The organism is Salinarimonas sp. NSM (assembly GCF_052380005.1).
GTDB lineage: Bacteria > Pseudomonadota > Alphaproteobacteria > Rhizobiales > Beijerinckiaceae > Salinarimonas.
On sequence record NZ_JBQTCJ010000041.1, the window covers coordinates 1 to 44865 of the forward strand.

The following is a 44865-nucleotide window of genomic DNA, read 5'->3' on the forward strand; positions in this document are numbered from 1 at the left end:
TGGATGCGTTTGAGGGGGCTTATAACGATTGGGTCCGGGCTACGTGCGTGGGACGTAGGGGTGGGTCTGGCGGGGCCGGGGGTACGCCCCCCCGCCCCCCCGCCCGCTACCGTCAGCGCGAGAATTTCTTGTACTTGATCCGGTGCGGGATCGTGCTGTCGATCCCCAGCCGACGCTTCTTGTCTTCCTCGTAGTCCTGGAAGTTGCCCTCGAACCACTCGACGTGGCTCTCGCCCTCGAAGGAGAGGATGTGGGTGGCGATGCGGTCGAGGAACCAGCGATCGTGGCTGATGATGACCGCGCAGCCGGCGTAGTCCTCGAGCGCGTCTTCCAGCGCGCGCAGGGTGTCGACGTCGAGGTCGTTCGTCGGCTCGTCGAGGAGCAGCACGTTCGCGCCGGACTTCAGGATCTTGGCGAGGTGCACGCGGTTGCGCTCGCCGCCGGAGAGCACGCCGACCTTCTTCTGCTGGTCGCCGCCCTTGAAGTTGAAGGCGGCGCAGTAGGCGCGGGAGTTCATCTCGCGCTTGCCGAGGTAGATCACCTCGTTGCCGCCCGAGATCTCCTCCCAGACCGTCTTGTTCGCGTCGAGCGCGTCGCGCGACTGGTCGACGTAGCCGAGCTTCACCGTCTCGCCGACGGCGATCGTGCCGGCATCCGGCGTCTCCTGGCCGGTGATCATGCGAAACAGCGTGGTCTTGCCCGCGCCGTTGGGCCCGATCACGCCGACGATGCCGCCGGGCGGCAGCTTGAAGGAGAGGCCGTCGATGAGCAGGCGATCGCCGTAGCCCTTGGTGAGGCCCTCGGCGTCGATGACGTTCTGGCCCAGGCGCTCGGCGATCGGGATGATGATCTGCGCGGTCGTCGGCCCCTTGTCCTGGGACTTGGCGACGAGCTCCTCGTAGCGCGCGATACGCGCCTTCGACTTGGTCTGGCGGGCCTTCTGCGAGGCGGAGACCCATTCGCGCTCGCGCTCGATGGTGCGCTGGCGCGCCTCGTCCTCGCGGCTCTCCTGGAGGAGGCGCTTCTGCTTCTGCTCCAGCCAGGAGGTGTAGTTGCCCTCGTAGGGGATGCCGCGGCCGCGGTCGAGCTCGAGGATCCAGCCGGTCACGTTGTCGAGGAAGTAGCGATCGTGGGTGACGATCAGGATCGCGCCCGGATAGGAGCGCAGGTGCCCCTCGAGCCAGGCGACGGTCTCGGCGTCGAGATGGTTGGTCGGCTCGTCGAGGAGGAGCAATTCCGGCTGGTCGAGGAGGAGCTTGCACAGGGCGACGCGGCGACGCTCGCCGCCCGACAGCGCGCCGACGTCCGCGTCGTCCGGCGGGCAGCGCAGGGCGTCCATCGCCTGGTCGACCTTCGAGTCGAGGTCCCACAGGCCCTTCGCCTCGATCTCGTCCTGGAGCGCCGTCATCTCGTCGGCGGTCTCCTCCGAGTAGTTCATCGCGAGCTCGTTGTAGCGCTCGAGGATCGCCTTCTGCGCGGCGACGCCTTCCTCGACGTTCTGGCGCACGGTCTTCGAGGCGTCGAGCTGCGGCTCCTGGGGAAGGTAGCCGACCTTGGCCCCCTCGGCGACCCAGGCCTCGCCGTTCCATTCCTTGTCGAAGCCGGCCATGATCTTGAGCAGCGTCGACTTGCCGGCGCCGTTGGGGCCGAGGACGCCGATCTTCGCGTCCGGGTAGAAGGACAGATGGACGTTGTCGAGGACCTTCTTGCCGCCTGAATAGGTCTTCGAGAGACCGCGCATGTGATAGATGAATTGACGTGCCACGGCCGGGGAATCCTGTCGCGAAGGGTTCGGGGAGCGTGCGCGCACGCTTATCAGGGCAGGGTGGCGGCGGCAAGGCGTGCGGACGGACGAGGCCGGCGCGGTCTGCCGCGCCGGCCCGATGCGGGCCATGTCGACGTCAGCCGACGAGGCCGTCGTCCTCGCGCTTGATGGCGATCACCGCCGAGCGCTCCGGGGAGCGGTCGTCGGGCCAGCCGCTGCCGGGGTGCTGGATGCCGACGAACATGGTGCGTCGATCCGCCGACCAGGCGAGACCGGTCACCTCGCAGCCGTTCGGCCCGGTGAGGAAGCGCACGATCTCGCCGGTGACGGGGTCGCCCGCGAGCATCTGGTTGTTGCCCATGCCGGCGAACTCGCCCTCGTTCGAGTCGTCGCCGTCCGTCTGGATCCAGACGATGCCGGTCGTGTCGATCACCATGCCGTCGGGCGAGTTGAACAGGTTGCCCGCGTTGACGTTCGACGAGCCGGCATAGGCGTCCGAATGGACGGAGGGGTTGCCGGCCATCACGTAGAGGTCCCACGTGAAGCGCGCGGAGGCGTGGTCGTCGCCCTCGGGGCGCCAGCGGACGATCTGGCCGTAGCGGTTGGTCTCGCGGGGGTTGACCGCGTTGACCGCCATGACGTCGCCGCCCGCATTGGTGCGGATCGAGCCGTCGTCGTTCCTGGCACCGCGGCGGGAGTTGTTGGTGAGGCAGCAATAGGCCTCCGCCGAGACCGGGTTCGTGGCGACCCATTCCGGGCGGTCCATCGTCGTCGCGCCGACGGCCGAGGCGGCCGTGCGGGAGAAGATCAGGATCTCGGCCGTCTCCATGCCGGTCGTCTCGGGGGTGAGGGCCACCCATTCGCCGGTCTGGTCCTCGTCGAAGCGCGCAACGTAGAGCGTGCCGTCGTCGAGCAGGCCCTCGGTGGAGCCGCCCGGCGTGTAGACGCCGTTCGAGACGAACTTGTAGAGGAACTCGCCCCGCTCGTCGTCGCCCATGTAGACGACCACGCGGCCGTCGGGCGCGAGCACGACCGCCGCGTTCTCGTGCTTGAAGCGGCCGAGCCCGGTGTGCTTGACGGGCGTGCTCGTCGGGTCCGTCGGGTCGATCTCGACGATCCAGCCGTGGCGATGCGGCTCGTTGGGGTTCTTCGACGTGTCGAAGCGCGCGTCGAAGAGCTCGTACTGGTAGCGACCCTCGTCGCCGATGCCGTAGCGGCGATAGCCGGCGAGGACCTTCTCGTCCGCGGAGACCTCCTCGGTCGCGCCGAAGTAGCCGTTGAAGTTCTCCTCGCAGGTCAGGTAGGTGCCCCAGGGGGTCTTGCCCGAGCCGCAATTGTTGAGCGTGCCGAGCACCACGGTCCCGGTCGGGTCGGCCTCCGTCTTCAGCAGGTCGTGCCCGGCGGCGGGGCCGGCGAGGCGCATCTCGGTACGATGATGGATGCGGCGGTTGAAGGGGCTGTCCTTCACCACGGCCCAGCCGTCCGCGCCCTCGGCGATCTCCATGACGGTGACGCCCTGGAGGTTCTGCAGCTTGATCACCTCGTCGGCGGACGTCGCGACCCCCTCGTTCTCCGCGGGCAGGTTCAGGTCCGGGTTGACGTATTCGTGGTTGATGGCGATGAGCTGCCGGCCCTGGAAGGAGAAGGTCTCCATCCCGTCCGTGTTCTCGCCGAACACCGCGTCCGAATTCTCGACCGAACCGCCGCCCTGGCCGACGTCGTAGCCGTCCGCGGCGGAGACGAGCGGATCGCCCCAGGCCGCGAGGATGCGCCAGGAATAGCCGTCGGGCACGTGCACGGCGCCGTCGGTCTGGGCCGGGATCGGCGAGAAGGCGAAGCGCGAGGCCGCCTGCGCCAGAACGGACGGGGAGGAGAGGAGGCCGGTCGCCATCGCGGCCGCGCCCGAGCCGAACGCGAGCACCCCGCCCAGGAATCCGCGGCGGGAGATCGCGCGCTCCACCACGCGGTCGAACCCGCTCTCGGCGGGACGCGGGAAGTGCAGCTCGTCCCACTCGTCCCAGCTGAGCTTCGACTTGTCGATATCGGTCATGACGGCCTCCGGTCTCGGTTGGAACCTTCCTAGGAAGCCGGTGTGAAGGGGGAATGACACCCGCCGAGGTCGCGTGCAGTTCGCCACCGGACCGCGCGACCGCCCGTCATGCGTTCGTCACGTGCGGCGAGGAGGCTTTCGCGCCCGCGCGCCGAGGTGCCGATCGAGTCGCCGACGAAACGAACGCGCGGGCTCGAGGCTTGTCAGCGCGAAGGCGCGCTTCTATCACCGGCCGGGCGTTGCGCCGTCGGTGGCACCGGCACACGGCGCGCCGCTCAACGAGGATGCTCCCGCCATGCGCGTCGCGATGATCGGCTCCGGTTACGTCGGCCTCGTCTCCGGGGCCTGCTTCGCCGACTTCGGCCACGAGGTCGCCTGCATCGACAAGGACCCGGCGAAGATCGCCGCGCTCGAGGCGGGGCGGATGCCGATCTACGAGCCGGGTCTCGAGGATCTCGTGCGCCGCAACGTCGCCCAGGGCCGGCTCGCCTTCGCCACGGACCTGACCGAGGCGGTCGCGGCGGCGGACGCGGTCTTCATCGCGGTGGGCACGCCCTCGCGCCGCGGCGACGGCCATGCGGACCTCTCGTACGTCGTGGCCGCCGCGCGCGAGATCGCCCACGCCATGCGCGGCTATACGGTCGTCGTGACGAAGTCGACGGTGCCAGTCGGCACGGGAGACGAGGTCGAGCGGATCATCCGCGAGGAGCGGCCCGACGCGGAGTTCGCCGTCGTCTCCAACCCCGAGTTCCTGCGCGAGGGAGCGGCCATCGCGGACTTCAAGCGGCCCGACCGGATCGTGGTCGGCGCGGAGGACGCGCGCGCCGCCGACGTCATGCGCGAGCTCTACCGGCCGCTCTACCTCAACCAGGCGCCGATCCTCGTCACCTCGCGGCGCACGGCGGAGCTGACGAAATACGCCGCCAACGCCTTCCTCGCCACCAAGATCACCTTCATCAACGAGATGGCGGACCTGTGCGAGAAGGTCGGCGCGGACGTGCAGGACGTCGCCCGCGGCATCGGGCTCGACAACCGGATCGGGTCGAAGTTCCTGCACGCGGGGCCGGGCTACGGCGGCTCGTGCTTCCCGAAGGATACGCTCGCGCTGATCAAGACCGCGCAGGACGCCGAGTGCCCCGTGCGCATCGTCGAGACGGTCGCGGCGGTGAACGATCAGCGCAAGCGCGCCATGGGCCGCAAGGTGGTCGCCGCCTGCGGCGGTTCGGTGCGCGGCAAGCGCATCGCCGTGCTGGGCCTGACCTTCAAGCCCAATACCGACGACATGCGAGACGCCCCCTCGATCGCCATCGTCCAGGCGCTCCAGGACGGCGGCGCGTCGGTCGTCGCCTACGACCCGGAGGGCATGGAGCAGGCGCGCACCGTGCTCGACGACGTCGCCTACGCGCGCGACCCCTACGCCTGCGCCGAGGGCGCGGATGCGCTCGTGCTGGTGACCGAGTGGGACGCCTTCCGCGCGCTCGACCTGAGACGCCTGCGCCAGATCATGGCCGCGCCGGTGCTCGTCGACCTGCGCAACGTCTACCGCCCCGACGAGGTGCGCGAGGCGGGCTTCGCCTATGCGAGCGTGGGGCGGCCGTGAGGTGCGCAGCGAGTCGAGCGGCTCGCGCTCCGGTCCTATGCTCAACGATATTCCCTCTTGTTGAGCACGAGCGCATGACCCGCGTCCGACGCCGTTCGCCGCTCGCCCACGCGGCCTAGACCGGCCGGGTGATCTCGCCGAGGCGTACCGAGCCGCCCTGGCGCGTGGACCGCGCTGGCGCGAGCGGCCGGAGCGGACGCTCGAGCGCACGCCGGATCTGCGCGCTGCTCGAGGCGCTGCCCTGAACGGGGTCGCGGCACCTCTTGCGCCGCGTCGGTATCGCCTTAAGGTTGCTCACGAGGCCATGATCGCTAGGAGGGTTCGATGGCGGAGGCGTTGCTCGAGGTGATGATCGCAGCGGCGCTCGCGGGCGGGCGCGCGATCCGCGCGGTCGTCGAGGCCGGGGACACCGCCGTGCGGACGAAGGCCGACGCCTCCCCGGTCACGGCCGCGGACGAGGCGGCGGACGCGGCCATCGCGGCGGTGCTCGCGCGGGACGCGCCGGGTATCCCGATCGTCTCCGAGGAGAGCTCGGGCGAGACCGCGCCGGCGCAGGGCGGGCGCTTCTTCCTGGTCGATCCGCTCGACGGCACGAAGGAATTCGTGGCCGGGAGCGGCGAGTACACCGTCAACATCGCGCTCGTCGAGGGCGGTCACGCGGTGGCGGGGGTGATCCACACGCCGGCGCTCGGGCGCATCTGCGTCGGCGCGCGCGGCGAGGGCGCGCGGGAGGCGGACCTCGTCGACGGCGCGCCGTCCGAATGGCGGCCGATCCGTGCGCGCCCGGTCCCCGCGAGCGGCCCCGTCGCGGTGGCGAGCCGGAGCCACGCGGGACCGGAGACGGAGGCCTGCCTCGAGCGGCTCGGCGCGGCGACGCGGACCTCCCGGGGCTCCTCGCTGAAATTCTGCCTGCTGGCCGCAGGTGAGGCCGACGTCTACCCGCGGCTCTCCCCGACCATGGAGTGGGACACGGCGGCCGGCCAGGCCATCCTCGAGGCAGCGGGCGGGCGCGTCGAGCGGCTCGACGGCACGCCGCTCCGGTATGGCGGGCCGTGGGCGCAGGGCGCGCGGCCGTGGGGCAACCCGCACTTCATCGCCTGGGGTGCGCTCTCAGGGAAGGCGTGAGCCGCTGCCGCCGTTCCCTCTGCGAGCGCGCAGGAAGGCGCGGCGCACCACCGCCTCCTCGGCCTCCATCACGCCTTCCGCGAAGCGCATGTGCGCCTCCACGACGGAATGCGCGGCGTCGGGATCGCGGGCGCGCAAGGCGTCGATCAGCTCGAGCTGATAGAGCCGCCCGCGCTGGCGCAGCTCCGGCGAGGGTCGCTCGTAGATCGTGCGGCAGACGGCGAGCTCCTTGAGGAGCCGGATGGCGAAGCCGCAGGTGAAGGCGAGCAGCGGGTTCGGCGCCATCGAGACGAGCACGTCGTGGAACTCGAGCTCGGCGATCCACTGCCGGCGCTCCTCTTCCGCCCCGAAGGCGGGGCCCTCGTAGGGCGTCATCGCCGCCAGCAGCCGGCGCACATCGGCGTCGCTCGCCACGGCGGCCACGCTGGCGGCGAGGTCCGGCTCGAGCCGCTTGCGGATCGCGTAGATGTCGCGGATGGTCAGGTCCTTGAAGAAGAAGTAGTTTCCGAGCAGCTCCGCGGCATGCTCGACGGAGGGCTCCGCCACCTGCGCGCCGCCGGAGGGTCCGGTGCGGATGCGCAGCAGCCCCTGCGCCTCCAGCAGCTTCAGCGCCTCGCGCATCGTGCCGCGGCTGACCCGGAAGAGCGCGATCAGCTCGCGCTCCTGCGGCAGCCGATCGCCGGGTACGAGCCCGCGCTCGTGAATCCAGCCCTTGATCGTCTCGGCGACGACCGCGGTTCGCCCGCGCGGGCGGGACTTGGCCGGCACGAGGGTCGTCTCGTCAGGCGAGGGCATCGGCGCCGTCCGCGGGCAGGGGGTGGATGCAAGCCGCCGCGCGGCCGGGGCTCATCGGGGCGAGCGGCGGCGGGCTCGTGCGGCAATCGTCGCGGACGTTCGGGCAGCGCCCGGCGAAGGCGCATCCCGGCGGCGGGCGCGTCGGGTCGGGCAGCTCAGCCTGAGGCGCGTCCGCGGCCGCGGCCCGCGCGCCGATGGCGGGCGCCGACGACAGGAGAAGGCGCGTGTAGGGATGGCGCGGCGCCCGGAATACCTCATCCACCGGCCCCGTCTCGACGATGCGCCCGAAATACATCACCGCCACCCGCTCCGCGATGGCCTCCACGACGGCGAGGTCGTGGCTGATGAAGAGGTAGGTGAGGCCGAGCCGCGCGCGCAGGTCGGAGAGCAGGTTCAGCACCTGCGCCTGGATCGAGACGTCGAGCGCCGAGACCGGCTCGTCGAGCACGAGGATGCGCGGCTCGGCGGCGAGCGCCCGGGCGATGCCGATGCGCTGCGCCTGCCCGCCGGAGAACTCGTGCGGATAGCGCTCGAGGAACTCGGGCCTGAGCGATACGAGGTCCATCAGCTCGGCGATGCGCCGCTCGCGGGCCGGCGCGTCCGCCTCGATCAGGTGGATGAGCGGCGCCTCCAGGATCCGGCGGATGGTCTTGCGCGGGTTGAGCGCGCTCGCGGGGTCCTGGAAGACGTACTGGATGGTGCGGCCGAAGGCGCGGGGCCCGGCCTTCGCGGCCTCGGTCAGGGCCTTCCCCTCGAGCGTGATCGTCCCGCTCGTGGGCGGCACGAGGCCCACCAGCATGCGCGCGAGGGTGGACTTGCCGCAGCCCGATTCGCCGACGATGCCGAGCGTCTCGCCCGGCGCGACCGAGAGCGTGACGTCGCGCACGGCGTGGACGCTCGGCCGGCGTCCGCCGAGCAGCCTGCGCGCGCCGCCGAAGGTCTTGCCGAGCCCGTTCGTCTCCAGGATCGGTGGGGCGCCCGATGCGATCGTCATGTCGCGCTCCCGATGCGTGCCTCGCGCATCACCTCGCCGGCGTAGAGGCAGCGGGCGGCGCGCCCGTCGGCCACCGAGATCGGCGGGATCTCGCCCTGTGCGCATGCGCCGGTCGCGCGCGGGCAGCGCGGGGCGAAGGCGCAGCCGTCGGGCAGCGCGTCGACCGGCGGAGGGAGGCCGGGGATCGCGTCGAGCGTGCGCCTGCCCGAACCGAGGATCGGCACGCAGGCGATCAGCCGGCGCGTGTAGGGATGCGCCGGCGCGTCGAGCACGTCCCGGGTCGGTCCCTCCTCGACGATGCGCCCGGCATACATCACGGCGACGCGGTCGCAGAGCTGCGAGACCACGCCGAAATCGTGGGTGATGAACAGGAGCGCGAGCCCCCGCTCGCGCCGCAGCTCGTCGAGGAGCGCCAGGATCTGCGCCTGCACCGTGACGTCGAGGGCGGTCGTCGGCTCGTCGGCGACGATCAGGTCCGGCTCGTTGGCGAGCGCCATGGCGATGGCGACGCGCTGGCGCATGCCGCCCGAGAGCTCGTGCGGCAGCGCCTTGGCGCGATCTGCGGCGGCGGGAATGCGCACGCGCTCGAGCAGCGCCACGGCCTCCTCCCACGCCTGCGCGTGCGAGGCCGGGCGGTGGGCGCGGATCGCCTCGACGAGCTGGTCGCCGATCGAGAAGAGCGGGTGGAGCGTGCCGAGCGGGTCCTGGAAGATGTAGGAGACCCGCCCGCCGCGCAGCGCCCTGAGCTTCTCGCGCGACAGCGAAAGCACGTCCTCCCCCGCATGCCAGACCCTCCCCGAGCGGATCACTCCGGGCGGCGAGGGGACGAGGCCGAGCAGCGAGAGCGCTGTGACGGACTTGCCCGAGCCGGATTCGCCGACGAGGCCGAGGCATTCGCCCCGGCGGATGGTGAAGGATACGTCCTCGACGGCCCGCAGGACGCGCGCTCCGACCTCGAAGCGCGTCGAGAGCCCGCGCACGGCGAGCGCGTGGTCGACGGTCGGCGGCCGCGCGGCATCCTCGTTCTTCCCTTTCGGGCGCGCGATCCGCGTCACCGCCGAAGGCCGGGCGAGGGCGCCCGACGACAGGCGCGGGTCGAGCGCGTCGCGCACCCCGTCGCCGACGAGGTTGATGCTCATCACGACGAGGAAGATCGTGATGCCCGCGATCGTGGTCACGTGCGGCGCGGTGAGCATCACCTTGCGCCCCTCGCCCAGGATCGAGCCGAGATCCGCCTGCGGCGGCTGCGAGCCCAGCCCGAGGAACGAGAGGCCGGCGGTCTCCAGGATCATCCAGCCCACCGTCGTCGACATCGTGATCACGATCACCGGCATGACGTTGGGCAGGATCTCCGAGACGAGGATGCGCCCGTGCCCCATCCCTGCGAGCCGCGCCGCCTCGACGAAGTCCTTGTGCGCGAGCCCCACCGTCACACCGCGGATGTTGCGGGCGAAGAAGGGGATGTTGACGACCGCCACCGCGTAGAGCGCGTTGAGCAGCCCAGGCCCGAGCACGGCGACGATGGCGAGCGCGAGCAGGATGTAGGGAAACGCCATCAGCATGTCGATCGAGCGCATCAGCGCGTTGTCGAGCCTGCCGCCCGCATAGCCGGCGACGAGGCCGATGGTCGAGCCGACGAGGGCTGCGACGAGCGTCGCCGCGACGCCCATCGCCAGCGACAGCCGCGTGCCCCAGACGAGCCGCGAGAGCAGGTCGCGCCCGAGCTCGTCGGTGCCGAGGGGATGGCCCGGCGAGAAGGGCGGCAGCAGGCGGTTCGCGGGCGCGGTGGCGTTGGGATCGGCGAGCGGCAGGATCGGTGCGAGGATCGCGATCGCGACGATGAGCGTCAGCACGACGAGGCCGAGCCCTGCGAGGCGATTGCGCAGCAGGAGGCGCAGGAAGGAGCGGTCCTTCGGTGAGCCTGCGGGAGCGGTGGCGGGTGCGGCGGCGGTGGCGCTCATGACTTCACCCGCGGGTCGACGAGGCTCTGGAGGACGTCGACGAGGAGGTTGATCAGCACGTAGCTCGCGGCCACGACGAGCACGCCGCCCTGCACGAGCAGGATGTCGCGCGTCGAGATCGCCTGGACGAGCATGCGCCCGATGCCCGGCCACTGGAACACCGTCTCGATGTAGACCGCGCCGCCGAGCACGAAGCCCGCCTGGATGCCGACGACGGGGATGATGGAGACGAGCGCCGCCTTCAAGGCGTGGACGTAGATCACCCTGCGCTCCGGCATGCCCTTGGCGCGGGCGGTGCGGATGTAGTCCTGGCGCAGCACCTCGAGCATCGCCGAGCGGGTGAGGCGCGCGACGACGCCGGTCGCCACCGCCGCCAGCGTCACCGCCGGAAGGGCGAGGTGGCGCAGGAGGTCGGGCAGGTCGCCGCCGCCGTAGATCGCGTACATGCCCGAGGCCGGCAGCCAGCGCAGCTCGACCGCGAAGAGCAGGATGAGCAGGAGGCCGAGCCAGAAGGACGGCATCGAGATGCCCACGAGCACGAGGAGCGTCACCGCCTTGTCCGCGAGCCCGTATTGCCGAACGGCCGAGACGATGCCGGCGAGGAGGCCGAAGATCGTGCACAGGACGAGCGCCGCGCCGGCGAGGATGGCGGTGGCCGAGAAGCGCTCCAGCACCTCGTCGAGGACCGGGCGGTTGAGCGAGTACGAGCGCCCGAGATCGCCCTGGAGCAGGTTCGTCAGCCAGGTGACGTACTGCACGGGCAGCGGCTCGTCGAGGCCGAGCTGGGCGTTCAGCCGCGCCACGTTCTCGGGCGTGGCGTAGGCGCCGAGGATGGCGAGGGCCGGGTCGCCGGGAATCAGCGCCATGATGAAGAAGACGATGAGCGTCAGCCCGAACAGGATCGGCACCAGGGCGGCGAGCCGCTTGGCGATGTAGAGGTGCACGGGCGCGGTCCTCCTGGTTCGCCGCCAGGGGCGGCCGCCGACCGAGTGCCCCTCTCCCTGGTGGAGAGGGGCTAGGGGTGTGGGGCGTCGAGCGGGTCTCGAGGTCTCCAAGGCACGGGAGCGGGCGCGTGCAGCTCGTCATTTGCGGAGGTGATCGTTCTGCACGCCCCACACCCCCGGCCCCTCTCCACGAAGGAGAGGGGAGAGCCTTCATCGGCGTCGCGGCTCGCCCCGACCGGCAGCCCCGACCTCACTCCTTCGTCACGTCGTGCAGCAGCAGGAAGAACGACGGCTGCAGCGCGAAGTCGTCCACCGCCGCGGTGGTGACGGCGTTCTGCTTCCAGTTGGCGACGAAGATCCAGGGGGCGTCCTCCTGGACGATCTCCTGCATTTCCTTGTAGAGGCGCGCGCGCTCCTCCTGGTCCGTGGCGGTGCGGGCCTCCTGCAGCAGGCGGTCGACCTCGGGGTTCGAGTAGTAGCCCGAGTTGAAGCCCCCCTCCTCGGGCCAGGCCTCGGTGCGCAGGGCGAGGTAGGGCAGGGTGTCGGGATCGTTCGTCATCCAGGCCATCTGCGCCATGTCGGCCTTGCCCTCGAGGCCCGGGTTCACCTGCGCGAGGAAGGTGTTCCACTCGTAGGTCTCGATCTCGACGTCGAGGCCCACGGCCTCGAGATCGGCCTGGATCGCCGTGCCCATCGGCACGGGATCGAGCATGCCGGAGCCGCCCTCCGTGACGAACATCGTCACCGCTGCCCCGGTGGCGCCCGCCTCCTCGATCAGCTGGCGGGCGCGCTCTGGGTCGTGCGGATAGGGCTCGAGCTCCTCGTTGTAGGCCCAGGCGAAGGCGGGCGGGATCGGGCCGGACGCGATCTCGGCGGTGCCCTGCAGCACGTTCTCGACGAGCGCCTGCTTGTCGATCGCGTAGTTCGCCGCCTGGCGCACCCGGACGTCGTCGAACGGCGGCTCCTTGGCGTTGAGGATCATGAACCACAGGTGCGGCCCGGCCTGCTCGTAGAGCTCGTACTCGTCGCTCTCGGAGAAGCGCGCGACCGAATCCGGCGGCACCTCCACCATCACGTCGATGCCGCCCGAGAGCATCTCCGCAACGCGGGTGTTGGCGTCCGTGATCGGGCGGAAGATCACCGCCTCGAGCGCGGGCGCGCCGTCCCAGTACTCCTCGTTGCGGGTGACGACGACCGCGGTGTTGGCGTCCCAGCTCTCGAACGCGAAGGCGCCGGTGCCGGAGGGATTGCGGCCGAAGTCGGCGCCGTGCTCGGCGACCGCCGCCGGCGATACGATGAGGCCGGTGGGGTAGGCGAGGTTCGACAGGAAGGGCGCGTAGGGCTCGTTCAGGGTGAAGCGCACGGTGCGCGCGTCCACCGCCTCGACCGTGTCGATCGCCGAGAAGAAGAACGACAGCGGGAAGGGCCCCGTGTCGTGATAGGGGTGCTCCTCGTCGAGCATGCGCTCGAAGTTGAACACGACCGCGTCGGCGTCGAGCGCCGTGCCGTCGTGGAAGGTCACGCCCTCGCGCAGGGTGAAGGTGTAGACCGTCCCGTCGTCGGACACCTCCCAGCTCTCTGCCAGCGCCGGCTCGATCTCGAAGGATCCGTCGGCGTAGCGCACGAGGCCGTCGTACAGGTTGACGACGATGCGGAAGTCGTTGGCGGCGGTGACCGCGGCGGGATCGAGCGACTTCGGCTCGGCGATCTGGCCCACCGCCAGGACGCCGGGGGGCGTCTGCGCCAGGGCCGGCGGCGCCGCGGGCGCCAGGATGAGGGTCGCGGCGATGGCCGCGCTCGCGAGAAGGCCCGTGCGGCGGAGATGCATGGTCGTCGTCCCTTTCGAATACGGCCTCGCTCCGGCCGCATGACGTCCCCCGTCGGCGCGCTAGATCCCGGAGATTGCCGGACGCGCGCATTGATCGACGAATTTATGCTGATAAATTCGTCCCGATCAAGCATGCATCATGATCGTTTCCCGGGCACCGTGTGCGGAGGCGATCGAAGGGAGCCCCGTCCGCATGACCTATACGATCCTCGCGCGCGACCCGCAGACGGGGGACCTCGGCGGCGCCGTCGCCACCGGAACGCCCGTCGTGGGCGGATTCGTGCTGCACGCGGAGCCCGCCCTGGGGATCGTCGCGACCCAGGGGCTGAGCACCTCGACGCTCTGGGGGGCCTCCGCGCTCAGGCGTCTCGTGCTCGGCGAGACGCCGTGGGAGGTGGTCGAAGGCCTGGTGGCGCAGGACGAGGGCCGCGAGGCGCGCCAGCTCGCGGTCCTCGACGTCCATGGCGGCTGCGCGACCTTCACGGGAGCGGACAACCTGCCCGCCCACGGTACGTACGAGGAGCCCGGCCTCGTCGTCGCGGCGAACTGGGTCGCCGACGCGGACCTGCCGGCGCGGGTCGCCGACGCCTTTCGCGCTGCGCGGGGCGATTTCGCCGAGCGGCTGATCGCGGCGCTCGCCGCGGGCGCGGCGACCGGCGGGGACGTGCGGGGAGACCGCTCGGCGGCGCTGCGAATCGTCTCCGCCGAGCGCCCGCCGGTCGATCTGCGCGCCGACGACGACGCCGACCCCATCGCCCGCCTGCGCACGATCCTGGCCGCGACCCGTGAGCCCGCGTTCCAGCGGTTCCTCGCCGACATCCCGACGCTGCTCGAGCCGGAGAAGCGCGCGCCGGCTCCGCCGCGCGACGGCCGAGGGACCGCCTAGCTCGCGGCCGTCTCCGCGGCGACGGAGACCCACCACGCGTCGAGCGCGGCCTCCTCGCATGGAAGCGGCGCGTCGAGCCCGCCCGCGAACGCGTCCCACGCCTCGCGGAAGCGCTCCGGCACGCCGACGACGATCGGGATGCCGGCGGCGACGCAGGCGCCGATCTCGGCGGCGAGCCCGGCGCCCTCCGCTTCGAGCTTGCCGAACTTGTTGACGACGACGCAATCGGGCGCATCCGCGATCGCCGACGCGAGCCGCGCGCCGGCCTCCGCGAGCCCACGCGGGTCGATGCGGCAGCCCCTGGCGCCGGGCCCGAGATCCTGGCAGATCGAGACGACGTCGCCGCTCGCGAGGTCGCGCAGCGCCATGTCGCCGCGCAGGCAGGCATCGGGGTCGAGCTCGGCCTCGACGAGCCCCGCGACGCGGTGCCCGCTCGCCCGCAGCCGCGCGGCGAAGCGCTCCATCAGCGCCGAGGCCGGGTCCCGGCGACCGTAATGGAGCGCGGCGATGCGGGGCGCGTCCGGTCTCATGCGGTGCCCGCCGTCGTCGACACGCCCGCCTTGCGGATGCGGAAGACGAGCACCTCGGAGCCGTTGTCGGCGGCGCGCGTCTCCCGGTCGAGCAGCGCGTCGCCGGTCTCGTTGACGAGATGCGGGATGTCGATCACCGCCATCGGGTCGGTGCAGGTGACGACGAGCAACGCGCCCGGCGCCGCCTTCGAGAGCGCCTTGCGCGTCTTGAGAGCGGGGAGGGGGCACTTGAGGCCGCGCAGGTCGAGGTCGATCTCGCTCATCGTCAGGATGGCGTAGTCTCCCGCGCGGGCGCGCGCAAGAGCGTCGACGCCGCGGGACCCGCCCTGAAACGCGGGGCGTGTCGCCCCACCTCAGGCGACCGCCTTCATCAGCTGCGCCTTCGACATCCTGGAGCGGCCCGGCACGTCCTGCTCCCTGGCCTTCTCGTAGAGCGCGGCCTTGGTCGGCTCGCCGCCGGACGACGAGCCGCGGGAAGACGAGCGGCCCGTGTCGCGGTGGCGGGCGGTCTTGCGCGCCACGTCCTCGGGCTGGCTGGAATGCTGCTTGCCGCGGCGCGTGTCGGCGCGCTTCTTGCGCGTCGTGCGCTGGTATTCTTCCTCGGAGAGGTTCTCGCGCGCCGCCTTCGGCAGGTAGCGCTCGCCCGTGTCCGCACTCTTCTCCCCGGATTTGGTGCCCCATTCCTCGTCGGTCCATTGCTTAAGATGGTTGTCCGAGGACTTCTTGCCGACGTAGCCACCGCCGCGGGACTCGTAGTCCTGCGTGGCCATCTGCGCCTTGCGCGCCGACCATTGGCCCGGCCGCCCGCCCTTGCCGGACTTGGTGACGTCCTTCTTCACCTCTTCCCAGAGCGTCGGGTCGGTCTTCTTCGCGATCGCGGACATGCGGGGCCTCCTTTCGCGACATCGGGTCGGCGAGCCGAACGAAGCCTCGCCGACGAGGTTCCGCCGCGGTTGACAGGCGCGACGACGCGGCGCATGAGAACGGCATGATCACGAGCCGCACCCGCGCCCGACGTCCGCTCACCGCCTCGCTGCGGCGATAGGCGCGCGCATCCGCCGTGCCGACGCCCGCGAGGCCGCGCCCACAGCGCGGCCTTTTTCGTGTCTCCACCCGTCACCCCTTTCTCCACCATCGCCCAGGGACGAACGCCGATGTCCGCACCCACGCTCTTCATCGACGGCGAAGCCGGCACCACCGGGCTCGAGATCCGCGAGAAGCTCGCGCGCGTGCCCGGCATCGAGGTCCGCTCCATCGATCCGGCCTCGCGCAAGGACCCCGCGGCGCGCCGCGGCATGATGGCGTCGGTAGACCTCGTCGTGCTCTGCCTGCCCGACGCGGCGGCGAAGGAATCCGTCTCGCTCGCCGCCGAGCTCGGGGCGGATGCCCCCAAGATCCTCGACGCCTCCACGGCGTTCCGCGTCGACCCCGCCTGGACCTACGGCTTCGCCGAGATGGCGCCGGGACAGGCCGACGCGATCGCATCGGCGCGCCGCGTTTCCAACCCGGGCTGCTACCCGACCGGCGCCATCGCGCTCCTGCGCCCGTTGGTCGAGGCGGGGCTCGTGCCGCGGGATTTCCCGGTGACGATCAACGCCGTCTCGGGCTATTCCGGCGGCGGGCGCCAGATGATCGAGGCCTACGAGGCCGGCACCGCGCCCGCCTTCGAGCTCTACGGCCTGACGCTCGAGCACAAGCACGTGCCGGAGGTGCAGGGTTACTCCGGCCTGTCGCGCCGCCCCATCTTCGTGCCGTCCGTGGGCAACTTCCGGCAGGGCATGCTGGTCTCGATCCCCCTCCACCTCGACGCGCTCCCCGGTACGCCGAAGGCGGCCGATCTCGAGGCGGCGCTCGCGGCCCACTATCCGCCGGGCGGGCTGGTCGGCGTCGTGCCGACCGCCGGCGAGACGCGGCTCGAGCCCGAGGCGCTCAACGGCACCGACGCGCTGGAGCTGCGCGTCTTCGCCAACGAGGGCATGCGCCACGCGCTCCTCGTCGCGCGCCTCGACAACCTCGGAAAGGGCGCCTCGGGCGCCGCGGTGCAGAACATCGGGCTGATGCTGGGGATCGGGTGAAGCGGGGAGGGCGGCCGCCTCACCCCGGCTCGCGCAGGGCCGCGAGCAGGCGCTCGCATTCCATCAGCTCGTCGAGCGCGGAGCGGAGCGTACGGGCGGCATCGTCGGAGAGGAAGGTGTCTCGCTCCCGGGTGGCGAAGGCGGCCTCCTCGGCGGTGTCGGCGCCGCGCTCGGCCTCGGCGCCCTCGCCGGTGAGGGACGGCTCGACCTTGGCCTCGCCCCGGCCGACGGCGGCGACGAAGCGCACGCCCTCGCTCTTGAGGATGCGCTGAACGCCCTTGATCGTGTAGCCCTCGCCGTAGAGCAGGTGGCGGATGCCCCGCAGGAGATCGACGTCCTCGGGCCGGTAGAAGCGTCGGCCGCCGCCGCGCTTGAGAGGCTTGATCTGGGCGAACTTGGTCTCCCAGAAGCGCAGGACGTGCTGGGGGACGTCGAGATCCTCGGCGACCTCGCTGATCGTCCGGAAGGCTTCGGGTCCCTTGTCCATGCCGCCCTCCGCTCGCGTCCCCGATGCCGGTTCAGTCCTCGCCGTCCGCCACGCTCTCGCCGTTGATCCGCGCCTTGAGCACGTTGGACGGCTTGAAGACCATCACGCGCCTGGGCTCGATCGGCACCTCGACCCCTGTCTTGGGGTTGCGGCCGATCCGCTCGCCCTTCTCGCGCACCACGAAGGAGCCGAAGGAAGAGAGCTTCACGGTCTCTCCGCGCTCCAGGCAATCGCAGATCTCGGACAAGACCGATTCCACCAGGGCCGCCGACTCGGTCCGCGACAGGCCCACGCGCTGGTAGACCGCCTCGCACAGATCAGCGCGCGTCACCGTCCGTCCCGCCATCAGATGAGCCCCCTCGTCCGCCGCTCACGCCCGGAAACGCTAGGCCGTGGCGCGCCGTGAATCAACAGCCCGCGCGACGGCGATCGCACATTCGCTACCACCGGATGAGTGCGCTGCCCCAGGTGAACCCGCCGCCGATGGCCTCCAGCATGACGAGATCGCCCCGCTTCAGGCGCCCGTCCTTGGATGCCACGTCGAGCGCCAGCGGAATCGATGCCGCGGAGGTGTTGCCGTGGCGATCCACCGTGATCACGACCTTATCGCGGGCGATGCCGAGCTTGTCGGCGGACGCGTCGATGATGCGCTTGTTGGCCTGGTGGGGCACGAACCAGTCGAGCTCCTCGGCGCTGGTGCCGGTCGCCTCGAAGGCCGCCTCGACCACGTCCGTGACCATCCCCACCGCGAATCGGAAGACCTCCCGGCCCTCCATGCGCAGGTGCCCGGTCGTCCCCGTGGAGCCCGGCCCGCCGTCGACGTAGAGCTTGTCGCGGTAGCGCCCGTCCGAGCGCAGCTGCGTCGTCAGCACACCGCGATCGGCGCTCGTGCCGGCACCCTCCTGCGCCTCCAGCACGATGGCGCCCGCGCCGTCGCCGAACAGCACGCAGGTCGTGCGGTCCGTCCAGTCGAGCAGTCGCGAGAAGGTCTCCGCCCCGATCACCAGCGCCCGGCGCGCCGAGCCCGTGGCGATGAACTTGTCGGCGACGGCCACGGCGTAGACGAAGCCGGTGCACACGGCCTGTACGTCGAACGCCGCACCATGATGCATGCCGAGCCCGGCCTGGATCATCGTCGCGGTCGAGGGGAAGGTGTGGTCGGGCGTCGAGGTGGCGCAGACGATGAGGTCGATGTCGTCCGCGGTCATGCCCGCGTCCGCCAGTGCCGCCTTCGCCGCGGCGAGGCCGAGCGTCGAGGTCGTCTCGCCCTCGGCGGCGATGTGGCGGTTGCGGATGCCGGTGCGCTGGACGATCCACTCGTCCGAGGTCGCGACGATGCCCTCGAGATCCGCGTTGGGGACCACCTTCGGCGGCAGGTAGGAGCCGCAGCCCCTGACGACGGAACGCACCTTCATCTGGGTCTCTTCCTCACGCCGGCGGGACGGCCGGCGTCTCCTCGAGCATGTCCCTGATGGTTCGCATCAGGTCGAAATGTGCCATGTCGTAGGCGATGTCGATCGCCGCCGCGACGCCCTTGGCGTCGGCCCCGCCGTGGCTCTTGATGACGACGCCCTCGAGCCCGAGGAAGACGCCGCCGTTGGAGCGGCTGGGGTCCATCTTCGCCTTCAGCGCATCGAACGCGCTCTTGGCGAAGAGGTAGCCGATCTTGGCCATCAGCGTGCGGCTCATGGCGCCGCGCAGGTACTCGCCGAGCTGCTTGGCCGTGCCCTCGGCGGTCTTGAGGGCGATGTTGCCGGTGAAGCCCTCGGTGACGACGACGTCCACCGTGCCCTTGCCGATGTCGTCGCCCTCGACGAAGCCGTGATAGGCGAGGTGCGGGAACGTGCCCTCGCGCAGCATGCGCGATGCCTCCTTCACCGCCTCGATCCCCTTGATCTCCTCGCGCCCGACGTTCAGCAGGCCGACGAGCGGGCGCTCGAGGTCGAAGACGATGCGCGCCATCGCGGCGCCGAGCACCGCCAGGTTCACGTAGTGGCTCGCGTCCGCACCGATCGAGGCGCCGACGTCGAGCACGATCGATTCGCCGCGCGTCGTCGGCCAGATCGCGGCGATGGCCGGGCGATCCACCTGCGGCATGGTCTTGAGGCAGAACATCGACATCGCCATCAGTGCGCCGGTATTGCCCGCCGAGACGCAGACCTGCGCGTCGCCGTCGCGCACCGCCTGGAGGGCGAGCCACATCGAGGACTTGTAGCGGCCCACCCGCAGCGCCTGGCTCGGCTTGGCGTCCATCGCCACCGAGACGGCGGCGTGGCGCAGCTCGGTCGCCTCCTTCAGCTTGGGGTGCGCGGCGAGGATCGGCGCGACCACGGCCTCGTCCCCGTACAGGACGAAACGCAGGCCCGGATGGCGCTCCAGCGCGAGCGCGGCGCCCGGCACGACCACGGACGGGCCGTGGTCGCCGCCCATGGCGTCGAGCGAGATCCGGATCGTCTTCGTCATCGTCAGCGCGCGCGTGCCTTCGCAGGGTGGATCGGGGCTGGTGGAGCGTCGGCGAAAGAGCCCGGAACATAGCGACCCGTTCCGGCACCGCAACCGAAATCTCCCGCCGTGCTCGGGATGGGATCAGCCGTCCCCGTTCCGGCCCAGCTGGTCCAGCAGCGCCTCGAAGACGTCCTCGGCATCGACGTACTCCTCGAGCGGGGTCGCCATGCGAGCACGGATCTCCTCCGCCCGGGCCGACAGGGTCGCGGTCAGATGCGCCTCGATCTCCATCAGGCTCTCGACGCAGGCTGCAACGGCGGCGGAGGCGCTCTCGTATTGCCCCTGCTCGACCTGCCGCTCCAGGAATCGGTGATGCCGCTCGCTCAGCGTGACGGTGATTTCGGGCATGGGGCATCACCTCCGGAAGTCGCCGCCCAGCCTACTCCACCCCGTTCGCGTGTCCAGCCGGCTCCGCCCCCTCGTCCATCGCCCCCTTGGCCCAACCCTCCTTCGTCTCGGCGACGAAGTCGTCGAGCCGCTTCTCGCGGATGGCCTTGCGCAGGCCGGCCATCAGGTCCTGGTAGTAGGCGAGATTGTTCCAGGTCAGCAGCATCATGCCGAGGATCTCGCTCGACCGGACGAGGTGGTGCAGGTAGGCGCGAGAATAGGCGGTGGCCGCCTCGCACTTGGAGCCGGCATCGAGCGGCCTCGTGTCCTCGGCGTACTTCGCGTTCTTGAGGTTGAGCCGGCCCGAGCGGGTGAAGGCCATGCCGTGGCGGCCGGCACGGGTCGGCATCACGCAATCGAACATGTCGACGCCCCGGCGCACGGCCTCGACGATGTCGTCGGGCGTGCCGACGCCCATGAGGTATCGCGGCTTGCCCGGCGGCAGGTGGGGCTCGACCGTCTCGATCATGGCGAGCATCACGTCCTGCGGCTCGCCGACGGCGAGCCCGCCGATGGCGTAGCCCTTCAGGTCGAGCCCGACGAGCTCGCGCGCGCTCTCGATGCGCAGCCGCGCGTTCGCCCCGCCCTGGACGATGCCGAACATGGCACGCCCCGGCTGCTCGCCGAAGGCGATGCGGCAGCGCTCTGCCCAGCGCAAGCTGAGCCGCATCGCCTTCTCGACCGCCTCGTCGGTGTTGGGCAGCTTCACGCACTCGTCGAGCTGCATCTGGATGTCGGAGCCGAGCAGTCCCTGGATCTCGATCGAGCGTTCCGGGGTGAGCCGGTGCATCGAGCCGTCGATGTGGGACTGGAAGGTGACGCCGTCCTCGTCGAGCTTGCGCAGGCCGGCGAGCGACATGACCTGGAAGCCGCCGGAATCGGTGAGGATCGGCCACGGCCAGTTCATGAAGGCGTGCAGGCCGCCGAGCCGGGCGACGCGCTCCGCGCCCGGGCGCAGCATCAGGTGGTAGACGTTGCCGAGCACGACGTCGGCGCCGAGCGCCTTCACCTGGTCGGGATACATCGCCTTCACGGTCGCGGCCGTGCCCACCGGCATGAAGGCCGGCGTGCGGATCACGCCGCGGGGCATGCGCACCTCGCCGGTACGGGCCGCGCCGTCCTGCGCGGAGACGGTGAAGAGGAATTCCTCGCTCATGCGCTTCCTTTCGCCACCCGCATCAGATGAACGGGCAAACGCGTCATCACGAAGATCGCAGCGGACGCCGCCTCGCGCGCGTCGAGCGCGAGGCGCTCTTCCCAGGCGATCGGTGCGCCGTCCGCGTCGAGCGCCTCGGGCCTCGGCCGTGCCTCGACGCCCAATGCCCGTGCGGCCGAGACGATGGCCCGCAGCTTCGGGCGCATGAAGCTCACCGGCGTGTCGAGGTCGCGCAGCCGCTCGACCTTCTCCTCGAGCGACCCGCGCCAGCGCTGACCGAGAACGCGGTACATCCAGCTCAGGTGCCGGTCGAGCACGCAGGCGGCGAGGGCGATGCAGCTCATGTGCCGGCCGGAGACGTAGCCCGAGACGAGCTCCCGATAGGCGGCGCGATCGACGCTCCCCAGGTCCGGCGGCGGCGGCCCTATGAAGCGCTCGACCCACTCCGCCCGCCTCAGCACGGCGTTCTCGTCCTCGGGGCCGGTGACGATCGCATAGTGCAGGTCGACGTCGCGGGCCCGCACCGGCGCGCCGTGGTGGCCGAAGAGGTCGGGGCCGGCATCGACGCTCATCGACCGGCCTCGGCGTCCGCCCGGAACAGCAGGCTCGAATCGCCGAAGGAGTAGAAGCGGTAGCCGCTCGCGATCGCGTGGGCGTAGGCCGCGCGCATGGTCTCCAGGCCCGAGAAGGCGGAGACGAGCATCATCAGGGTCGAGCGCGGCAGGTGGAAGTTCGTCATCAGCACGTCGACCGCGCGGAAGCGGAAGCCCGGCGTGATGAAGATGTCGGTGTCGCCCGAGAAGGGCGGAATCGTGCCGTCCTCGCGCACGGCGCTCTCGAGCAGCCGCAGCGAGGTGGTGCCGACCGCCACGATCCGCCCGCCGCGGGCGCGCGCCGCGTTGAGCGCGGTCGCGGTCTCCGCAGTGATCGTGCCCCATTCCGCGTGCATGCGGTGGTCGGCGGTGTGCTCGACCTTCACCGGCAGGAAGGTCCCGGCGCCGACGTGGAGCGTGACGAAATGCCGGGCGATCCCCCGCGCGTCGAGCCGGGCGAACAGGTCGTCCGTGAAGTGGAGGCCCGCCGTCGGTGCGGCGACGGCGCCGGCCTCGCGGGCGTAGATCGTCTGGTAGTCCTGCGCGTCCCGGGCGTCGGCGGCGCGCTTGCCGGCGATGTAGGGCGGCAGCGGCATCTCGCCGATGCGCGCGACGGCGAGGTCGAGTTCGGGGCCGGAGACCGCGAACTCGAGCACCACCTCGCCGGCCTCGCCCTTCTCGGCGACGACGGCCGCGAGCGCGCCGAACGATGTGCCCGCGTCGCCGAAGACGAGCGGGTCGCCGGCTGCGAGCTTCTTCGCGGGGCGGGCGAACGCACGCCAGCGGCTCGCCCCCTCGCGCTTGTGCAGCAGGATCTCGACGCCGGCGACCGCCTCGCCGCGGGTGCGCCGCGCGTGGAGGCGCGCGGGGATGACGCGGGTGTCGTTGAGGACGAGGACGTCCTCCGGCCTCAGGAGATTGGGCAGGTCGCGCACGACGCGGTCCTCGAGGCGGGCCCGGGTGCTCTCGTCGGGGCGTACGACGAGGAGCCGCGCGGCGTCGCGCGGCTCGGCGGGGCGCAGCGCGATGCGCTCGTCCGGCAGGTCGAAGTCGAAGTCGTCGACGCGCATGGTCCTCCCCGCGACAGGCGGCGTCTTGTGACGCCGCCCGCCCGTGCGGTCAAGCCGCGCAGGGTCGCGGGTCGCTCAGGGCTTGTAGACGCCCGCCGGCACCGCGGGCGCCGCCTGCGGGCGATCCCAGCGGTAGGTGAGTGACACCGAGACGATGTCGACCGACGGCTCGGCTGTGGCGACGTATTGCAGCGTCTGGAAGGACGGGTTGCCCGAGTTCGCGGTGAGCGCCACCGGGGCCTCCTCGACGAAGAGATGCGCATAGGAGGCGTCGAGGCGCAGCTGCTCCGTGATCTGGTAGCCGAGGCCCGCCGACAGCCAGAGCCGGTCGTTGTCCGAGATGATCACCGTGCGCGTCCGATCCGACACCGCCGACCACTCGTACCCGACGCCGGCGCGCAGCGTCAGGCGGTCGTTCCAGGCGTATTCCGCGCCGGCCGAGAGGTAGAGGCTGTCATCGTACTCGAAGTTCAGGAAGTTGAGGATCGCGCCGTTGGCAGCCCGGATCGGGATGTTGTCGAACACGCTCCAGTTCGTCCACTCGCCGCCCAGGTGCACGGTCCAGCGATCGTCGAGAACCTGCGAGTAGCCGACGGTGACGGAGTCGGGCAGGTGCAGGCGCGCGCTGATCGGGATGGGGATGCCGGCGGTCGCGCCGACACCGGCGGTGAGGCTGCCCTCGAGGTCGTGCTCGATCTGCGAGCGGTAGCCGATGCCGATCGTCGCGCCTTCCCAGGGTGTCAGCACCGCACCCAGGCGGAAGCCGAAGGCGAGATCGTCGCCCTCCAGGATCGTGGAGTTCACCGTGGGCAGCTGGGCCGGGTTGCCCGTTAGCGCACGCTTGAGCGAGACGTCGATGTATTGGAACTGGACTGCGGCACCGAGCGCCAGCATGTCGTTCACCCGCCAGCCGATCGTCGGCGCGAAGTTGAGCGTGCGGATCGAGGCCGAGCGGTTGTAGAAGCTCGCGAGCGAGGTCTGGTTCTCCGGCTTCGAGCTCAGTCCGTAGGGCGCGCCGGTGGACCAGCCGATGTGCAGGTCGCCGACCTGGAAGTTCGTGTAGGAGGCCGGAACGAAGGCGCCGTTGCCGCCGATCTCGCCGGTGCCGGCCGGGATGCCGAGCGCCCGGGCCGTGCCGAGCGTCACCGGGTCGGTCACCTCGTACTCCGCGCGGGGAAGGATGTAGGTGGCGTTCACCTGCGTGTTGCGGCCGGGGAAGAGGACGATCGTCGCAGGGTTCCAGGCCATTGCGCCGAGCCCGATGCCGCCGGAGGCCGCGCCGGCGAAGGAGAGGCCCAGGCCCTCCGCGCTCTGTCCCGAGCGCAGCGAGAAGGAGCTCGCGCTCGCGCCCGTTGCGGCGGCGACGGCGGTCGCGGAGACGGCGGCGAGGACGAGGGCCTTGCGGAAGGATGCCATGGTCGTTTCCTGCGGTTCTTGTGCGAGCGCACGCTCGATTCGTTCATAGGTGAACGATCTTCGCCGCCTGCGCGGCGCGTTGCAACTGCTGGGAAAGAGGCCCGCGCGGGAGAACGTTCCTAGGGATCGTCGCCCCACGCCGCGGGGCACGAAGGAAGACGTGTTTCACGCCAATCGGTTGCGCGACCACCTTTCGATTCGAATCGAGCTTCGTCCTCAGGAATTCCATCCATTCTCCGGTCGCGAGCCGCCGAAATTCCGCTGCTCGTTGCGCGAGGGACACACCGGCGGGACTGCCGCGCACTCCTGCCGAGCCGGTCCGCGCGCCGTGCGCGGTTGCCAGGGGGCGCCCGCGCGGCCAATCTGCGCGCCGACCAGGAGGACCACATGAAGCTCGTTCGATATGGCGCGCCCGGCGAGGAGCGTCCCGGCCTGATCGACGCCGACGGCGCGATCCGCGATCTCTCCGGCGAGATCCCCGACATTTCCGGCCCGGTGCTCGCGCCGCAGACCCTCACGCGCATCGCGGCGCTCGACCCGGCCTCGCTGCCGAAGGCACCCGACGGCGTGCGGCTCGGCGCCTGCATCGGCGATGTCGGCCACTTCATCGCGGTCGGCCTCAACTACGCCGACCACGCCGCCGAGACCGGCTCGCCCATCCCCGCAGAGCCCATCCTGTTCTCGAAGGCGCCGTCCTGCATCGTCGGGCCCAACGACGACGTCATGCTGCCGAAGGGCTCTCAGAAGACGGACTGGGAGGTCGAGCTCGCCATCGTCGTCGGCCGGCGCGCGAGCTACGTCGCCGCCAACGAGGCGCTCGACTACGTCGCGGGCTATTGCGTGTGCAACGACGTTTCCGAGCGCGAATTCCAGATGGAGCGTGGCGGGCAGTGGATGAAGGGCAAGTCCGCGCCGACCTTCGGCCCGCTCGGCCCCTGGCTCGTCACGGCCGACGAGGTCGGCGACCCCCAGGACCTCGCGCTCTTCCTCGACGTGAACGGCGCGCGCATGCAGACGGGCTCGACCCGCACGATGATCTTCTCCTGCGCGCAGCTCGTCTCCTACATCTCCCACTTCATGGTGCTGGAGCCCGGCGACGTGATCACGACGGGGACGCCTCCGGGCGTCGGCCTCGGCATGAAGCCGCCGCGCTACCTGAAGGACGGCGACGTCGTGCGGCTGGGCATCGAGAAGCTCGGCGAGCAGGAGCAACGCGTGCGCGCCTATCCCGGCTGAGGCGGCCGGCCCGGGGGAGGGCGCCGCGCGCCTCGCGGCGCATCCGGGCTTGCGCGCGCCGCCCGAACCGGCTATCTCCCCCCTCACGTCGGAGCGTAGCGCAGCCCGGTTAGCGCACTTGTCTGGGGGACAAGGGGTCGTGGGTTCAAATCCCGCCGCTCCGACCAATTCATAATGGCCGGATTCCCCATCGCGGCGCGCCGCGAACGTGGCGCCGTTTCCCGGCTTAGCGGACCGTCTTCACCGTCTCCGTTCGACTTCGGCTCGCGCAAGGCCGCCCTGCGGCCACCCTTGCCACCCTTGCCACCCTTGCCACCCTTGCCGCCCCTCTCGCCCCCGCGCTAGAACTCGACCGCCCGCTGGCCGGATCAGCCGCCGGCGAGATCATGCCGGGGGGCCGCATGCCGACGATCGACGTCACCGCGCTCGTGCAGGACCTCTTGCAGGAATTCGCGGTCCTGTTCGCCGTCATCGATCCCGTCGGCACCATTCCCGTCTTCCTCGCGGCGACGGCGGGGGTCGCAGCGGAGCGGCGAGCGGGGGTGGCGGTGCGGGCGGTCGGGATCGCGGCGGTCGTGCTCCTCGGCTTCATCGTCGTGGGGCAGATCTTCCTGGAGGCGGTGGGCGTGAGCCTCGTCTCGTTCCAGATCGCCGGCGGGATCGTGCTGTTCCTGTTCGCGCTGCGCATGATTCTCGGCGAGGCGAAGCCCGACGAGGAGCGCGCCCTCGTCGAGAAGTCGGATGCCGAGCTCGCGGTCTATCCGCTCGCCATCCCGTCGATCGCAGGACCCGGCGCGATGCTGAGCGTGGTGCTCCTCACCGACAACCGCGCGCACCCCGTGCTCGAGCAGGTGCTCACCGCCGCGATGATGCTGGTCGTCCTCGCCGTGGTGCTCGGGCTGCTGCTCGCCGCGTCCCGGCTGCACAGGTACCTGGGCAACGCGGGCGCGGCGATCATAAGCCGCGTGATGGGGCTCGTCCTGGCCGCGCTCGCGGTCGAGACGATCCTCGACGCCGCGCTCGGGCTGCTCGCGACCCGCTGATCGCCCCGACATGGGCGCGGAGGCGGTCGACGCCGGGTCCACGGCGTCCGCGGGGGGCCGGCCGATCGCACGAGACCCGCGTATCGTCGAGAATCATCCGAGCCGGGTCGCCGGCGAGGTGCGCGTCGCCTCGCGTTTCGGATGCGCGACGATGCGGTCGAGTGCCTGGGCTCCTCGTGGCGCCGTCCGGCGCAGGAGGAGCGGGAGGAAGCCGAAGGGAGCCGCGTACGCGTGCCGTGCAGGCACGCCGCCGCGTGGCGTTCGGCACGTCCAAAATCGCTGTGGGGTTCGCGCAGACGAGAGTACCGGCCGCGATCGTGCATCACGCAAGGTCAAGCAGTGATGATCCGCGACATGTCAGCGACCGACGTCCCGTCTCCGGGCCTGCGTGGATTCGGTCGCAAGAACTCCAGCGTGTCGCTGACATCTAACCGTTTCAACTTGAAATAAATCGCGTCCGACTGGATGCTCGCGCGGTGGGTGCCGGATGGTACACCTATTACGATTATCAGTCGCATACTCAAACAGAAGTAGATACTATTGCGATTTTAGCGATGAAATGCTCGTTTTCGTTTGACACGTGAAGATTGCCGCGCCAGAAAAGCAGGAACAAAGAGTGTTCGGAGACGTGTCGGGGCGGGGGCCGGTGTCCGGGACGCGCTCGAAGGTCCGAAACTCACTGTTGTCGCTTCGACGACCGCGGATTGTCGCCGCGGTGTCGTTCGTGCGCGTGCAGTCGTCGTGCCGGCCGGCACGAGGGCACAACGTGGAGGCAAACGTATGTCGGGTGGTGATGAGCCGAAGATGGATATGAAGAAGCATCCGAACGAGGTCGATCGTGAGATCGGGCGCCGCATCAAGCAGCGCCGCACCGATCTCGGGCTCAATCAGCAGAGCCTCGCGCAGCAGATCGGCGTCTCGTACCAGCAGGTGCAGAAGTACGAGAACGGGACCGAACGGGTCGGAGCGAGCCGTCTCTTCGCCATCGCGAATGCGCTGCAGTGCCCGGTGGCGGACTTCTACGAGCGTGGCGCGGAGTTCCGCGAGTCGGGGTCCGTCTACGAGCCCGCCATCGACGCCCAGCGCGTTCTCTCGACGGAGGACGGGCGGTTGCTGATCCACGCCTTCCTCGCCATCGACGATGCGTCCGTTCGCCAGAAGCTCGTCGAGCTCGCCACGACCCTCTCCAGCGCCCTCAAGCGGCCGGTGAACGGGCGTCGGGTGCGGCGCAGGACGCGGCTGTGAGCGCGAGCATGCGCGCTGCGGGCTCGTCGGCACCGGCTGTGGATAGGAACTAACAAATGAGAAGAACCCAGTTGCCGCCGATCGCGCGCTAGCCTACCGTACCACGTGCGCCTGTGGGGGCGCACATCGAGAGCACCTTCAAGGCCCGCCGACCCGGTGTCGGCGGGCCTCTTTTCTCTCGCCGGATGCCGTTGCCGAGCCCCGGGAGCCGGCGTCGCAACGCTTTCTCAAGCGGGCAGGGGCTAATCGAGAGGACCGGCGCCCCGCGCCACGACCGATCGAGTCGCCCCGTGATCGTGCGCACCTTCATCCCCGTCTACGGCGCCCAGCTCGCACGGCTGGTGATCCCGGTCCTCGTCCTGCCGATCGTGGCGCGTCGTCTCGAGGTCGACGCCTTCGCCGCGCTGATGAGCGCGCAGGCGCTCGCCTATCTCGTCATGCTGGCGCCGGAGTACGGCTTCGCCACCTACGGCGCCCGGGCCGTGGCGCAGGCGCGCGGCGACGAGGGCCGGCTCGCGCGCGCGGCGCGGGAGATCGTGGCGGCGAAGCTCTTGCTTTGCCTTCCGGCCGCGGTCATGGGGACGCTCGCGGCGCTCCTCCTGCCGACGCTCGGGGGCGATCCCGCCCTGGTCGCGCTCACCGTCGCCCTCGGCCTCGCGCTCGGGCTCGCCCCCGGCTGGTTCTTCCAGGGCGTCGGCCGCGCGCAGGTCTACGCCTTCCTCGAGATCGGGGCGCTGGCGGCCTTCCTCCTCCTCGTCTTCCTGGTGCCCTACGGCCCGCGCGACGCGGCGCTGGTGCTCGCGCTCCAGGCCGGGCCGCTGGCGCTCGCCGTCGTGATCGGGCACTGGATGACGGCGCGGCGCGTGGGCGTCGTGCGGCCTCCCTGGAGCGCGGTCGCGGCGCACCTGCGCGGCGGCGCCTCGCTCTTCGTGGCCAAGGCCGCGAGCGCGGCGCCGGGGCTCGGCCTCGTCTACCTCGCGGGCTTCCTGATGGCGCCTCAGCTCGTCGCCGTCTACGCCGCCGCGGAGCGCGTGGTCATGGGCTCGGCGAACGTGCTCTGGCCCGTGATGCAGGTCGTCATGCCCGAGATCGCGAGCCGGCGCGTGCAGGATCCCGACGGCGCCGCGCGCGTCTTCCGGCGCGGTGCCGGAGCGCTCGTGGCGCTCGGGGTCGCGCTCGGCGGCTTCCTGTTCCTCGCCGCCGACCCGATCGTGCGCATCCTGTTCGGCGCCGGCTACGGCGAGGCGGCGGGCGTACTGCGGATCGCCGCCTTCATCCTTCCCCTCGTCGCGGTCAACGCCGCCTGCAACAACGGCGTCCTCGTGGTTCACGGGCGCGACCGGCAGATCATGACGATCCAGGTTACGACCGCGATCCTCGTCTTCGCCGGTGCGGCGCTCTTCGCCGGCGGCGAGGACCCGGCGCGGCTCGCCTGGGTGCGGCTCGCGGCGGAGACCTTCGCCGCCGCGGCGATGGTGGCGGCCAGCCTCGCGGCGGTGCGCGCGGCGTCCCCGACCTATCCGCGCAGCGCCTCGTAGAGCGCGAGGTGGCCGCGCGCCGCCTCCTCCCAGAGGGACGCGAGATCGACCGCGATCGCCTCGTCGCGCCGCGCGTGCGCGGCCACGAGCGCGTCGGCGAAGGTGCGCGCGGGCGCGTCGGTGGGCACGAGCCGCGTCGCCGGGCTCGCGATCTTCGCGGCGAGCGCGGGGAAGAGCGCGAACTCGTCGGCGCGTGCAGGCGCGGTCGTGACGAGCGGCCGCGCGATCTGCGCGAGCGCGTGGAACGTGCCGCGCCGGGCGCTGACGCCGTCGGTGTAGGGGAGGAGGAAGGCGTCGCAGGCGGCGAGCACCGTCATCAGCTCCACCTCGTCGTCGATGCGGCCGCGGAAGTCGAGCGCGTCGGCCACGCCGAGCGCCTTCGCACGGGACAGGAAGGCGGGGCGGTCGTCCGGCTTGTCGTGAAGGAAATCGCCACACACGACGAGGCGCGCGTCGAGACCCTTCGCGCGCAACGCAGCGAGCGTCTCGAGCAGGAGCTCGGGGCGCTTGGAGGCGTAGAGCACGCCGAAGAAGCCGACGACGAGCTGGGGGCGTCCGTCGCCGTTCGCGCGGATGCGGGCGCGCTCGGCGGCGATCGCGGCCTCGTCTCCGGGGCGGGCCATGATGTTGGGGCCGATCGGGATCATCGCCGCGGCATCGCGCCTGGCGCGGGAGACGACGGGTGAGGTACGGAAAGCGGCGCGCTGGTGCTCGGAGACGAAGACGAAGGAGTCGGTCGCCCAGACGTCCGGGAGGAGCGAGAGATAGCGCAGCCGGTTGAGCGACATCCATTCGTGCAGCGTCACGACGACGCGACCCTGCCGGGTCGCGAGCCGCGCCAGGAACAGCGCGACGCCCGGAAGGAGCGAGTTGCCCCAGCCCTCGATGGGCAGCTGCATGTGCACGGTCTCGCCGCGGCGCAGCCGCGAGACGATGGCGTGCAGGAAGGCGAGCGGCCGGCGGGTCTCGATCGCCTCGATCCGCACGAGGCCCGGCGCGAGGACGTCGATCGCCTCGACCAGGCGCCGCGCGTAGTCCATCACGCCGCAGGTCACCGGCGCGTCCGAGCCGACGATCGTCACGGGCGCGATCGTTTCCGCATCCCGTGCGGCGAGGGAGCGCATCTCGTTCATGCCGGGTGTCCTCCGTCGGGTTCCGGCGCGCGGCCGCGCGCGCGCGACGCCGCCTCGATCCGGGCGAGCGCGAACAAGCCCCAGATCAGGCCGAGCAGCAGGTAGTAGTGCCGCCAATGGTCGGTATCGATCAGGAAGCCCTGGAGCATCTGCACGAACAGCGTCGACCAGACCGCGATCGCGAGCGGCTGCAGCGTGGAGCGCATCGCCACGGTCGCGAAGCCCACGGCGACTGTGGCGAGCGTCAGCGCGAGGTAGGCGACGCCGCCGAGCCAGCCGTACGAGGCGAAGGCGTTGATGTAGACGTTGTGCGGGTCCTCGGGCCAATGGTAGCGGAATTGGCGCGGACCGTAGCCGTTGGGCATCTCGAACAGCGTCGGCAGCGAGCGGGCGTGGTTGCCGAAGCGGCCGGTCGGCCCGACGTCGTAGTACTGGTTGAGGCTCGCACGCACCTCGAACATCTCGCGCACCGGCTCGATCGAGAGCGCCGCCCCGAGCGCGCCGACGCCGACGACCGGCGCGAGCGCCACGAGGCCTAGGATGCGCATGCGGATGCGCGGCGTCGCCGCGAACAGGAAGGTGAGGCCCGTCACCATGAGGAGCGAGGCGCCCGCGTGCCCCCAGGCGCCGCGGGAGAAGGAGAGGAACACGCCGCCACCGAAGATCACCGCGAACAGCGCGGCGTTGCGCCAGAAGCGGCCGCGGCCGGTCAGGATGTCCTGCGCGATGAGCACGAGGGGAAAGATCACGAAGGTCCCGAGCACGTTCGGGTCCTTGAACGTACCGGACGCGCGGTCGTTGACCGTGAAGAGCGCGCCGAGCCCCGCGACGTCGAAATAGCCGAGGATGCCCGCCACGCTCGCCGTCGCAGCGCCCCACGTCAGGCCCGAACGCAGCGCGCCGAAGCGCTCGGCGCCGCGGTCGAGCATCATCGCGGCGAACAGCACGCTCGTCGCCATCAGGTAGATCGAGACGGCGATGAACATCACCGAATCGCCGTCGTGCAGGAAGGGCGCCAGGCTGAAGACGCCGCCGATGTTGAACAGCGCCAGCAGTGCGACCATCGGCAGGGTCGAGCGGTGGAGCCTGAGGCCGCCCACGCCGAGCACGAACAGGACGAGGAAGAACGCGAATTCCCAGGGCGAGGGCTCGATGAAGGCGAAGCCGCCTCCGTAGCCCATGAGCCATAAGGCACCCCGCTCGACTCGGGGCGAGAACCCACGTCGAAGCCGAGGCGCGGCGGCGCCCGCGCCGTCGAGGGCGATTCCTGCGCTCAATACGCGTTCTCGTTCTTGGAGAGGAGCGAGACCGGCGTCATCGCCAGGATCTGCAGGTCGAAGAACACCGACCAGTGCTCGATGTAGTAGAGGTCGTGCTCGACACGCCGCTGGATCTTCTCCTGCGTGTCGGTCTCGCCGCGCCAGCCGTTGATCTGCGCCCAGCCGGTGATGCCGGGCTTCACCTTGTGGCGGGCGAAGTAGCCGTCGACGACCTGGTCGTAGAGCCGGTCGGCGGCCTTCGCGTGGAGCGCGTGCGGGCGCGGGCCGACGAGGGAGAGGTTACCGAAGAAGACCACGTTGAAGAGCTGCGGCAGCTCGTCGATCGAGCTCTTGCGGATGAACCGCCCGACGCGGGTGACGCGCGGGTCGTCCTTCGTGACGAGCTTCGACGCGGTCGCGTCCGCCATCTCGGTGTACATGGACCGGAACTTGAAGACCTCGATCAGCTCGTTGTTGAAGCCGTAGCGCTTCTGCCGGAAGAACACCGGGCCCTTCGAATCGAGCTTCACGGCGATCGCGGTCGCCAGCAGGACCGGCGAGAGCATCACCAGCAGGAGGCTGCCGACGACCTTGTCGAACAGCCACTTGAGCACGAGGTCCCAGTCGGCGATCGGACGGTCGAAGACGTCGAGGACCGGCACCGAGCCGATGTAGGAGTACGAGCGCGGGCGCAGCCGCAGCTTCGAGGTATGCGCGGCGAGGCGGATGTCGATCGGCAGGACCCAGAGCTTGGAGAGCATCTGCAGGATGCGCTCCTCCGCCGAGATCGGGACCGTGAAGATGACGAGGTCGAGCTGCGTGTGGCGCGCGAAGTCGACGAGGTCGTCCACGCGCCCGAGCTTGGGGTAGCCGGCGACGACGTCGGCGGAGCGCTCGTCGGAGCGGTCGTCGAAGACGCCGACGATCTTCACGCCGGTGTCGGGCTGTGCGTCGAGCGCCTTGATCATGCTCTCCGCCGCCGGCCCGCCGCCGACGATCGCCGTGCGGCGGTCGAAGCGACCGGCGCGGGTCATCGCGGTGAAGACGAGCGCGGTGACGAGGCGCGAGGTCGTCAGCACGGCGAGGCCCGTCGCGAACCAGCTCACCAGCCACACGCGCGAGAAGGTCGCGCCGACCTTGAGCAGGAACACGGCGGCGAGCGCCACGAGGAAGACGAGCGTCCAGCCCAAGGCGATCTTGAAGCCGAAGCGGAAGAACGCGCGGAAGGCACCGATCGAGTAGACGCCCAGCGCCTGGAAGCCGAGGATCGCCAGCGCGCCGATGCCCAGCAGCGCGGTCCAGTACTCGGCGGAGACGACGCCGCCCAGATAGGCGGCGTGCACCACGAGGCCGCTGCCGACGACGAGGAACGCCTCGAGTGCACGCACGGACCCGACGAGCACGACCGGAGACCAGCTGCGAGCCACGGGGAGGCCGCTCGCGCTTTCCGCGAGCGGCGCGCCGGCGGGGCGCGGGGCTCGGCGCGCGGGCGCGGAGCCCTCCACCGCCGCGGCGCCTGCCGCAGCCGCCATGAGGTCGCGAATGTTCAAGGCGCTCATCGTCTCGTCCCTCACAGGACCCGTCGTCGTTCGGTCCTGTTTCCTTGCGTCTTGTAAGCAGAGGGCGTGAGAGAAGGCTTAAGCCGAGCGAATTGCCGCAGCGGGAGCCGGAGTCGGCGCGTCGACGTCGAGCGCGGCCGCGTAGGCGGCGAGCACACCCTCCGCCATCGTGTCGAGCGCGAAGCGGCTGCGCACGTGCGCGGCGAGCGCCTCGGCCTCGGCCCGGCGCGACACCTCCCCCTCGTCGAGCTTCGCCGCTATGGCTGCGGCGAGGCGCTCGGCGTCGTCGGGCGGGATGAGGCGCGCGTGCTGCGGCCCGAAGATCTCGGGAATGCCGCCGACATCGGTCGAGACCATCGGCTGCGAGGCGGCGGCGGCCTCGAGCACGACGTAGGGGAGAGACTCCGCCCGAGACGGCACGACCATGACGCGGGCACGCCCGAGCGCCTGGCGGATGGGGCAGGGGCCTTCGAAGGCGATCGCCCCGGAGAGCCCCAGCTCGGCGGCGCGGGCGACGAGCGCCTCGCGGTCCGGCCCGGACCCGACCGCGAGCAGCGTGATCGGCCGGCCGTCGGCGTGGAGCCGGGCGAGCGCGTCGAGCAGCGTGTCGATGCCCTTCGCCGCGCGCAGCTCGCCGATGTAGAGGAGGTCGAAGGCGGCGGCGGACGTGTCGACCGGCTCGAATTCCGCGTCCGAGATGCCGTTGTAGATCACCCGCACCCGATCCTCGAAGCCGCCGACGCTCGCGGCGAAGCGGCCGGCGATGAAGGCGCTCTCGAAGGTGAAGACCTCGGTGCGGCGCGCGAGCAGCGCCTCCACCGCCATGTAGACGCGATGTGCGGCGGTGCCGGGACGATAGTTGAAGCTGCCGCCGTGCGGCGTGTAGAGGCGCGCCACGCGCGTGCCGCCGGGCAGAGGCAGGAGGCGGGCGTAGGCGCCGCCTTTGGCGCCGTGGGCGTGCAGGATGTTCGCTCCGGTCTCGCGGCGGACCCGCCCCAGAGCGCGCAGCGCCGTGACGTCGCCGAGCCCCGGGTTGCGGGCGATCGGCACGCGGTGGAGGCCAAGCGACAGGCGCGGCGCGAGCTCGGCGAGCGCGGCCTCGGTGACCGCGTTGCCCGTCGTCGAATCGCAGAAGATGCCCACGTCGTAGCCGCGGGCGAGCTGCGCGCGGGTGAGGTCGAGGACGTGCCGGAACAATCCGCCGAGTGGCGCGCGGAACACGTGCAGGATGCGCAGGTGTGGGGTCTTCGTCGACATGTCGCCTCCGGTACCGTCGCCGGCGCGGGGCGGCGGTGTGCGCTCAGAGCCAGCGCTCCGCGACGACGATCGTGTCTCCCGGCCGTACCGGAAACGTCATTGGCACGGCTTCCGTTACCATCGCGTCACCGACCTCGCGGGTGATCTCCGCGCTCGTGCGCGCCGCGCGCGGGGTGAAGCCGCCGGCGATGGCGACGGCGGTCTGCACGGTGAGTCCGTCGACGTAGGGGAATTGCCCCGGGCTCGCGACCTCGCCCAGAATGAAGAACGGGCGGTAGGTGTCCACCTCGACCGCGACCTGCGGATCGCGCAGGAAGCCGCCGCGCAGGCGCTCGGCGACCCGTGCCTCGACCATGCGCGTCGTCGCGCCCGCCACGGGTACCGCGCCGATCAGCGGCATCGCGATCGTGCCGCCGGGCTCGACCGTATAGAGGTTCGAGAGGTCGTCCTGGCCGAAGACGATGATGCGCAGGCGATCGCCCGCGGCGAGGCGGTACTCGCCCTCGGGTCCGGGCTCCAGCCGGCGCGGCTGCGCGGTGACGCATCCCGCGAGCAGCGGCGCGCCGAGGAGCAGGGCGAGGGCGTTTCGACGGTGAATCATGCGCTTGAACCATCCCGTGTCCGGCACGAGCTTTAGGCGCGCATGGTTAACCGACCGTCACTCCGATCCGTCAATCCGCCTCGCCCGCGTTCCCGCGCAGGAGGGCGGCCACGGTGCGGAATGAGGCGACGAGCCCCTCCCGTTCCCGCGGAGCGAGGTGCGCGAGCGCATCGAGCGCCGTCGGCGGCAGCAGCGTCGGCGCCGCGGCGAGCGCGACGTCGCCGGCCTCCGTCAGCCGTGTGTGCACGATGCGTCGGTCGACGGCGTTGCGGTAGCGCTCGACGAAGCCGCGCTCCTCCAGCTTGTCGAGGATCGAGACGACGGTGCCGGCGGACAGGTGGCAATGGCGCGACAGCAGGCTCGTCGTCACCTCGCCGCGTACGCGCACGGCCTGCATGACCACGATCTGCGGGATCGTCAGCCCCGACGCGCGAGAGATCGCCTTCGAGCGCGTGTCGATCGCCTGCGCGATCACGCGGATCGCCTTGGTGAGCGCCTCGATGTCCGCCTCGACCGGCTCCGGGCCGGGTGCGGTCGCGAAGCCGTCGGCCAGCGACCCCGCCGCGAGCGCGGGCTCTGGAACGAAGCGCAGCCGTTCGTCGTTCGTCATCCGTGATCCTCCGGAGATCATTTGACATCAAAACATTCGAGCTGTAAACATCTGATCTCGAATGAACGGACGAGACGCCGCGCCATCGGGCGGGGCCCAGTGAAAGGCGAAATCACGACATGTGCGGAATCTGCGGCGAGCTCACCTTCGACGGCTCTCCGGCCTCGGCCGACGCCATCATCCGGATGACGGGCGCGATGGAGCGCCGCGGGCCGGACTCGGAAGGGGTGGTCGCCCGCGGCCGGGTCGCCTTCGGGCACAGGCGCCTGCAGATCATCGACCTGTCGTCGAAGGGCGAGCAGCCGATGGTGGATGCGGCGCTCGGCCTGACGCTCGCCTTCAACGGCTGCATCTACAACTACCCGGAGCTGCGGGCGGAGCTGGAGGGGAAGGGCTACAGCTTCTTCTCGACGAGCGACACCGAGGTGATCATCAAGGCCTACCACGCCTGGGGGCCGGACTGCGTCGGCCGCTTCAACGGCATGTTCGCCTTCGCCATCCACGAGCGCGAGAGCGGGCGCGTGGTGATGGCGCGCGACCGCTTCGGCATCAAGCCGCTCTACCTGGCGCAGACGCCGCGGGGCCTGCGCTTCGCCTCCTCGCTGCCGGCGCTCGTCGCGGCGGGCGACGTCGACCGCACCATCGACCCGGTCGCGCTGCAGTTCTACATGACGTTCCACGCCGTCGTGCCCGCGCCCTGGACGATGCTCAAAGGCGTGCGCAAGCTGCCGCCCGCGACGATCAGGATCATCGAGCCCGATGGAGCCACGACCGAGAAGCGCTTCTGGTCGCTGGACTTCTCGCGCTCGGCGCAGGACGAGGAGCGGTCCTTCGGCGAGTGGCGCGACCTCACCCTCGACGAGCTGCGCAAGGCGGTGGCGCGCCGCATGGTGGCGGATGTGCCGGTGGGGGTGCTGCTCTCCGGCGGCGTCGATTCGAGCCTGATCGTCGGGCTGCTGGCGGAGGCGGGTCAGTCGGGGCTGCGCACCTACTCGATCGGCTTCGAGGAGGCGAACGGCGAGAAGGGCGACGAGTTCGTCTATTCCGACCTGATCGCGAAGCATTACGGCACGGATCACACGAAGATCTTCATCCCCTCGGCCGACATGCTCGAGGCGCTGCCGGACACGATCCGCGCCATGTCCGAGCCGATGGTCTCCTACGACAACGTGGGCTTCTATCTGCTCTCGCGAGAGGTAGCGAAGCACGTCAAGGTCGTGCAGTCGGGGCAGGGCGCCGACGAGGTCTTCGCCGGCTACCATTGGTACCCGAAGGTCGCCGGCTCGAACGACCCCGTCGGCGACTACGCGCAGGCTTTCTTCGACCGCTCGCATGCGCGGCTGAACGAGCATCTGGGCGCCGAGTGGCGGCTCGACCGCGACGAGGCCCGCGCCTTCGTCGAGGCGCATTTCGCGCAAGCCGGCGCCACCGACCCGGTCGACAAGGCGCTGCGGCTCGACAGCACCATCATGCTCGTCGACGACCCGGTGAAGCGGGTCGACAACATGACGATGGCCTGGGGCCTCGAGGCGCGCGTGCCCTTCCTCGACTACGAGCTCGCCGAGCTCGCCGCGCGCATACCCTCGCGTCACAAGCTCGCGCACGGCGGCAAGGGCGTGCTCAAGGAGGCCGCGCGCAAGGTGATCCCGGCGGACGTGATCGACCGGCCGAAGGGCTACTTCCCCGTCCCGGCGCTCAAGTACATCGAGGGGCCGACCCTCGACATGGTGCGCGACACGCTCGGCTCGCGGAAGGCGCGCGAGCGCGGGCTGTTCTCGGAGGCCTACCTGCAGCGCCTCTTCGACGATCCGCGGTCGGCGATCACACCGCTGCGGGGCTCGGAGCTCTGGCAGGTGGCGCTGCTGGAGACCTGGCTGCAGAGCCACGGCGTGTGAGCCGCCGGCCGAGAGACACCGACCCGACCACCCGAGACGGAAGAACCCGGGGGCAGACCATGACCGATCTCCATCGCACCGACGCCGTGCACGTCGATCCCGCGGCCGTGCTCGCCCGGCCCAACGCCGCGATCGACTGCGGCTGGGGCCGGCTGCTCTTCGGCCAGACCTTCGAGGACATGCGCGAGCTCGCCGAGGCGATGCGTGGCGAGCGGCCCGACCGGCGCGACATCGCCGTCTACATCCGCGATCCGCACGTGGCGCTCGCCGCCGCGCCGCAGGAGATGTTCCTCGATCCGTCCCACACCTACCGGCTCGACCTCGCACGATACGCGAAGAGCGAGCGGGCGCATCACGGCTTCGACGTGCGCCGGCTCGATTCGCGGGCGGACGCGGATTCGGTGAACCGGATCTACGCCGCGCGGGGCATGGTACCGGTGCCGCCGGAATTCTTCTGGGCGCGGCGGGATTCGCGCGCGATCATCCATCTTGTCGCGGAGGACGACGTCACGGGCGCCATCGTCGGTACGGTGACGGGCGTCGACCACGCCCGCGCCTTCAACGACCCGGAGAAGGGCTCCTCGCTCTGGTGCCTCGCGGTCGACCCGCAGGCGACCCAGCCGGGCGTGGGCGAGGCGCTGGTGCGCGCGCTCGCGGAGCTGTTCCGGGCGCGGGGCGCGGCGTACATGGACCTCTCGGTCATGCACGACAACGAGCATGCGATCGCGCTCTACGAGAAGCTTGGCTTCGAGCGCCTGCACGTGTTCACGCTCAAGCGCAAGAACCCGATCAACGAGAAGCTCTTCGCCGGCCCCGGCCCGGAGGAGGAGCTCAACCCCTACGCGCGCATCATCACCAACGAGGCGCGCCGGCGCGGCATCGACGTCGAGGTCACCGACGCGGAGGGCGGCTTCTTCCGGCTCACCTACGGCGGGCGCTCGGTGCATTGCCGCGAGGCCCTGTGCGAGCTCACCAGCGGCGTCGCGGTATCGATCTGCGACGACAAGGCGGTCACCCGCCGCATCGTCGAGCGCGCCGGCGTGGTCGTGCCCGCGCAGATCGGCACGGACGCGCCCGACCGCGACGAGGCGGCGCTCGCGGACTTCCTGAACGAGCACGGATCCGTCGTGGTGAAGCCCGCGCGGGGCGAGCAGGGGAGGGGCGTCGCGGTCGGCGTGGAGACGATGGAGGACCTGCGCGCGGCGATCGCGGTCGCCCGCGAGCAGTGCGAGCGGGTGCTCGTCGAGCAGAAGGTGGCGGGCGAGGACCTGCGCCTCGTCGTCATCGACTACCGGCTCGTCGCGGCCGCGGTGCGCCGTCCGGCACGGGTCGTCGGCGACGGCGAGCGCACGATCCGCGAGCTGATCGAGCGCCAGAGCCGCCGGCGCATGGCGGCGACCGGTGGCGAGAGCCGCATCCCGCTCGACGGCGAGACGGAGCGCTGCGTCACCAAGGCCGGCTACGCCCTCGACGACGTCGCCCCCGACGGCACCGAGATCGTGGTGCGCCGCACGGCGAACCTGCACACGGGAGGTACGATCCACGACGTCACCGCCCACGTGCATCCGCGGCTCGTGGAGGCCGCGGTGCGCGCCGCGCGGGCCATCGACATCCCGGTCGTGGGGATCGACTTCATGGTGCCCTCGCCCTATGAGCCGGCCTACGCCTTCATCGAGGCGAACGAGCGGCCCGGCCTCGCCAACCACGAGCCGCAGCCCACCGCGGAGCGGTTCGTGGACCTGCTCTTCCCCCTGTCCATCCCGGCCGCCGTGCGGCAGGCCCACAGCTTCGAGCGACGCGACTGATGCAACGGCTGACGATCGACACGGCGTATCTGCGGGACAGGCTCGCCGAGCTCCTCGGCATCCCCTCGCCCACGGGCTACACCGACTCGGTCGTGCGCCACACCTCGCGCGAGCTCGAGCGGCTGGGGCTCGCCTACGAGATCACCCGGCGCGGCGTCGTGCGCACCAAGCTCACCGGCAGGCGCCGCAAGCCGGCGCGCGCGCTCGTCGGCCATCTCGACACGCTGGGCGCGCAGGTGAAGCAGCTCAAGGAGAACGGCCGCCTCGAGCTCGTGCCGATCGGCAACTGGTCGGCGCGCTTCGCGGAGGGCGCGCGGGCCACGATCTTCTCCGAGAAGGGCACCTATCGCGGCACCATCCTGCCGCCCAAGGCGTCGGGCCACGCCTTCAACGACGAGGTCGATACCGCGCCCGTCGGCTGGCAGCACGTCGAGCTGCGCGTCGACGCCATGGGCCGCTCCCGCGCAGACCTCATCAAGCTCGGCATCGACGTCGGCGACATCGTCGCCATCGACCCGCAGCCGGAATTCCTGGAGAACGGCTTCATCGTCTCGCGCCACCTCGACAACAAGGCCGGCACGGCGGCGATGCTCGCGGCGCTCAAGGCGCTCGTGGACGCGCGGCTGGAGCCGGAGGTCGACACCTACTGGCTGTTCACCATCGCCGAGGAGGTGGGGGTCGGCGCCTCCTCCGCCTTCGGCGAGGACGTGGCGGCGGTGGTCTCCGTCGACAACGGCGTGACCGCGCCCGGCCAGAACTCCGACGAGTTCGGCGTCACCATCGCGATGGCGGACCAGACCGGCCCCTTCGACTTCCACCTCACCCGCAAGCTCGTGCGCCTCGCCCGCGAGAACGACATCCGCTTCCAGAAGGACGTCTTCCGCTACTACCGCTCGGATTCCGCCGCGGCGCTGGTGGCCGGCCACGACGTGCGCACGGCGCTGATCACCTTCGGCATCGACGCCTCCCACGGCTACGAGCGCATCCACATGCACGCGCTGCGCTCGCTGGCCGAGCTGATGACGGCCTATGTCGCCTCCCCGGTGGAGATCACGCGGGACGTGAACGAGATCACGACGGGGCTGAGGGGCTTCACGCACCAGCCGATGTCGCGGGCGGAGCAGCGGGGGGCGGTGCCGCCGGCGGAGGAGAGTGGGGTTTAGGCACTTTTCTGCTGCTGCAACAGAGGCGAGGCGCTAGCGCGACTCAGATTGCCGTTGCACTCTCCGCGCCTAGATTGCAAGTTGGGCGGGGGGGAGTTGAATATGGCACGTCCGGTTCCGTATGTGTTCTGTCGCTACAGCCTTGTTGGTGAAGGGGGGGCACTCAGCGCTCAAGAGCAGCTGCAGGCACTCCGCCGCGTCAGGGGGACCCCGGTTCCTCATCGCAAGGCGGAGCCCGAGGAGGACGATTTTGACACGCTCATCATCCGTCCGTCTCTGGCCCAGGTGGACGGGTTCTCGTATCTGACGTTCGAGGTTGCTCAGGAGGTCACCGGACGTTCATTAGCTACCTACGACCGCGAACGAGATGCCATCAGGCAGAGGTGGGACGCTGGGCGATTCATCCGCTGGACAAGTTTCATCTCAGTTCCTCGTCTTGGTGTGTTGGCCGCCAGTGACAGGAGTGGAGACGCGCACCTTTCTGCAAGTGCTGGGATCGCGAGGTTCAAGACGGTGATGCGCATGCTCCAGCCGGAATTAGAGTTGGACATCATTCCTGCCGCAACTCAAGAAGAGGCTCGACGCGCTCTGACCGAATGGGCGCTTGAAAAGTTTACGTTCACAGTCCGACCCTTCAACCCTCATCCGAGAAGTCCCGGGGACAAGCTCAGTGAACTGTTCAAGCGTGACGGTATCGGGTCGCTGAGAGGAGTCGCAGTCCCAGCTGCTGACGCAAAGATGCACATGACTGATGGCGGCTACATTGAAGAAACGGTAGGGCTCGCGTCGGCAGGGTACGGGCAATTTGGTCTTGAGGGCAGCACCCCGGGTGGTCGCAAAGCCGCTCTGAAAAAGCCGCAGTTCAGCATGGAGCGTGAGCGTAACGAGAAAGTCCAAGCTTCGCCACAGCAGATACGCGTTTTCATCGAGCCGCATGAGCGGTTTGAACTTGAATACGAAGAGGCGGCCAAGGCGCTGATTGAGGTCTATGGACGATAAGAGGCCAACATTTATCGAGCTCTTCCTCAGGGAGACTGCCGACGCTTACAAGGAGAAGGGTCTTTCGACGCTTATCCCTTGGGTCATCATGCTTTGCCTAGCGGCGGCAGCAGCCGCTGCGTATCATGTACCGGCCATGTTTTGGACAAATCCGTCCATCGGAATCCCATTTCTTGTCGGCTTGCTAACTCTGAACGGGCTAATTTTTGCATTCGCATGGAGTGTCTTCGCCAAGATATTCGAGAACATCTGTGCTCCGCGTTTCAGTAGTTATTTGCAGCAAAATGATTTACTTCAAAAATACCTGTTTCATGTTGGTTATATGCATGTCGCGCAGATAGTCGCCGTTGCATTGACAGGCATTGCGCTGATCTTGATTCTCTTCCCCCAGATCGATGTAATGATCAATCGCGTGGTGTTTGCTCTATCTGTTGGATCAAGCATTTATGCGATCAAGGAAGCAACAGGTTCAGTCACAATACTCTATGACCTGATTTGGTACAGATCCATATTTGAGAGCGAAATGAATAGCAATGTTACAAGGCTGCCTGGGGGGCGCTGAAGCAGCTTCAACGCTAACGTCGTCACCCCAACGCCACCCGCACCGCCACGTCGACCTTCTCCAGCTCCCGCTCCCCCAGCCGGCTCACCCGCGTCGTGATCTTCTGAAGCAGCCGCGCCCGCGCGCCTGTGGGCTCCACTACCGGCTCGCGCGAGAACAGGTCGAGCGGGTCGGCGCCCAGCGCCGCCGCAATCTTCTTGACGGATTTCAGCGTCGGCTCGCCCTCGGCGCGCTCCATGCGGCCGATGAGCTGGTCGGACACACCGGCGCGCTCGCCGAGCTGCGCCTGCGTGAGGCCCCGCGCCTCGCGCAGTGCCCGCACGTTCGCACCGAGAATCGCCTCCAGCTCCACGCATCGCCCTCCACGCAGCCCGGACGGCCCCCCGCTCGGACCCCGACACTCACCCCACCCGCGCCAGCACCCGCCGCGCGCGCTTCAAATGCGGCATGTCGATCATCTCGCCGTCGATCGCCACCACGCCGGCGCCGGGGTCGGCGTCGAAGGCGGCGACGATGGCGCGGGCGCAGGCGATCTCCGCGGGGGCGGGGGTGAAGGCCTCGTTGATCACCGGCACCTGCGCCGGGTGGATCGCGAGCTTGCCCACGAAGCCGTCCCGGCGCGCGCTGCGGCATTCGGCGGCGAGGCCGTCGAGGTCGCGGAAGGCGGTGTGGACGGTGTCGATGGCGTCGACCTCGGCGGCCGCCGCGCCGAAGAGCATCATGGTACGGGCGATCCGGTAGGGCTCGGTCCAGGCGCCCGTCTCGTCGCGGTTCGTCTCGGCGCCGAGATCGGCGGAGAGGTCCTCGCCCCCCCAGGCGAGGCCGCGCAGGCGATGGCTCGCGCCGCCGTAGGTGCCGAGCCCGAAGATCGCGCGCGCCGTCTCGGTGGCGATGGCGTAAATGACCGTGCCGCCGTCGGGCAGGCCGTATTCCGCCTCGCGCACCGCGATCAGCGCCGCGAGATGCGCCACGTCCTGGCCGCCGGACGCCTTCGGCAGCACGATCCCGTCGGGCACGGCCGGCATCACGGCGTCGAGATCGGCGCCGATCAGGTCGGTGTCGAGCGCGTTCACGCGCACGAGGAGGCGCGGGCGCCCCGGAACGACGGCGGCGCGCGCGAGGAAGGCGGCGGCGACCGCGCGTCCGCGCGCCTTCTCGCCGGGCGCGACCGAGTCCTCCAGGTCGACGATCAGCGCGTCGGCGCCCGCGCCGAGCGCCTTGTCGAGCTTCTTCTCGCTGTCCCCGGGGACGAAGAGATACGACCGCATCGATGCCTCTCCCTCATGCCGCCGGGCGCTTGAGCATGAACGCCTGGCGCGTGCACTGCGCGACGAGCGTGCCGTCCTGCTTGTAGGCCTTGTGGCGGAAGGTGACGATGCCGGCGTTGGGGCGCGAGCGCGATTCGCGCTTCTCGACCACCTCGGTCTCGCAGCGAACCGTGTCGCCCTCGAAGAGCGGGGCGGGGAAGGTCACGTCCGTCATGCCGAGGTTGGCGATGGTGGTGCCCACCGTCGTGTCGTTCACCGAGATGCCGATCATCAGCCCCAGCGTGAAGAGCGAGTTCATCAACGGTCGGCCGAACTCCGTCTGCGTCTCGCAGAAATGCGCGTCGATGTGCAGCGGCTGCGGGTTGAGCGTCATGTTGGAGAACAGCATGTTGTCCATCTGCGTCACCGTGCGGGTGAGGCGATGGGGAATGACCGAGCCCGGCTCGAAGTCCTCGAAGTAGATCCCGCCTCTCGGGTGGCGCCGCGCCTCGTCGACCATGCCGTCCGTCCTCCTCGCGGGCGCGCTCGCCGCACCCTTAAAGCCTTCGTTTACCATGACGGGCGATGCTGGCGATGAGACCCGAGCCGCGCCCCGTCGGCCGCGACCGGGCCCGAGGACCCGCGGCGCGCCATGTTCCTGTTCACCTCGCTTCCCGCGCAGACGAGCCCAGGCGGATCGGCCGTGCCGCCGCCCGTCGTGGACGCCATCCGCGACGGGGCGCGGGCGAACGGGCTCAGTTTCGACTACCTGCTCGCCACCGCGCAACGCGAATCGGCGCTCGACCCCTCCGCTCAGGCGAGCACCTCGTCGGCCACCGGCCTGTTCCAGTTCATCGAGCAGACCTGGCTCGGCCTCGTCGACAGCGAGGGGCCGCGGCTCGGGCTCGCCGAGGAGGCGCGCGCCGTCGTGCGCGGGGCGGACGGGCGCTACCACGTGCCCGATCCCGCGCAGCGCGCCGAGATCCTGGCTCTGCGCGAGGACCCGGTTCTCGCCGCGCAGCTCGCCGGTGCGCTGACCAACCGCAACGCGGCTGCGCTCGAATCGGCGCTGGGCCGGGCGCCGAGCGAGGCCGACCTCGCCGTCGCCCACGTGCTCGGCGCGAGCGGTGCGGCGACCCTGATCCGCGCCGCCGGCGAGCGGCCGCAGACGCCCGCCGAGACACTCTTCCCGCGCGCGGCCGAGGCGAACCCGGCCCTGTTCCGCGACGCCTCCGGCGCACCGCGCTCGGCGGCGACGCTCTACCGCACGATCGCGGATGCCCACGAGGCTGCGCGCACCCACGCCGCCGCGGCCGGATCGGCGCCCGCGGGCGATGGTGCCGCGCCCGCCTTCGGCGCCGACGCGCCGCTCGCCTTCGCCCGCCGCGACGGGCCCGCGTTCCACGGCCTGTTCCGGACGGACGGGGCCTCTCCCGGCCCCGTCTCCGGGGCGGTGGCGAGCCTGTGGAGCGCGCCGCCCGACGGCGCTCTCCCGACATCCGCCGCGGCGCCTGCGCCGTCGGTCGCGACCGCCACGGCCCCGCCC

42 protein-coding genes and 1 tRNA gene are annotated in these 44865 nt (G+C 70.5%); 15 read left to right on the forward strand and 28 right to left on the reverse strand.

What is annotated here, in order from left to right; translation table 11 throughout:
• Nucleotides 1–112: 112 nt before the first annotated feature.
• Nucleotides 113–1765 carry an energy-dependent translational throttle protein EttA gene (gene ettA / locus ACTZWW_RS14905; RefSeq protein WP_444781757.1) on the reverse strand — a complete coding sequence of 551 codons (1653 nt, stop codon included), beginning with the start codon at nucleotides 1763–1765 and terminating at the stop codon, nucleotides 113–115.
• A 136-nt stretch (nucleotides 1766–1901) separates the two neighbouring features.
• Nucleotides 1902–3815 carry a PhoX family protein gene (locus ACTZWW_RS14910; RefSeq protein WP_444781758.1) on the reverse strand — a complete coding sequence of 638 codons (1914 nt, stop codon included), beginning with the start codon at nucleotides 3813–3815 and terminating at the stop codon, nucleotides 1902–1904.
• A gap of 295 nt (nucleotides 3816–4110) precedes the next feature.
• Between ACTZWW_RS14910 and ACTZWW_RS14915 the strand changes: the two genes are divergently transcribed.
• Both ACTZWW_RS14915 and cysQ read left to right on the forward strand, forming a co-directional pair.
• Complete coding sequence (locus ACTZWW_RS14915) at nucleotides 4111–5415, forward strand: UDP-glucose dehydrogenase family protein (protein ID WP_444781759.1); 1305 nt, start codon at nucleotides 4111–4113, stop codon at nucleotides 5413–5415.
• Nucleotides 5416–5739: 324 nt separating this feature from the next.
• Nucleotides 5740–6540 carry a 3'(2'),5'-bisphosphate nucleotidase CysQ gene (gene cysQ, locus ACTZWW_RS14920; protein ID WP_444781760.1) on the forward strand — a complete coding sequence of 267 codons (801 nt, stop codon included), beginning with the start codon at nucleotides 5740–5742 and terminating at the stop codon, nucleotides 6538–6540.
• Here the strand turns inward: cysQ and ACTZWW_RS14925 are convergent.
• From ACTZWW_RS14925 to ACTZWW_RS14945, 5 genes are all read right to left on the reverse strand, one after another.
• The gene (locus tag ACTZWW_RS14925; protein ID WP_444781761.1) at nucleotides 6526–7335 is read right to left on the reverse strand and encodes a FadR/GntR family transcriptional regulator; all 810 of its coding nucleotides are present in this window, start codon (nucleotides 7333–7335) and stop codon (nucleotides 6526–6528) included. The genes cysQ and ACTZWW_RS14925 overlap by 15 nt on opposite strands.
• On the reverse strand, nucleotides 7322–8329 hold the full coding sequence (locus tag ACTZWW_RS14930; protein WP_444781762.1) for an ABC transporter ATP-binding protein: 1008 nt from the start codon (nucleotides 8327–8329) through the stop codon (nucleotides 7322–7324). The genes ACTZWW_RS14925 and ACTZWW_RS14930 overlap by 14 nt, the downstream gene beginning before the upstream one ends.
• Nucleotides 8326–10290, reverse strand: coding sequence for a dipeptide/oligopeptide/nickel ABC transporter permease/ATP-binding protein (locus tag ACTZWW_RS14935; protein ID WP_444781763.1), 1965 nt, complete (start codon nucleotides 10288–10290; stop codon nucleotides 8326–8328). The genes ACTZWW_RS14930 and ACTZWW_RS14935 overlap by 4 nt, the downstream gene beginning before the upstream one ends.
• Complete coding sequence (locus ACTZWW_RS14940; protein ID WP_444781764.1) at nucleotides 10287–11234, reverse strand: ABC transporter permease; 948 nt, start codon at nucleotides 11232–11234, stop codon at nucleotides 10287–10289. Before ACTZWW_RS14940 ends, ACTZWW_RS14935 begins: the two co-directional genes overlap by 4 nt.
• Nucleotides 11235–11484: 250 nt before the next feature.
• On the reverse strand, nucleotides 11485–13062 hold the full coding sequence (locus ACTZWW_RS14945; RefSeq protein ID WP_444781765.1) for an ABC transporter substrate-binding protein: 1578 nt from the start codon (nucleotides 13060–13062) through the stop codon (nucleotides 11485–11487).
• A 193-nt stretch (nucleotides 13063–13255) separates the two neighbouring features.
• On the opposite strand from ACTZWW_RS14945, the gene ACTZWW_RS14950 reads away from it, so the two are divergent.
• A complete protein-coding gene (locus tag ACTZWW_RS14950; protein WP_444781766.1) occupies nucleotides 13256–13948 on the forward strand; it encodes a DUF1028 domain-containing protein in 693 nt (230 codons plus the stop codon).
• Here ACTZWW_RS14950 and ACTZWW_RS14955 read toward each other — a convergent pair.
• The 3 genes from ACTZWW_RS14955 to ACTZWW_RS14965 all read right to left on the reverse strand — a co-directional run bounded on the left by ACTZWW_RS14955 (nucleotide 13945) and on the right by ACTZWW_RS14965 (nucleotide 15362).
• Entirely contained in the window at nucleotides 13945–14478 is a 534-nt protein-coding gene (locus tag ACTZWW_RS14955) for a DUF2478 domain-containing protein (RefSeq protein ID WP_444781767.1), read from the reverse strand. The two genes, ACTZWW_RS14950 and ACTZWW_RS14955, sit on opposite strands and share 4 nt — an antisense overlap.
• Nucleotides 14475–14741: a sulfurtransferase TusA family protein gene (locus ACTZWW_RS14960; RefSeq protein WP_444781768.1), complete on the reverse strand. Its 267-nt coding sequence runs from the start codon at nucleotides 14739–14741 to the stop codon at nucleotides 14475–14477. The genes ACTZWW_RS14955 and ACTZWW_RS14960 overlap by 4 nt, the downstream gene beginning before the upstream one ends.
• Nucleotides 14742–14831: 90 nt before the next feature.
• Complete coding sequence (locus ACTZWW_RS14965) at nucleotides 14832–15362, reverse strand: hypothetical protein (RefSeq protein ID WP_444781769.1); 531 nt, start codon at nucleotides 15360–15362, stop codon at nucleotides 14832–14834.
• Between the two features lie 270 nt (nucleotides 15363–15632).
• On the opposite strand from ACTZWW_RS14965, the gene argC reads away from it, so the two are divergent.
• Nucleotides 15633–16553 carry an N-acetyl-gamma-glutamyl-phosphate reductase gene (argC, locus tag ACTZWW_RS14970; RefSeq protein ID WP_444781770.1) on the forward strand — a complete coding sequence of 307 codons (921 nt, stop codon included), beginning with the start codon at nucleotides 15633–15635 and terminating at the stop codon, nucleotides 16551–16553.
• A gap of 19 nt (nucleotides 16554–16572) precedes the next feature.
• Here argC and ACTZWW_RS14975 read toward each other — a convergent pair whose 3' ends face one another.
• The 9 genes from ACTZWW_RS14975 to ACTZWW_RS15015 form a co-directional block, all read right to left on the reverse strand.
• Nucleotides 16573–17040 (reverse strand): MerR family transcriptional regulator, encoded by a 468-nt coding sequence (locus tag ACTZWW_RS14975; protein WP_444781771.1) that lies wholly within the window; start codon nucleotides 17038–17040, stop codon nucleotides 16573–16575.
• 31 nt (nucleotides 17041–17071) lie between these two features.
• Nucleotides 17072–17386: an integration host factor subunit alpha gene (locus ACTZWW_RS14980; protein ID WP_444781772.1), complete on the reverse strand. Its 315-nt coding sequence runs from the start codon at nucleotides 17384–17386 to the stop codon at nucleotides 17072–17074.
• Nucleotides 17387–17480: 94 nt separating this feature from the next.
• Nucleotides 17481–18455: a beta-ketoacyl-ACP synthase III gene (locus ACTZWW_RS14985; protein ID WP_444781773.1), complete on the reverse strand. Its 975-nt coding sequence runs from the start codon at nucleotides 18453–18455 to the stop codon at nucleotides 17481–17483.
• A gap of 13 nt (nucleotides 18456–18468) precedes the next feature.
• The gene (gene plsX / locus ACTZWW_RS14990; RefSeq protein ID WP_444781774.1) at nucleotides 18469–19503 is read right to left on the reverse strand and encodes a phosphate acyltransferase PlsX; all 1035 of its coding nucleotides are present in this window, start codon (nucleotides 19501–19503) and stop codon (nucleotides 18469–18471) included.
• Nucleotides 19504–19626: 123 nt separating this feature from the next.
• Nucleotides 19627–19893 (reverse strand): type II toxin-antitoxin system ParD family antitoxin, encoded by a 267-nt coding sequence (locus ACTZWW_RS14995; RefSeq protein WP_444781775.1) that lies wholly within the window; start codon nucleotides 19891–19893, stop codon nucleotides 19627–19629.
• 31 nt (nucleotides 19894–19924) lie between these two features.
• Nucleotides 19925–21088 carry a tRNA guanosine(34) transglycosylase Tgt gene (gene tgt, locus ACTZWW_RS15000; RefSeq protein WP_444781776.1) on the reverse strand — a complete coding sequence of 388 codons (1164 nt, stop codon included), beginning with the start codon at nucleotides 21086–21088 and terminating at the stop codon, nucleotides 19925–19927.
• The gene (locus tag ACTZWW_RS15005) at nucleotides 21085–21660 is read right to left on the reverse strand and encodes a hypothetical protein (protein WP_444781777.1); all 576 of its coding nucleotides are present in this window, start codon (nucleotides 21658–21660) and stop codon (nucleotides 21085–21087) included. Before ACTZWW_RS15005 ends, tgt begins: the two co-directional genes overlap by 4 nt.
• Nucleotides 21657–22751, reverse strand: a complete 1095-nt coding sequence (gene queA, locus ACTZWW_RS15010) for a tRNA preQ1(34) S-adenosylmethionine ribosyltransferase-isomerase QueA (protein ID WP_444781778.1) — start codon at nucleotides 22749–22751, stop codon at nucleotides 21657–21659. The genes ACTZWW_RS15005 and queA overlap by 4 nt, the downstream gene beginning before the upstream one ends.
• Nucleotides 22752–22826: 75 nt before the next feature.
• A complete protein-coding gene (locus ACTZWW_RS15015; protein ID WP_444781779.1) occupies nucleotides 22827–24167 on the reverse strand; it encodes an OmpP1/FadL family transporter in 1341 nt (446 codons plus the stop codon).
• A gap of 387 nt (nucleotides 24168–24554) precedes the next feature.
• On the opposite strand from ACTZWW_RS15015, the gene ACTZWW_RS15020 reads away from it, so the two are divergent.
• The 5 genes from ACTZWW_RS15020 to ACTZWW_RS15040 all read left to right on the forward strand — a co-directional run bounded on the left by ACTZWW_RS15020 (nucleotide 24555) and on the right by ACTZWW_RS15040 (nucleotide 29229).
• Nucleotides 24555–25403 (forward strand): fumarylacetoacetate hydrolase family protein, encoded by an 849-nt coding sequence (locus tag ACTZWW_RS15020; protein WP_444781780.1) that lies wholly within the window; start codon nucleotides 24555–24557, stop codon nucleotides 25401–25403.
• Between the two features lie 89 nt (nucleotides 25404–25492).
• Nucleotides 25493–25570: transfer RNA gene (locus ACTZWW_RS15025), tRNA-Pro, on the forward strand.
• A 234-nt stretch (nucleotides 25571–25804) separates the two neighbouring features.
• The gene (locus ACTZWW_RS15030) at nucleotides 25805–26446 is read left to right on the forward strand and encodes a MarC family protein (RefSeq protein ID WP_444781781.1); all 642 of its coding nucleotides are present in this window, start codon (nucleotides 25805–25807) and stop codon (nucleotides 26444–26446) included.
• An 810-nt stretch (nucleotides 26447–27256) separates the two neighbouring features.
• Nucleotides 27257–27691, forward strand: coding sequence for a helix-turn-helix domain-containing protein (locus tag ACTZWW_RS15035; RefSeq protein WP_444781782.1), 435 nt, complete (start codon nucleotides 27257–27259; stop codon nucleotides 27689–27691).
• A 290-nt stretch (nucleotides 27692–27981) separates the two neighbouring features.
• Nucleotides 27982–29229, forward strand: coding sequence for a lipopolysaccharide biosynthesis protein (locus tag ACTZWW_RS15040; RefSeq protein WP_444781783.1), 1248 nt, complete (start codon nucleotides 27982–27984; stop codon nucleotides 29227–29229).
• On the opposite strand, the gene ACTZWW_RS15045 is transcribed toward ACTZWW_RS15040, so the two are convergent.
• The 6 genes from ACTZWW_RS15045 to ACTZWW_RS15070 all read right to left on the reverse strand — a co-directional run bounded on the left by ACTZWW_RS15045 (nucleotide 29208) and on the right by ACTZWW_RS15070 (nucleotide 35648).
• Nucleotides 29208–30362: a glycosyltransferase gene (locus tag ACTZWW_RS15045; RefSeq protein ID WP_444781784.1), complete on the reverse strand. Its 1155-nt coding sequence runs from the start codon at nucleotides 30360–30362 to the stop codon at nucleotides 29208–29210. The genes ACTZWW_RS15040 and ACTZWW_RS15045 overlap by 22 nt on opposite strands.
• A complete protein-coding gene (locus tag ACTZWW_RS15050; protein ID WP_444781785.1) occupies nucleotides 30359–31543 on the reverse strand; it encodes an O-antigen ligase family protein in 1185 nt (394 codons plus the stop codon). The genes ACTZWW_RS15045 and ACTZWW_RS15050 overlap by 4 nt, the downstream gene beginning before the upstream one ends.
• A 92-nt stretch (nucleotides 31544–31635) precedes the next feature.
• The gene (locus ACTZWW_RS15055; RefSeq protein ID WP_444781786.1) at nucleotides 31636–33180 is read right to left on the reverse strand and encodes an undecaprenyl-phosphate glucose phosphotransferase; all 1545 of its coding nucleotides are present in this window, start codon (nucleotides 33178–33180) and stop codon (nucleotides 31636–31638) included.
• A gap of 78 nt (nucleotides 33181–33258) precedes the next feature.
• The gene (locus ACTZWW_RS15060; RefSeq protein WP_444781787.1) at nucleotides 33259–34437 is read right to left on the reverse strand and encodes a glycosyltransferase family 4 protein; all 1179 of its coding nucleotides are present in this window, start codon (nucleotides 34435–34437) and stop codon (nucleotides 33259–33261) included.
• A 43-nt stretch (nucleotides 34438–34480) separates the two neighbouring features.
• Nucleotides 34481–35038: a polysaccharide biosynthesis/export family protein gene (locus ACTZWW_RS15065; RefSeq protein ID WP_444781788.1), complete on the reverse strand. Its 558-nt coding sequence runs from the start codon at nucleotides 35036–35038 to the stop codon at nucleotides 34481–34483.
• A 70-nt stretch (nucleotides 35039–35108) separates the two neighbouring features.
• Nucleotides 35109–35648 (reverse strand): MarR family winged helix-turn-helix transcriptional regulator, encoded by a 540-nt coding sequence (locus tag ACTZWW_RS15070; RefSeq protein ID WP_444781789.1) that lies wholly within the window; start codon nucleotides 35646–35648, stop codon nucleotides 35109–35111.
• Between the two features lie 119 nt (nucleotides 35649–35767).
• On the opposite strand from ACTZWW_RS15070, the gene ACTZWW_RS15075 reads away from it, so the two are divergent.
• From ACTZWW_RS15075 to ACTZWW_RS15095, 5 genes are all read left to right on the forward strand, one after another.
• Nucleotides 35768–37543 carry an N-acetylglutaminylglutamine amidotransferase gene (locus ACTZWW_RS15075; RefSeq protein ID WP_444781790.1) on the forward strand — a complete coding sequence of 592 codons (1776 nt, stop codon included), beginning with the start codon at nucleotides 35768–35770 and terminating at the stop codon, nucleotides 37541–37543.
• Between the two features lie 59 nt (nucleotides 37544–37602).
• Complete coding sequence (gene ngg / locus ACTZWW_RS15080; RefSeq protein WP_444781791.1) at nucleotides 37603–39348, forward strand: N-acetylglutaminylglutamine synthetase; 1746 nt, start codon at nucleotides 37603–37605, stop codon at nucleotides 39346–39348.
• Nucleotides 39348–40511: an osmoprotectant NAGGN system M42 family peptidase gene (locus ACTZWW_RS15085; RefSeq protein ID WP_444781792.1), complete on the forward strand. Its 1164-nt coding sequence runs from the start codon at nucleotides 39348–39350 to the stop codon at nucleotides 40509–40511. The genes ngg and ACTZWW_RS15085 overlap by 1 nt, the downstream gene beginning before the upstream one ends.
• A gap of 102 nt (nucleotides 40512–40613) precedes the next feature.
• Nucleotides 40614–41510: a hypothetical protein gene (locus ACTZWW_RS15090; RefSeq protein WP_444781793.1), complete on the forward strand. Its 897-nt coding sequence runs from the start codon at nucleotides 40614–40616 to the stop codon at nucleotides 41508–41510.
• Nucleotides 41500–42072: a hypothetical protein gene (locus ACTZWW_RS15095; RefSeq protein WP_444781794.1), complete on the forward strand. Its 573-nt coding sequence runs from the start codon at nucleotides 41500–41502 to the stop codon at nucleotides 42070–42072. Before ACTZWW_RS15090 ends, ACTZWW_RS15095 begins: the two co-directional genes overlap by 11 nt.
• A gap of 22 nt (nucleotides 42073–42094) precedes the next feature.
• Here the strand turns inward: ACTZWW_RS15095 and ACTZWW_RS15100 are convergent, their stop codons facing one another.
• From ACTZWW_RS15100 to ACTZWW_RS15110, 3 genes are read right to left on the reverse strand one after another with little or no spacing between them, the layout of a single operon-like run.
• On the reverse strand, nucleotides 42095–42424 hold the full coding sequence (locus ACTZWW_RS15100) for a helix-turn-helix transcriptional regulator (protein ID WP_444781795.1): 330 nt from the start codon (nucleotides 42422–42424) through the stop codon (nucleotides 42095–42097).
• 49 nt (nucleotides 42425–42473) lie between these two features.
• Nucleotides 42474–43340: an HpcH/HpaI aldolase/citrate lyase family protein gene (locus ACTZWW_RS15105; protein ID WP_444781796.1), complete on the reverse strand. Its 867-nt coding sequence runs from the start codon at nucleotides 43338–43340 to the stop codon at nucleotides 42474–42476.
• Nucleotides 43341–43353: 13 nt separating this feature from the next.
• Nucleotides 43354–43839 carry a MaoC family dehydratase gene (locus tag ACTZWW_RS15110; protein ID WP_444781797.1) on the reverse strand — a complete coding sequence of 162 codons (486 nt, stop codon included), beginning with the start codon at nucleotides 43837–43839 and terminating at the stop codon, nucleotides 43354–43356.
• Nucleotides 43840–43971: 132 nt separating this feature from the next.
• On the opposite strand from ACTZWW_RS15110, the gene ACTZWW_RS15115 reads away from it, so the two are divergent.
• Nucleotides 43972–44865 (forward strand): transglycosylase SLT domain-containing protein (locus tag ACTZWW_RS15115; RefSeq protein ID WP_444781798.1); only part of this gene is annotated, 894 nt, incomplete at its 3' end.

Excerpts from the sequence above, each read along its gene's own strand:
- ACTZWW_RS14930 (WP_444781762.1), bottom strand. The coding sequence starts at position 8,329 with ATGACGATCGCATCGGGCGCCCCACCGATCCTGGAGACGAACGGGCTC.
- ACTZWW_RS15055 (WP_444781786.1), bottom strand. The coding sequence starts at position 33,180 with ATGAGCGCCTTGAACATTCGCGACCTCATGGCGGCTGCGGCAGGCGCC.
- ACTZWW_RS15020 (WP_444781780.1), top strand. The coding sequence starts at position 24,555 with ATGAAGCTCGTTCGATATGGCGCGCCCGGCGAGGAGCGTCCCGGCCTG.
- ACTZWW_RS15005 (WP_444781777.1), bottom strand. The coding sequence starts at position 21,660 with ATGAGCGTCGATGCCGGCCCCGACCTCTTCGGCCACCACGGCGCGCCG.
- ACTZWW_RS15070 (WP_444781789.1), bottom strand. The coding sequence starts at position 35,648 with ATGACGAACGACGAACGGCTGCGCTTCGTTCCAGAGCCCGCGCTCGCG.
- ACTZWW_RS14965 (WP_444781769.1), bottom strand. The coding sequence starts at position 15,362 with ATGTCCGCGATCGCGAAGAAGACCGACCCGACGCTCTGGGAAGAGGTG.
- ACTZWW_RS14950 (WP_444781766.1), top strand. The coding sequence starts at position 13,256 with ATGACCTATACGATCCTCGCGCGCGACCCGCAGACGGGGGACCTCGGC.
- ngg (WP_444781791.1), top strand. The coding sequence starts at position 37,603 with ATGACCGATCTCCATCGCACCGACGCCGTGCACGTCGATCCCGCGGCC.
- ACTZWW_RS15090 (WP_444781793.1), top strand. The coding sequence starts at position 40,614 with ATGGCACGTCCGGTTCCGTATGTGTTCTGTCGCTACAGCCTTGTTGGT.
- ACTZWW_RS14980 (WP_444781772.1), bottom strand. The coding sequence starts at position 17,386 with ATGGCGGGACGGACGGTGACGCGCGCTGATCTGTGCGAGGCGGTCTAC.
- argC (WP_444781770.1), top strand. The coding sequence starts at position 15,633 with ATGTCCGCACCCACGCTCTTCATCGACGGCGAAGCCGGCACCACCGGG.
- ACTZWW_RS15050 (WP_444781785.1), bottom strand. The coding sequence starts at position 31,543 with ATGGGCTACGGAGGCGGCTTCGCCTTCATCGAGCCCTCGCCCTGGGAA.
- ACTZWW_RS15045 (WP_444781784.1), bottom strand. The coding sequence starts at position 30,362 with ATGAACGAGATGCGCTCCCTCGCCGCACGGGATGCGGAAACGATCGCG.
- ACTZWW_RS15110 (WP_444781797.1), bottom strand. The coding sequence starts at position 43,839 with ATGGTCGACGAGGCGCGGCGCCACCCGAGAGGCGGGATCTACTTCGAG.
- ACTZWW_RS14925 (WP_444781761.1), bottom strand. The coding sequence starts at position 7,335 with ATGCCCTCGCCTGACGAGACGACCCTCGTGCCGGCCAAGTCCCGCCCG.
- tgt (WP_444781776.1), bottom strand. The coding sequence starts at position 21,088 with ATGAGCGAGGAATTCCTCTTCACCGTCTCCGCGCAGGACGGCGCGGCC.
- ACTZWW_RS15060 (WP_444781787.1), bottom strand. The coding sequence starts at position 34,437 with ATGTCGACGAAGACCCCACACCTGCGCATCCTGCACGTGTTCCGCGCG.
- ACTZWW_RS14915 (WP_444781759.1), top strand. The coding sequence starts at position 4,111 with ATGCGCGTCGCGATGATCGGCTCCGGTTACGTCGGCCTCGTCTCCGGG.
- ACTZWW_RS14910 (WP_444781758.1), bottom strand. The coding sequence starts at position 3,815 with ATGACCGATATCGACAAGTCGAAGCTCAGCTGGGACGAGTGGGACGAG.
- ACTZWW_RS15015 (WP_444781779.1), bottom strand. The coding sequence starts at position 24,167 with ATGGCATCCTTCCGCAAGGCCCTCGTCCTCGCCGCCGTCTCCGCGACC.
- cysQ (WP_444781760.1), top strand. The coding sequence starts at position 5,740 with ATGGCGGAGGCGTTGCTCGAGGTGATGATCGCAGCGGCGCTCGCGGGC.
- ACTZWW_RS15035 (WP_444781782.1), top strand. The coding sequence starts at position 27,257 with ATGAAGAAGCATCCGAACGAGGTCGATCGTGAGATCGGGCGCCGCATC.
- ACTZWW_RS15075 (WP_444781790.1), top strand. The coding sequence starts at position 35,768 with ATGTGCGGAATCTGCGGCGAGCTCACCTTCGACGGCTCTCCGGCCTCG.
- ACTZWW_RS14955 (WP_444781767.1), bottom strand. The coding sequence starts at position 14,478 with ATGAGACCGGACGCGCCCCGCATCGCCGCGCTCCATTACGGTCGCCGG.
- queA (WP_444781778.1), bottom strand. The coding sequence starts at position 22,751 with ATGCGCGTCGACGACTTCGACTTCGACCTGCCGGACGAGCGCATCGCG.
- ACTZWW_RS15085 (WP_444781792.1), top strand. The coding sequence starts at position 39,348 with ATGCAACGGCTGACGATCGACACGGCGTATCTGCGGGACAGGCTCGCC.
- plsX (WP_444781774.1), bottom strand. The coding sequence starts at position 19,503 with ATGACGAAGACGATCCGGATCTCGCTCGACGCCATGGGCGGCGACCAC.
- ACTZWW_RS14975 (WP_444781771.1), bottom strand. The coding sequence starts at position 17,040 with ATGGACAAGGGACCCGAAGCCTTCCGGACGATCAGCGAGGTCGCCGAG.
- ACTZWW_RS15030 (WP_444781781.1), top strand. The coding sequence starts at position 25,805 with ATGCCGACGATCGACGTCACCGCGCTCGTGCAGGACCTCTTGCAGGAA.
- ACTZWW_RS14960 (WP_444781768.1), bottom strand. The coding sequence starts at position 14,741 with ATGAGCGAGATCGACCTCGACCTGCGCGGCCTCAAGTGCCCCCTCCCC.
- ACTZWW_RS14995 (WP_444781775.1), bottom strand. The coding sequence starts at position 19,893 with ATGCCCGAAATCACCGTCACGCTGAGCGAGCGGCATCACCGATTCCTG.
- ACTZWW_RS14945 (WP_444781765.1), bottom strand. The coding sequence starts at position 13,062 with ATGCATCTCCGCCGCACGGGCCTTCTCGCGAGCGCGGCCATCGCCGCG.
- ACTZWW_RS14935 (WP_444781763.1), bottom strand. The coding sequence starts at position 10,290 with ATGAGCGCCACCGCCGCCGCACCCGCCACCGCTCCCGCAGGCTCACCG.
- ACTZWW_RS15065 (WP_444781788.1), bottom strand. The coding sequence starts at position 35,038 with ATGATTCACCGTCGAAACGCCCTCGCCCTGCTCCTCGGCGCGCCGCTG.
- ACTZWW_RS14985 (WP_444781773.1), bottom strand. The coding sequence starts at position 18,455 with ATGAAGGTGCGTTCCGTCGTCAGGGGCTGCGGCTCCTACCTGCCGCCG.
- ACTZWW_RS15105 (WP_444781796.1), bottom strand. The coding sequence starts at position 43,340 with ATGCGGTCGTATCTCTTCGTCCCCGGGGACAGCGAGAAGAAGCTCGAC.
- ACTZWW_RS15095 (WP_444781794.1), top strand. The coding sequence starts at position 41,500 with ATGGACGATAAGAGGCCAACATTTATCGAGCTCTTCCTCAGGGAGACT.